Source organism: Pedobacter miscanthi (assembly GCF_003315595.1).
GTDB classification, from domain to species: Bacteria; Bacteroidota; Bacteroidia; order Sphingobacteriales; family Sphingobacteriaceae; genus Pedobacter; species Pedobacter miscanthi.
This window is the reverse complement of record NZ_QNQU01000019.1, coordinates 57,672-115,342: the sequence shown is the minus strand read 5'-3', so window position 1 is coordinate 115,342 and position 57,671 is coordinate 57,672. Positions and strand designations below refer to the sequence as shown.

Sequence of the window (57,671 nt, the reverse complement as noted above, 5' to 3'; positions counted from 1 at the left end):
CGTGAAAACTTATCTGAAATTTTACGCGTAAGATTTTATTTCCGAAGTATTTTAGCCGCGGAAACATGAAATGCACAAAGATATTTTATTGATTTTTTTTCTTTTATGGAAAAGCAGGTATACTGCTACTGTTATTGTTAGTCCTGCCAATGCTGCAAGTCCTCGGCAAACGAAGGATTTGCCTCCGGGCTTTCCGCGAATGTCAGGTTTAGATGGGCAAGAGCATCAAAAAAAATGAACGGAAACTAACTCACTACACATAAAAATCTGCGTTTCAATCTGCTCATCTGCGGGAACTAAAAAAAATTGACATTAAACATTATGCTAGTGTTTCGTGAGGACACGAACCATGGAATAGGACTATATATAAAATCTGCGTTTCAATCTGCTAATCTGCGGGAACAAAATTAGAATTGTTACTTCGGACTCATGTTGGTGTTTCGTGAGGACACGAACCACGGGGGGCATTAACAAAAGATCCATGGTCACTATAAAGACCCTTCTTTGTGTATTCGTGCCTTCGTGGTCAAAAACCAGCGCAAAAAAATAGCCCATATAAAAATATGAGCTATCTTGTATTTAAAATATTTTAGCGATTAATAAGCCCTTTGGTTATTTCCTTCTTTCCAGTTAACAAAAGCTTTGTTTACCACTTTATTACCGCCCGGGGTTGGGTAATTTCCTGAGAAATACCAGTCACCTTTGTTTTTCGGACAAGCTTCATGCAAATTCTCCAAGCTTTGATAAATTACTTCAACCTCTGCAACAGTACCTTTTGGGGTAATAATCTGTGCAATTTTGGCCGAAATTTCTTCTGGTGTAAAAGGTTTATAAATTTCCTTAACGTGGTTTACAATTTCCTCTTTCGGTAAAAGTAACGAAGCTTTACACTTGCTGTAAACATCTTCAATTACCTGCCACATGCCACGTTCTGTAAGCAATTGTATCGCCGCATCGAAAGCCACAAACTGTCCCATTCTGCTCATATCAATACCATAACAATCAGGGTAACGGATCTGAGGTGCAGAAGAAACGATAATGATTTTTTTAGGATGCAATCGATCTACAATTTTAATGATACTCTGCTTTAAAGTTGTACCACGAACAATTGAGTCATCCAATGCAACCAAAGTATCCTGGTGGTTGTTGATAATACCGTAAGTGGTATCATAAACGTGTGCCACCATCTCACTCCTATCGGCATCCTGGGTAATAAATGTTCTTAGCTTTACATCTTTTACCGCAAGCTTTTCTACCCTTGGTGCAAGCGATAACAGTTCATCTAACTGTTGATCAGTTAACTGTTCTTTTCTATGTAAAAGTGTTTCTTTCTGGTGGTTACGTACGTAACGCTGTACGCCATCAACCATCCCGAAAAATGCAACTTCAGCAGTATTTGGGATAAACGAAAATACGGTATTTTTAAGATCGTAATTAACCGCTTTCAAAATTTTATCGCTCAATAAACGGCCAAGCTGTTTACGTTCACGGTAAATCTCTACATCACTTCCTTTTGAGAAATAGATGCGTTCGAATGAGCAAGATAATCTCTCGGTAGGTTCGCGGAACTGCTCCATGCTTACCTCTCCGTTTTTCTTGATAATTAAAGCATGACCCGGATCGATCTCTTTAACATCTTTAAACTGGATATTAAATGCAGTTTGTAAAGCTGGTCTTTCAGAAGCAGCTACCACAATCTCATCATCATAATAATAATAAGCCGGACGAATACCAGCCGGATCGCGCATAATAAACGAATCGCCGTTACCTACCATACCACAGATCGAGTAACCTCCATCCCAGGTTTTGGCCGAGCGGCGCAGAATGTTCGCGATATCCAGGTTATCAGATATTTTGTGCGTAATTGCAACGTTATCGTGTCCTTCTTTTTTATACTGATCGAAAAGCTCCTGGTTCTCATCATCCAAAAAGTGGCCAATTTTTTCCAGTACCGTTACAGTATCAGCTTTTTCTTTAGGATGCTGGCCCAGCTCATATAATTGCTCCAATAACTCATCAACATTCGTCATGTTAAAGTTACCGGCAATCACCAGGTTACGGGTCATCCAGTTGTTTTGCCTTAAAAAAGGATGGCAATTTTCGATGCTGTTTTTACCATGTGTACCATAACGCAAATGGCCCATTAACACCTCGCCGATAAAGCTTACGTTGTTTTTGAGCCATTCTGTATCCTGCATTAATTCAGGTGTGTTTTCCTGGATATCAACAAATTTGTTTTGTACATATTCGAAGATATCCGCTACCGCATTTGATGCCATGCTCCGGTATCGGCTGATGTACCTACTGCCCGGTTTCATATCCAGCTTAATGGTGGCAATACCTGCGCCATCCTGGCCCCGGTTATGCTGTTTTTCCATTAAAAGGTATAATTTGTTAAGGCCGTAAAGTGCTGTACCGTACTTTTGCTGGTAGTAAGAAAGTGGTTTTAACAGGCGAATAAAAGCGATTCCGCATTCGTGTTTTATCTGATCACTCATTGTGTGGATTTGAAGCCGCAAAGTTATCCTTTTAAACCATTAGAACCTAAACAAAAGTGTTTTCTTTTGTCACAACGAGGTTAATTTGAAAATCATACAGTTTAAGTGTTTATTTAGAATTATTCAAAATAACTTGCAGATAACTACTATAATAGTTATTATTGTCATTCAGATATTAATTTATAAAAAACTATGAAAAGAAACTCTATTATTTTATTATTGATTTGCGTAATAACGTTTACTATTAGCTGCAAGAAGAATTCTTTCAATGAAGAAACTCAAGTTGAATCCTTATCTCGACGAGGCTTTAAACTTCAAAGTAAAGGAAAATTCTTTAATGAATACAAAAAGGGAGATAGTGTAACTTTATTAAAAAGAGGCACTGAGAATACTATATTATCTCAATCATTTCACAATTATACCGAGTATTTTATAGACGCTAATAGTTGTATAATGTCAGGCCTAATGGCTCAAGCATCAAGCGACTATGTTGATGATTTAGGGCATGCTTCGCAAATGGATGATTTAGCCATAAAATTAAATTTACCAGGTATAGTAAATGTTACTTATAAGGGCGATTCTGCGCATCAAAATGCACAAACGGGCTATTTTAGTTTTGTCAATACCAACATTAAGTTTTATTGGGATGATTCTCCCGAAGCAGTTTTTTCGCAATGGTCTCTTAAAGAAGCTGCCGATGCATCACCTGAGGAAGCTTTTAAGAGAGTTTTTTAATAACTACAAAAATAATAATGGGCTGTTTCTCTTTGAAACTAGCCCTCCATTATTTCATTTTTTACCAGAGTAGAAATATTAATAATAAAAATACACTCTTTTGCTTCTAAGCTTGTTTTAAATTATATCAGCGACTACATTTATATAGCAAATCCTATTGTATAATAGTCTTTAAGAATTCCCGATTTCCTTATTATTTAATTAATTAACCCACAATTGTAAGAATTAGGCTACAAATGTTAAATTATCTAGAATTAGTCTAAATAATTTTGTTAAAAACCGTTAAAATCCCATCTTTGCAGAATCATTAGAATCAGTCTAATTAAGAATACAGAATTTGGGAAAGTTTTTGAAATTTTTAATCGTTTTTATTATCTGCGGATATACTTCGAGTGTATTTGCGCAAAATGTTGTTTTAAGGGGGAAGGTTGTTGACCATGAATTGCACCCTGTTTCTTCCGCTAACATTAAAATCGTTGAAACAAATCAGTTTGGAGTTACAGATAAAGATGGAAAATTTAACATCACTCTGTATAATATTGCCAATGTTAGTTTAACATTCGAATTCACGTTTATTGGTTATCAAAAACTTGTAAAGGTTGTAGAAATCAAAGGAAATATAATTGAACTGGGAAATATCACCCTAAAAGATTTAAACCTGGGCTTGGAAACGATTGATATTAATGCAAAACGTGATTATCAAGGCTCATCAAATTCTTCGTTAATAATCAGTAGGGATATTATTGAGCAGATTCCCGCTTTAAGCTTGAATGATCTACTCAACCAGATTCCGAACAGAAAGGTTAGCGCACCAAGTTTACAAAGTGTTCAAAATTTAACATTAAGATCAGCCTTTTCGCCAGTTTCACCTGGATTTTCTAATATTTATGAGCAAAATAATGCTTTTGGTGTAGCCATTATTGTAGATGGCAATGCCATCTCAAACAATATGAATATGCAAACCTTCAATCCTGGTCTCCGGGGCTCGAATGATATCAGCACAACAATCGGTATTGACTCGTATGGATTGAATGGATCACCTACCAACAAATATTCGGGTGATTTTGCGTTTGGTGGAACTGATTTAAGACAGATTCCCGCCGACAATATTGAAAGTATCGAAGTAATTTCGGGTGTTCCTTCAGCCAAATACGGTGATCTGTCCGAGGGTGCAATTATTGTAGAAAGACAAGCGGGTAAATCGCCGGGTTACTTAAGAATGCAGTTAAGGGATAATGCCACCTCTTATGGCTTTTCTAAAGGATTTGATCTGGGGAAAAAAAATGGCGCACTAAATATTGGGGCCAATTATGTTAACTCATTTGCAGATAACCGTGATAAACTAAAGGCTTATAAACGGATTAATCTTAATATGATGCACACCAATTTTTTTGGAAGCGAAAACAGGTTAAAAAATACTTTCAGTGTTGATTATGGTAGAAATTTAGATGGAATAAAACGTGATGCAGATGATCCGATGGAAAAAATGGTACTGTTTAATAGCTGGAATTTCAGCGTAAACAACAGAACTTCTTACGGGATAAACAGTAAGTTTCTTAAAAACATCAGTCTAAACCTGAGATATGCCACAGGACATCAGGTAAGTTATACGGAAGAATTTTATAATGAACCTTATATCTTGGTTTCTGAAGCTACAACTACAGGCATACACGAAGGAGCTTATGTGAAAGGCATTTATACGGCTCAATCGCTGATTGATGGCAGGCCTTTGAATATTACAGGGAAACTTGATTTTAATGCAGAGTTTAAGTTTGCCAATATCACCCATTTTCTAAGTTACGGAGCCAGCTATAGTTATGGGGCAAATAACGGGCTTGGCCAGGTACTCGATCCCGGTAAACCCAGGGGATTAACCAAAACATCAGGTACCACAAGTTTGTCGCCAAACAGATCAGAGAGATATTACGATTTTAGCACAGCAGTTGCACAGCAGGATGTTGGCCTATATCTGGAAGATGTATTTAAAATGAGTTTATTTAATAAACCTTTAAATGTAAGGGCAGGAATAAGGTACGACTTACAGAATAGCTTTCCCTCTTTCTCACCAAGAATTAATGTTAATTACGAATTAGATAAAGGATTTAGATTTGGTTTCGCCTACGGGATATCCTATAAATCTCCGGGTTTAGGTCAACGCTATCCGGGGCCTACCTACAATGAGGTGCCACTAATTAATGCCTATTCTTCGAATGGCAAGGCTAATGAAAGCATTTATTTAGTTTACGTAAACAGGTATGATCCAACGGCCGAAGGATTAAAATCAGCTAATAGCCAAACCTTTGAGTTTTCGACGCAGATAAAACTGCAAAAATATAACCTTTCATTAAATGCCTTTTATAAAAACTCCAGAAATGGAATTGGTAATAACAGGGTAGATAATGTGCTGGATCTTCCGGTATATACAGCAACCTACAGAACCGATCAGCAACCGTTACTTATTCAAACCGGGACAAAAAGAGCATTAATTACCTTTTACGAATTCGCAAATAATTTAGCCTCAAACAACCAGGGTTTTGATTTAATTTTATCTACGCCCACCTATAAAGCTATTGCTACCTCATTCAACCTCAGTGGAGGATTTTTCAGATCGCAAAGTAAAACAGAAAACTTAACTAGCCAGGGAAATCCTAACCCCTCTGCCACTAATAAAAACGAGGCACTGGTAGCTTTTTACCCGCCATCAAACAGTGTATCTTATACCGGTAACGCTAGGATTTCATCCACAACACATATTCCGAAAATAAGTTTGTTCATACAGGCCATAGCAGAATTTTCATTGGTACAAAAAACAGTTAACTTATCGAGAGCAGGTATTCCAATAGCTTATTACGATCAGAACTATAATTATATCGAGATTAAAAACTTTGATCAAAACAACCCTAACTATGGTTTCTTCTACAAACCTACATCAGAACTACAGGCCAATAACGTACCTGTTATTATCCCAAATTTCCATTTGAGTATTGGTAAGGAAATAAAAAAAAGGCTCAAATTTTCTTTCAATGTTTATAATGTATTTAATTATCAGCCATATTATATAGATTCTGGCCTATCCTATCGATATCCGAACCAATCGCCTACTTTTGGTGCCGAAATTTCTTTAAAACTTTAAAATCAATTATAATGAAACAATTTTTCTACTTTTTATTACTGTTCGGCATTACATTAACTGCCTGTAAAAAAGATAAAACAACTGATATACAACCCGTTGATTTAAATATCAAAGTCTCGTACGATATCCAAACAAGTGGTTACACCTTACCACTTAATAATGTGGTTGTTAAAATCACCAATGTTAATACCGGCTCGGTACAATCAGTAAAAGTCAATGATAAAGGTGAAATAATTTTCACGAACACACCTGCCGGTATTTACGATATTGATGCAAATGTGACTATTGATGCGGCAAATTACTCGCAGATTACAGGTGTACAAACTACATCCCCGGTTACATTCAATGCCAGTGCTAAAAACACACCGATTACAGTTGGCTTTACAGGAAGCATAAATTTAAAATTGGTGGCTGGAAAAACAGCAGACTGGGTAATTAAACAAATTTATTATGCCGGATCAGACACAAAAAATGGAGCACTTTATCGCGATCAGTTTATAGAATTTTACAATAACAGCGATAAAGTATTATACGCAGATAGTTTATGCTTTGCTGATATAACAGGCTTTTTGTCTGGACCAAACAACTACAATTTATTACCTAGTGGCCAGTACGATTGGTCTAAATCTGTAGGCATGCCTTCAAACATAGATGCAAATAATGATTACGTATATTCCAGGGCATTATTTATGATCCCCGGAACAGGGAAACAATATCCTATACAACCAGGTGCCAGCATTGTTATTGCACAAAACGCAATTAATCATAAAGCACCTTTTACAGGGACTGATGGCAAAGCGGTTACGGTAATAGACCCTTCTTTAACCGTTGATTTAAGCGGAGCCAATTTTGAAACTTACTATGGAAATCTTCCAGGAGTAAATCCGTTAAGCTCTGATGTTGACACACAGGTTCCTAATGTTGAGGTAATTCAATATTTTGGAAGGGATATGATATTTGATACAAATGGCAGATACTCATTTGTGTTGTTTAAAGTTGATGGAACTGTAAATCTTAAAACCTTAGCGCAGTATAACTTGCCGACCAAAGCCACCCCTGCTGCTAATGCAACAAAAACCATTCAGATACCGATAAAGTTTGTTTTGGACGCTGTTGAAATCCAACCAAATACGGCAGATGAGCGAATTGCAAAAAAATTCACCCCTGCTTTAGATGCAGGTTTCACCTTTGTTCCTCTTGGTGGCTATAAATCACAATCTGTTATCAGAAAAACAGATAAAACCATTAATGGCCGTATTATATTAAAAGATACTAATAACAGTACAGAAGATTTTGATTATTTGAACATTGCCAATCCAAGAGGATTTAAATAAAATATTGCCTGTAGGAGTAATATCCTACAGGCTCAACTGCTCATGAATAAAAATATTATCCTTTTTCTTTTATTATCACTTTCTTTCAATAGATTATTGGCCCAGCAAGATTCGGTTCAAAAAACAGTTCAGCAAAGACAACTTTTTTTTACAGATTCAGTGTCTTCTGCATTATTTAATTTTTCAAAAAACAGCCCTTTATTTATCAAAGAACTGGTACCACAACGGATAAGCAGAATATCTATTGGTCAACAATTAGAACAGGGAAAATTGGCTAATGCACAAGGAAGTACCAAAACCAACCTCACCTATTTATCTTCGGATGGATCAATAAATTTATCAGGACTGAAATTATATGGTGCTTTTTATTACCATAAAGTTTTCGAAGATAGTACCAGATTTGCACATCAAAGCCGCAACAACACAAGTACGCCATATTATTATGGCTCACCAACCAATAATCATTATGAAAGATCCATTTACAATTTTAATACGCTAGCCACAAAAGACTTTTTGGGCAATAAAATTTCTGCAGGTGTAGGTTTTGATTACCATATAGCAGATCACTTCTCTAATAACGATCCAAGGGGATCTTTAAAAGAATATCAATTAGACTCTAAAATTTCCTTAGGTTATAATTTTACGGAAAAAATCAAAATTGGTGGTGGTTTAAACATTGGTTATGGGAAAGAAGAAGTTAATATCGGTTATAAAAACAGGGCTTATTTTGAGAGCACCGCGTACCCAAGGTATGTTAATTATTTAATTAATGGTTATGGCGAACCCGATTCTAAACTAACCAACAGGAATTACACCAATGGTTTTTTCAGACTGGGATATAATGGTATGGTTAAAATTCTTAATACCAACCTTGGTTCGTTTTACTTCAACATTAATCAGGTTAAAGAAAAACAGGTATATGATTACCGGACATCAAGTGGAATATATGACCTTTCAAAATACGACTTGACTAAGCTTAACCTGGATATATTATGGACTAAAAAGTTGTCTAAAGGCACAATTAGTACTATTGTAAACTTTGTAAACTGGGATGGGGCAGACTTTAACACCAGATTCCTGGCAAAAAATTATGTGTATATAAAAAATGAAATCAACCTAAAAATAGATTACTCCAAACCAGGTAAAAAACATTTATATAATTATACATTCTCACTAAATAATTTTTCGGAAGACCGCTTGGATGGGATTACCGGAAATAAGATAGATTATAATAATATTACTTTTAACGGGAGTTTTGGCTTCCTAAGCCATCTTTCACACTATAAATCGATAGGTATAAATTTCGGTACACATTATATTTTACCATTAAAGGATAATTTCTTTGTTAATAATGTAACAGAGAAGCTATTTACTCAAGAAGTAATTATCTACGATTATCTTTATAATACAAGCCAACGATTTGGCGGTTCGGTTGCTGCAGATTACTCATTTCCCTTTTTCAAATTTATGCAGGCATCTGTTAAACTAAATGTGGTTTATACTGACAAAATGAATATAAAAGCATTAGATAGAAACATAACCTCACTTCCAGGTAACGATCGTTTATTTAGCAATATCAGCCTAAACCTCTATTTTTAACCCATGAATAAAATTTTTGCCTTTCTTGCGCTCGCCCTCACCGGATTAATCCTGTTTTCATTTCAATCTGCAGATATTAACAACGATGATGAACTGAGTATAGATAGCCTGCGCAAAGTTTATTCAAAACCTACCGATCAATGGCCAAAACCAACAGTTGACAAAGATGCGGTTTTTCAGGAACTGGGCGAACTCCCTCCCTCTCCTGTTGATCTTAAAAACGATTCGGTAAAGAATGTGGTGGAACTGGGTAAAATTTTGTTTTTCGATCCACGTTTATCGGGCTCTAACCAGATTTCTTGCTCAAGTTGCCATGCGCCAGATTTACACTGGACAGATGGCCGTCAGGTTTCAGTAGGTCATGATCATTTAACCAATATCCGCAATGCACCATCATTGGAGAATGTTTGGTTTTACAAACGCCTGTTCTGGGATGGCCGTGCAACCAGTTTAGAAGAACAGGCCGGAAGTCCGGTGGCGGCACATAACGAAATGCACCAGGATATGAAAGCCCTGCCTAAAAAACTTGGCAAAATTAAAGGTTATCAGCCTTACTTTACCGCAGCTTTTGGCTCAAAAGAAATTACCAATAAAAGGATTTTCGAAAGTCTGGCCACTTTTCAACGCAGTATAGTAAGCCGCAGAACGCCTTTCGACCGTTTTCTGGCGAAAGATAAAAAAGCGTTGACCGATCAGCAAATTGTAGGACTTCATTTATTCCGCACCAAGGCCCGCTGCATCAATTGCCATAACGGACCGTTATTTACTGATAATGAATTCCATAACGATGGCTTAACTTATTATGCCCGTAAATATGAAGATTTAGGTTTATACAACGTAACCAAGAAACCAGAAGATGTGGGCAAGTTTAAAACGCCTGGACTAAGAAATGTAATGAAAACCGCACCGTGGTTCCACAATGGTTTATTCCCTGATATGGACGGCGTAATGAATATGTACAATGTGGGTATGCCGGTACAACGCGTAAAACCCGAACAGGTAAATGACCCGCTTTTACCTAAAAATGATAAGCTCTTAAAGGGTTTAAAGCTAAGTATTGCGGAGAAAGATGCCGTAGTAGCTTTCTTAGAAGCTTTATCATCTCCAACGGTATTAATCAGGGTGGAGAAATTACCGGAGTAGCTTAGTTCAGAGTGGTGAGTTGGGAGTTTGGAGTTGCTTGACAGGCCATAGTCTCCAGCTCTTACTCTTGAGTTTACAGTCTTTGGTAGGCTAGCTACTTGAATGGAGTAAATGATGTAAAAACTTTCCTTCCATTGGGAGCACAGAATCTATGGTTCATGAAACTTTCCCACTATGCGCAGCGCCAAATCATGAGTTTCGGATGATGTTCGGCGTAGGGCGGGTGGCGGTTAGCGGAGACTTATTGATATCAATAAAACAGTTCAGTTGGCAGTTGGCATTTTGCATTTTGCAGTTTACACTTAACAATTTAGCAATCTAACAACTAACCTCCACAATCAGTTAACCCCCTGAGCGTAGTCGAAGGGTAAACAGTTAACCGATTAACCTTTCTCAATAATAAAACAATCACACAATTTAGCAATCTAACAACTCACCTCCGTGCTCAATTACCCCCCTGAGCCTAGTCGAAGGGTAAACAATTAACCAGTTAACCAACAAACTACATTTTCCCTGATTTCAGTGCTTCGCCAAAAAATATCGATGCATGTTCATCAAAGGCTTTCGGATCGCCACTGGTATAGAATTCTCTTTGTCCATGTTTAGCTAGTTGTTCTTCGATCTCCGGATGCCTTTCCAAATAGTCTACCAAACTATTGGCTACGATCTCACCCTGTGTTAAAACGTTGATATGATCGGGAAATACCTTTTTCAGTTTGGGCATTAACAAAGGGTAGTGCGTACAGGCCAATAACACACAGTCGATTTCATCTGATTGATTCAATAACTGATCGCAATATTCCTTGATGAAGAAATCGGCTCCTGATTGAAGGTGTTCATTGTTCTCAATCAACGGAACCCACATGGGGCAGCTTTGCTGATAAACTTTGATTTCAGGAAAAAATTTATTGATTTCTAACAGGTAAGATTGCGAATTAACCGTACCCCTGGTCCCCATTACACCAACCTGTTTACTTTGAGTATAGCTATCGATTACTTCGGCCGTAGGCCTGATTACACCAAGCACTCTCCTATCAGGATACTTAGCCGGAAGATCTTTCTGCTGGATCGTTCTCAAAGCCTTTGCAGAGGCCGTATTGCAGGCGAGGATAACCAATTGACACCCTTTGGCAAAAAGCCATTCTACACACTCTAAAGTATATTTATAAATGGTATCGAATGAATGATCACCATAGGGCGAACGGGCATTATCTCCTAAATAAATATAATCATAACCGGGCAGTTTATCGACAATAGAACGGAAAACCGTTAAACCGCCATAACCTGAATCGAAAATACCAATGGGAGAAGAGTGTTGCATGCGTGCTGTTGTAAAGTTGGAATGCTGTAAAGTTAGTTGGAATGTTGTGAAGTTGCAATCCCAGTTGGAAGGTTTAGTATTAGTTGAAATGTTAGAATGTTGCAAAGTTGGAATGTCTTAGTGTACCTTAAAACCTTCCAACCTTTAAACCTTACAAAATTAAAACCCTCCGAAAACAAAAAAGCGGAACTAAGTTAAACTTAATTCCGCTATATCGTATTTCATTGACTTGAGACTTAGGACTCAAGACTATAGACTAAAACTTATTTCTTAGGTGCAGCTGGTTTTGCAGCAGTTGCAGTGATGCCTAATTTAGTTTTAACTGAAGCAGTAATGTCATCACCACCATCCCAGAAAACTAAGTTGTTACCACCTTGTCCGTTTGCGATGTCGAAAACATAAGCTAAACCTTTTTCTTTAGCTACAGCTGAAATTGCAGTTGCAACTTTAGCCTGGATAGGTTGAAACAATTCGCCTTGTTTAGTACCTATATCCTGCGAAGCTTTGGTACGTGCATCAGTGATACGTTTTTCTAAATCCTGTAATTCCTGACCAGCAACCTGTAACTCTTTACCTACAGTTTCTTTGTTAGCTTCGCTCAAGGTTTTTTCTTTGGCCTGAGCAGCTGCCAGTTTAGTCTGATATTCTTTGATCATAGCATCAATATCAGCTTGTTTTTGTTTACCTAAGGTCTCTAAAGTTGTTTGAGCTGCTTTAGCCTCTGGTAAATTTGCGAATACCTCTTCAGAATTAATGTGACCCAATTTTTGTTGTGCACTTGCCATATTCGCTGTAAACAATAAACCTGCTGCTACAAAGAATACGTTAATTAACTTTCTCATCGTTCTATTTTACTTTTTTTATTTTTTTCTAATTGTTTTTTCTAAAAATACCGGGCGAATATACTAATTATTTACAGTCCCCGGTTTGTAACCTAATTTTACAATTACATCATTACTAACATCGTAACTGCTGCTTGCATAAATCATCATGGTTGCTTCGCTGCTTTTGTCGAAAATGAAATCCAGGTATTTCGATTTTGCAATCTGTTTAATGGCTTCGGCCACTTTATCCTGAATAGGTTTAATCAATTTGATCCTGCTTTGGAAAAGATCACCATCGGGACCAAATTTAGAACGCTGGAATTCTTTTGCCTGTTTTTCTTTTTCGATAATTTCGTTTTCGCGGCGTTTGCGCATATCGTCGGTTAACAAAACCTGATCGGCCTGATAAGCTTTGTACATCCTGTCTATTTCAGAAAAATTCTGATCAACCTGCTGCTGCCATTGTTTTGAGGCTACATCGAGCTGGCTTAATGCTGACTTATATTCGGGCAAATGTTTCAAAATATATTCTGTGTCTACATAAGCAAACTTCTGCGCAAAAGCGCCTATAGAAGTGCAAAGTAAAAATGCGATAAAAAGATATTTCTTCATTTGTGTGTGTGTGTTAAATGATAATTAATAACCTAAGCTTTGTTTAAACTCATCTTAAGATGATTTATTGCATAATTAGTTAATTTTTTACTCTTTATCAATTAAAATCCACCTAATTGTTGTGCGATACTAAAAGTAAAGTTCTGCTTTCCTCCGTCTGATAAACCAGGGATGGTATCAAAGGCATGTCCGTAATCAATACCCAGTAAACCAAATATCGGTAAGAAAATCCTTGCACCAATACCAGCTGATCTTCTGATGTTAAACGGATTAAAATCGCCAAACCTGTTCCAGGTATTACCACCCTCAGCAAAAGCTAAAACGAATGCGGTAGCCTGCTGACTTGAAATAACCGGATAACGCGCCTCAATTACATATTTTGTATAAATCGGGCTACCTGATTGCTGTGCAACACTTGGATCGGCACCGTTAGGAATAACTGCATTGTTTGCATAACCACGCATGGCGATCAACTCCGATCCCTGTAAGAAATCGAATCCCTGCATACCATCACCACCCAGTTTGAAACGTTCGAAGGCTGACTGACCCACAGCTTTATTATACGAACCTAAGAAACCAAACTGTGCCTGAGCTTTAATTACCAGGTTACCGGCAACGCGCTGGTACCATTGCGAATCGAATTTCCATTTGTGGTATTCGGTAAAGCGGTATTTCTGTTTATCAGATGCTGTTGCATAGTTTACTTTATTAAACAACGAGTATGGAGGCGTTGCCTGAATAGTGAAACGTAAGAACGAACCTGATTTAGGGAAAATTGGCGAATCACGCGAATCGCGGCTGATCTCCTGAGATAAGTTTAAGTTATAAGAAGTACCGGTATTAAATAAATAACCGGTATAGTTATTTAAGATATACTGTTGTAAACTCACGGCGTGCGTTAACTGAAAATAGTTATCCGGCCAGTTTAATCTTCTACCCAAACTTACGGTTACACCATTTAAACGGATTTTCTGGAACTGGGCATCGCCATTGCTCAATCCGTTAGATTGTAAAGAGGTAAATGCACTTACACCAAAACTTACCGGTTTCTCGCCACCGAACCATGGTTGTGAGAATGAGAAACTGTACGACTGGTAATATTTACCATTGGTTTGTCCACGTAAACTTAATTTCTGTCCGTCACCTTTTGGTAAAGGTTTGTAAGCTTTTAAATTAAACAGGTTACGTAACGAGAAGTTATTAAAGGTTAAACCTAATGTACCGATAATACGGCCACCACCAAAACCACCTGAAAGTTCAATCTGATCAGAAGGTTTTTCCTCTACAGCGTATTCAATATCTACAGTACCATCGGCCGGGTTAGGGCGTGGTGTAGGAACTGTTTTAGATTCATCGAAGTTACCCAACTGGCCAATCTCACGGATGGTACGGATCAGGTCGCTTTTGTTAAATTTCTGTCCCGGTTTAGTACGGATCTCACGCAATACTACTTTATCATTGGTAATGGTATTCCCTTTTAAAGTAATGCGGTTGTTGGTATATTGTGGTCCTTCGTACATACGTAATTCCACATCAACCGTATCGCCATAAATTTTGGTCTGTACCGGATCGATGTTAAAAGTTAAGTATCCGTTATCGGTATACATACTATTGATATCTCCACCGTTTTCACCACCACCGTTCAATTTTTTATTTAATCTTTCTTCGCTGAACACATCACCTTTTTCGATGGTTAATACTTTTTGCAAAATACTATCCGGGTAAATGGCATTACCTGCCCAGGTAATATTACCGAAGTAATATTTTTTACCTTCGAAAAGGTCCATGCGGATGTTCACTTTTTTACTGTTGTGCTGATAGATGGTATCCTTCAGCAATTCGGCATCACGGTAACCTTTTTCATGCATTTTTGCAATCATTTTTACCTTGTTCTCTTCGTATTTCTCTTTTGAGAATTTTCCGGAACCCCAGAAACGCCACCATGCAAACTGTTTAGGGTTTTTAAGGTATTTTCTGAGTTTTGCTGCTTTAAAATCTTTATTTCCGGTAAAATCGATGTGCTGCACTTTTACGCGGTGCCCTTTATCAATATAAGCCTCTAATACTACGCTGTTTTCGGCATTCGGATCTTTACGGGTTTTGTAATCAATTTTGGTAAAGAAGAAACCTTTATCCAACAGGTACTTTTTAACAATGGCCGAAGTGGTATTGTAAAGGTTATCGTTTACGATTTTACCTGTTTTATCATTCAGTTTTTCCTGAATGGCAGTTTTTTCTGATTTACGGATGCCTTTTAAATCGATAGAGCTTAAACGCGGACGTTCTACCACTTCTATTTCGAAATAAACAGAATCCTGAACAAATTTTTCGATATTAAGCTTCACATCATCAAACAATCCCTGCGCCCAAAGCGTTTTAATCGCATCAGATGTTGCTTCGCCAGGAAGAACGATTTTATCGCCCTTGGTTAATTTAGATAGTGTAATTAATACTTCTTTATCTAAATATTGGGTTCCTGTTACTGTTGTACCACCAATGATATATTCTTTCGGACTAAAATAATCGAGATCTAAGCCACCAACCTTTAAAGAAGGGGTTGCCGGTGCCTGACCTTGTGGACGTACTTGAGCGAAGGCCGGAGCGGCTAAAACTAGTAGAATTAAAACTTGAAATATTTTTTTCATTAAAATTATTTGTTCAGTAATGGCCAATAGGGTAACAGGGTTTTATAAAGCAAAATTTTCTCTGTTGTGTTTCCCTTACTATGGTTCATTTATCGTATAAAAGTGGTGCTAAGTTAGTTTAAACGCTTGTTAAAAAGTGTTAAAAGAAAAATTAGTTTAATTGTTCGCTAATTTTTCCAAAACGGCGCTCGCGTTTTTGATAGTCTACAATAGCCTCGAAAAGATCTTCACGTCTGAAATCCGGCCATAAAACATCAGTAAAATAAAACTCGGTATAAGCCATTTGCCAGAGCAGGTAATTGCTGATCCGGTGCTCGCCGCTTGTCCTGATCATTAACTCAGGATCGGGTATATTTACTGTTGTAAGCTTGGATGAAAACAGGTTTTCGTCGATATCATCCAACGATAGGGCATTATCTTTTACGGCTGATGCAATTTTTTTGGCAGCCTCTACTATTTCCCATTTTGCACTATAACTTAATGCCAGGGTTAGTGTACATTTTTCGTTGTGGGCCGTTTTTGCCATGGCTTCTTTCAAATCATCTATACACTCCTGTGGTAAAGATGCAATATTGCCGATTGCATTAAGCTTAATGTTATTTTTATTAAGTGTTTCAGTTTCTTTGTTGATGGTAGAAATCAGGATCTGCATTAAAGCATCTACTTCTTCTTTTGGCCGGTTCCAGTTTTCGGTAGAAAATGCGTACAAGGTGAGGTACTCTATACCTACTTCTACACAGCCTTCTACAATGTCTTTCACCGAAAGTACACCTTGCTCATGTCCGAAAACCCGCACTTTGCCCTGGCCTTTTGCCCATCTTCCGTTGCCATCCATGATTACGGCAATGTGCTTTGGCAGGCGGCTATAGTCTATTTGTTCTTTAAATCCCATTAATTATGTCAAAATCAGCTTAAAAGGAATAGCATTTTGAGGATACAAAGGTAAAAGATATGCCAACACTAACAAATAGATAAGTGTCCCTTTTTCGAAAATCGCCTCTTTGGGTATTGGGTTGTCCGATCTGGTTAACCGAAGGATCGGATAAATTAACCCGATTCTGGCCATTTCCGGCATAAACAGGGTTGGCCGGATAGCGTCCGCTTACATCGTCAATATAATCGGTAGAGGGCGTTCTGTAACCCAGTTCGGTAAAAACGCTCCACGTATCTTTGTAGTTATAACGCAGTCCTAAACCATAAGGAATGGTTAAAACCACATGTTTATAGCCATTTTCCTGTCCTTCGGTAGCTAAACGATCTAAACGGTACCTATCACCATCTATTTTTACGGTTGGTTTAAAAATAACCAAACCCGCACCTGCAAACAGGTATGGCGTAAACTGCCGGGTTCCGCCACCAAGGTTAAAATTAAAAAAGTTAAAATCAACTATTCCGCTAAATTCATTAAGCGAAGTTTTAAAACGCAGGTTCCTTTCGCGAAACTGCTCATTATCGGAGTTGGCATCGTCGGCCTTTACCTGACCGTAGGTGTAATTTACCCTTAAGCCGAGGTATTGGTTAAAGTTGCGCTTTACATAAGCGCCGGCTGATAAGCCGCTAATTTTCAAATAATTGTTCTGATTAAGGTCGCCGATATAACCCGCTCCACCTGCCATTAAACCAACTTCCCACGAGGGTTCGCCAATCGGCTCCCGCTGAGCACGCACAAGCCCTCCGCTAAAGATGAGAAAGAGGATAAGCAATAGTGGTTTGTTTGGCGTCATACTTAGTAGTTACGGGTATCAATGCCCCATAATAATTTATTCCTTAACGTGTTTAAGTACGTTTCATTGTTAAGGCGGATAAGATTTATGCAAAAATCTGCTTTTTTGATACTTATTTTTACCGATCGCTCTACGGTTACGGTGCGGCTATCGCAGGAAACAAGAAATTTCGATTCCCTGGCCTCCACCTCAAAAGAAAGTTTATGGCCATCAGGCACTACAACCGGCCTCACATTTAAATTATGCGGTGCAATGGGGGTAATGACGAAGTTTTTGGAGTCGGGATAAATAATAGGGCCACCGCAGCTTAACGAGTAAGCGGTAGAACCTGTTGGTGTGGCAATAATCAATCCATCAGCCCAGTACGAATTGATAAACTCATCGTTCATGGAGGCGTGGATAATCATCATGGCCGAATTATCGCGACGGTGGATGGTAATATCGTTCAGGGCAAAATTTTCTTCCCCAAACAAACCATTATCTGATTCTAAGGTTAAAAGTGAACGCGAATCTAAGGTATATTCTCCCTTGCTAAGGGCTTTTAATGCCGATCCGATTTCGTTTTTATTGATACTGGCCAGAAAACCCAAACGACCAAAATTAATCCCGATTACGGGAATGCCTGAGTTACGGATCAATGACAAAGTATCTAACAAGGTTCCATCCCCGCCTAAACTCAATAGTACATCGGCGTGATCTTTAAGCTCAGCGTGGTTATGAAAAATGATGGTATTTGAAGGCAGTTTTATTTTGCCGTGAAGGGATGTTTTAAATTTAGAATATAAAACGGGCTGGATCTGGTGTTCGGCCAGGTGATCGAAAACCTCCTGTACATAAGGCAAAACCGTATCGTTAAAATCTCTCCCGTAAATTGCAATCCTCATAAAGTAGGTTTATACATTTAAGTAATTCATGAAAGAATCGTAACGCTCCTGCGACCCATCATCAATTTGTGTGTTATTGTATACTTCTTTTACCAGATAATCATATCGTTCGAAAGAAGCTACCAATGAAGTAATTTCTGTTTTATTTACTTTGAGCGTTACCTCTAAACGTGTAGAATCTTCGAAAGCGTTTACATAAGAAGAGAGTACCTGTGCATTATCGGCCTCCACAATCTGGGCAATGTGCGCAAGTGAGTTATCGCGGTTACTGATTTCGAGCACAATAATACCACCGGGTTCGTTTACAGCGTATTGTTCTGCAATGGCATCAACCATGTTATTGATAGAAATTAAACCCAGGTAATTTTTCTGCTGATCGAGAACAGGTATAGCAGTAAGTTTTAACTGGCCCAACAACCTGATTGCATCATAGGTATGTGCGTTATTGAGCACAAACACATTAAGTATGTTTACGGCAGCATCGCTTAAAAGCGTATCGTGGTTAGGGATGTTTAACAAATCATCTTCGGATACCAAACCCAGCAAAGTAGCCTCGTTAACAACCGGCAGATGCTTTAATTTAAAATCGTTCATACGATCTAAAGCTTTCTGCACCGTGTCAGCGGTTCTTAATGATGGAATTGCATCTGATATGATTTCTGCAGCAAACATTACTTCAATAATATTCTATCTAAAAATTTATCTAAAAATGTATTAAATATTTCGGGATGCTCCATCATAGGTGCATGTCCGCATTTATCCACCCAGTTTAGTTCCGAATTCGGTAATAACTGGTGAAATTCTTCTGCCACTTCAGGCGGGGTAACTTTATCATTTTTTCCCCAGATCAGTGAAACGGGGATGGTAATTTTTGATAATTCTTTAGCCATGTTATGTCGGATTGCCGATTTAGCCATGGTTAATATCCTGATTACCCTCGATCTGTCGTTAACGGTTTTAAACACATCATCAACCAGTTCTTTAGTTGCCGTTGCCGGATCGTAAAAAGTAAATTCTACTTTTTCTTTGATATAATCGTAACTCTCCCTGCGTGGGAAAGAACCGCCAAAAGCATTTTCATATAAACCGGAACTTCCGGTAAGTACCAGTGCCTTTACAAATTCCTGGTGGGCAACGGTAAATACCAGACCCACGTGGCCACCAAGCGAATTGCCCACAAGCACTACCTGGTTTAAATTTTTATATTTTAAAAAACGGTGCAGGTACCTCGAAAGGGCCTTTACACCAAGGGTTAAAATAGGCAGATCGTAAATGGGCAAAATCGGGATAATTACACGATAGCGATCTTTAAAATGCTCGATAACAAGTTCCCAGTTGCTTAATTCGCCCATCAGGCCGTGCAGCAATACCAGTGTCTCGCCTTTTCCAGCTTCGATGTATTTAAATCCGTCTTCTTCTATTATCGGGTAAGTCATATATATTTTGGATGGTATTGTGCTACTAAGTTAGTAGAGTAAAATTAAATTTATGCATTTCTATGCCATTTTTCTGAAATAAAATCGAAAACGGTATAAAAACCTCGTTTGTAATGCGCAGAGCGCTTAGCGACTGGCGATAAACTAGCCTTAAGCCTTTTAACCCTCTAGCTTTTACCTGGCTTAGGCCAGTTTTTCTTTAACAATCTCGGCAATTAATTTTCCGTCGGCTTTACCGGCCAGTTCCTTATTTGCCAGCCCCATCACCTTACCCATATCCTTAACCGATGTGGCGCCGGATTGTTTGATTACACCTTCAATAATTGCAGTAACCTCTGCCCTATCCAGCTGTTTTGGTAAAAACTGACCAATTACTTCTAATTCTTCTTCTTCTATCAAAGCGAGGTCTTCGCGGTTCTGTTGTTTATATATATCAGCAGATTCGCGACGCTGTTTAATCAGTTTCTGAAGGATTTTGGTTTCAGCTTCTTCCGTAATTTCTTCAGCATGACCTTTTTCTGTACGCGCCAAAAGCAATGCCGCTTTTATTGCCCTTAAACCTCTTAATGTTGCCTGGTCTTTAGCCAACATGGCTTTTTTTATTTCCTGATCTATGGTGTTTGATATCATTTTTTATTGGTTAATCGGTTAACTGTTTACCCTTCGACTACGCTCAGGGGGTTAATTGTTGAATGGCATAATTGTTTAATTGCTGGATTGTTAAATGGTTAAAGCAAATCGCTTCGTTCGCGCCAAACGCTTGTCGCCAAACGCAAAACAGTTAACCAGTTTATACAATTTAAACAATTAACCCCTTTATTAAACAATTAACCTTTATTTATAATCGTTGCTGTTGCCTGTGCAGTTGGCATAATCAGCATGTCGTTAATATTTACATGTTTCGGTCTGCTTACTACGTACCAGATGGCATCTGCAATATCATCCGCAATTAAAGGTTCAAAGTTTTCGTATACCTTTTTTGCACGTTCTTCGTCGCCTTTAAAACGCACCACCGAAAATTCGGTTTCTACCATACCCGGATTAATCGCAGTAACTTTTATACTATGGTTAACCAAATCAATACGCATGCCTTTGGTTAAAGCATCTACTGCATGTTTACTTGCACAATATACGTTTCCGTTTGGATAAACTTCTTTACCGGCAATAGAACCGATGTTGATGATATGACCAGATTGGTTTGGGATCATCCAGTTAGAAACAATTTTAGTTATATAAAGTAAGCCTTTTACATTGGTATCGATCATGGTATCCCAATCGCTGGTATCGCCTTTATCAATAGGATCTAAACCCTGACTCAAACCTGCATTGTTTACCAGCACATCAACCTTTTTCCATTCGGTGGGCAAAATTTCCAAAGTGGCATTAAGGCTATCTTTATCGCGAACATCAGCCAATACCTGCTTAATGGTGATGGCATATTTATCTTCCAGATGATGGGCAATTTTAGCTAAGCGGTCTCCTCTGCGGGCCAATAATATAAGATTGTAACCTTGCTGGGCAAATGTATGCGCACAAGCTTCGCCAATACCAGAAGTTGCGCCTGTAATTAATGCGATTTTAGACATGTTTATGAATTTTAAGTTGCGGGAAACCAAAGCTAACACCTTTTAGGATTTGCCCACATCAACAAAGGTAAGTTTTTTTGGATTGTTAGCTTATTGAAAAATTAAACTGAATGTTAATTGACGTAATTTCAACTTATCTATCGGATTGGCATAAACGGTATTGTCGCGCTGCAACAAATCATTTTTTGAATACGAGAGCTTAATTTCGGGCGACATTTTAAAATATTCGAAGTAAATATCGAAGCCGATACCTGTTTCGTAAGAAAGATAATTACGCTGATTTTTTAACAATTTGTTTACCGGACTTTCACCGTCATCGAAAGTTTTTTTCTTCGAAGCAATATCGATCGAGTATTTTGCACCGCCAAGCCAGTAAACCCTGAAATTGTTTAACCGGTTCGATTTTACTTTTATCCCCAACGGAAATTCGAACATCGTGGCCTGTACTTTCCGTTCAACCACCGTCTGGAAATTTTTGGTCTGCCCGTTGCCTAGATTAATCGGCGCCATTGGCTCGTACTCGTAAGTTACGGTTCTATCACTAAAAATAAGCGAAGGGGTTGCCCTGATATCAAAGTTATCAGAAATCATCCTGTTCATTACAAAACCCAAGCCGAAACCCTGCGAAGCTGTACTGTAAATGGCATTTAACTTTGAAGTTACCGGAAGGCCTGAATTTGGATCGTAAGAAACCTCTAACGAATTTGGCACCTCGTAAAACTGACTGCGCCAGTTCTGCTTTTTAAGGATTTTGTATTCGGCAGAGATGTATTGAAAATTAAAGCCAAAACTCCAGTCTTCGTCATCTATACCACCACCCCAGTTTTGGGCAAAAGCAGTTGCAGATACAGCGAAGAAAGAAAAAATGAGGCTTAATTTTTTGATCATTTGGTTCCTGTGTATATCGAACTTATTCCAAACGTTAAAATTCGCTGTTTGGTACTTTTGAAACCGATTTTTTCCATCAGTTTGGTAAAATCTTCTCCATCAGGGAAAGCGGCTACTGACTCAGGCAGATAAGTATAGGCCCTGTGGTCTTTAGAAAACAGTTTTCCAAAAAATGGTGTTACCTGTTTAAAATAGAAACTGTATAATTGTTTAACCGGAAATACCCTTGGTTTAGAGAACTCCAAAATCACCATTTTGCCATTTGGTTTTAATACCCGGTACATATCGGTTAGTCCTTTTTCCAGGTTTTCGAAATTACGGACACCATAGGCGCAGGTAATGGCATCGAAAGTATTATCCTCGAAATGCAGCCCTTCTGAATCGCCCACCTGTACGGTAAAAGTTTCGTTCAGGTTACGCTCGTTGATTTTCTTTTTGGCCACCTCGAGCATACCTTCTGAAATATCTACACCGATTACCTTTTCGGGATGAAGTTTTTTAATGGCTTCAAAAGCGAAATCGCCCGTTCCGGTAGCCACATCAAGCATAATCCGTGGTTGGATAGAAACCAGTTCCTTAATGGCTTTCTTACGCCACAACACATCAATGCCTAAAGAAAGGAAATGGTTTAAAAAATCGTAAGTGCCCGAAATATTATTGAACATGGTTGCAACCTGCTCTTTTTTAGTTGCATCTTCTACTTGGTATGGAGTGATATTCTGATTCATGATATGTGGCAAAGATAGAGAAAAAGTCGGGAGTCTTTAGTCCGAAGTCCGAGGTATTGGCTCAAAGTATTCAGCCAATTGTCAAAAATCAGATCCGGAAAAGATTATCAATTTAGACTTCAGACTTCCGACTTCGGACTTCGGACTCAAAACCCTACCTTTGTACCATGATTATCAAAACGGCAACATTTGTTTGCAGCAACACCCAGATCTCGGCACTGCCGGCGCCTTTAATGCCCGAATATGCGTTTATTGGTCGCTCTAATGTGGGTAAATCTTCACTGATCAATATGTTGGTTAACCAGCATGGATTGGCAAAAACCTCTCAGCGCCCGGGGAAAACCCAGCTGATTAACCATTTTTTAATTAACGAAGCCTGGTACATTGTCGATTTACCCGGTTATGGTTATGCCAAAGTTTCGAAAACCAGCAGGGAGAAATGGGAAAAATTTATCCGCGCTTATATTACCAAAAGGGAAAGTTTACAATGCGTTTTTGTGCTTATAGATAGTCGTTTAGAACCACAGGGAATTGACATCGAGTTTTGCTACTGGTTAGGCGAAAAACAGATTCCCTTTTCATTAATTTTTACCAAAGCAGATAAACAGGGCATGACCACCACCCAGAAAAATGTTGCTGCGTTTAAGAAAAAGTTAGGTGAATTTTTTGAGGAAATCCCTACAACCTTTATTACTTCTGCCGAAAAAGCAGTAGGAAAAGATGAGGTTTTGAGCTTTATCTATGAAGTAAATAAGGATTTTGTAGTACCAAAAGAATATAAAAAGTTTTAATTGGTTCATTTGTTTATTGGTCAATGGTTTGATAGTTCATGGTTTGGTTGTATATAACATGGTGCAGAAAGTATTTAACGATTAGCCAATCAATACAATTAACCGATTTAAACAATTAACCAGTTAACCATGAATAAACAATTTACAATCCTACAAGTAAACAATTTAGCTAAACAGTTACCCCCTGAGCGTAGTCGAAGGGTAAACAATTAACTATAATCAGTTTACAGTAGGCAATTTGCAGTTAGCAATATAGCAATCCTGCAATAAAGCAATTTACCAGTTAACCACAGATAAACAATTACCAGTTAACCAATTTATACAGTTAACCTTTTCTAATTAAATGAAAAAATACTTTTCACTCGTATTATTCGCCCACTCTGTTTTTGCGCTTCCATTTGCCATGATTGGCTTTTTTTTGGGTGTAACCACAACAGAAAATCCATTTTCGTGGTATAAACTGATCCTGGTTTTGCTCTGTATGGTTTTTGCCCGTAACTCGGCCATGGCCTTTAATCGCTATCTTGACAGGAATATAGATGCCAAAAATCCACGTACCAAAATGAGGGATATTCCGGCGGGCAAGGTTTCGGCAAACGAAGCATTAATTTTCGTCATAATCAATTGTGTGCTTTTTGCCATTACCACATACTTTATTAACCCACTTTGTTTTTATTTATCGCCAGTAGCACTGTTTGTGGTTTTATTTTATAGCTATACTAAAAGATTTACGGCCTTATGTCACCTGGTATTGGGTTTAGGTCTTTCTCTTGCTCCCATCGGTGCTTATATTGCAGTTACCGGACATTTTGCATTGGTGCCTGTTTTATATTCGTTAACGGTACTTTTTTGGGTGAGCGGATTCGACATTATTTACGCTTTACAGGACGAAGAATTTGACCGTGAAGAGCAATTACATTCCATTCCATCGGCACTTGGCATTAAAAATGCTTTAAATGTTTCGGTGCTGTTGCATATATTATCGGCTACCTGTGTAATTTTACCTGTGTTCTTTACATCTTTTAGCTGGGTATATTACGTAGGTATAGTGTTTTTCTGTTCGATGTTGATTTATCAGCACCTATTGGTTAAACCGAACGACATCAGCAAGGTAAACAGGGCTTTTCAAACCTTAAATGGTTATGCATCGGTGGTATTTGCTGTATGTTTTTTGCTAGACGCTTATTTGAGACATAAATAATAATGATTGAATGAGTGAGTTTTGAATGGGAGAATGACAAACATTCACTCAATCATTAATTCAATAATTAAACATCATTCAATAATTCTATCCTTCAATAATTACAAAAATGATAACTAAGAAACCCAGAACATATATCCCACAGGAATTAACCATTACCTGGGAAAATTTAGAACCACTTTTTACTGAATTACAGAACCGCGAAATAAGCAGCACAACGGAATTAGAACAATGGTTAAAAGACCGCTCTGAACTGGAAGCCGCTTTGGAGGAAGATTTTGCCTGGCGCTACATTAAAATGAGCTGCGATACGGCAAATGAAGAGCTGGTTAAGAATTTTCAGTATTTCGCCACGGAGATAGAACCAAAAATTTCTCCTCTGGCCAACGAGCTGAATAAAAAATTTGTAGAAAGTCCGTTTATGGAGGATCTCGACAAAGAAAAATATTTCGTTTATAGTCGTGCCATTAAAAAAGCTTTAGAACTTTACCGTGATGAAAATATTGAACTTTTCACCGAACTGCAGGTAAAACAACAGAAATACCAAAGCACTACAGGTGCGATGAGTGTAGAAATTAACGGCCAGGAATATACTTTGGAGCAGGCTTCGGTCTTTGTTAAGGATTTAAATCGCGAGGTACGTGAAAACGCCTGGAAAACCATTCAACAACGCCGTTTGGTTGATAAGGACGATTTAAATATCTTATTCGATGAACTGATTAAACTGCGTACCCAGGTGGCGCTAAATGCAGGTTTCGAAAATTACCGAGATTACATGTTCCAGGCTTTGGGACGTTTCGATTATACTGCACAGGATTGTTATGATTTTGCCAATGCGATTGAAAAGGAAATTGTTCCGATTTTAAAAGAACAGGCCGAAAAACGCCGCGAAGCTTTGAGTTTAGAAGTGTTAAAACCCTGGGATCTGGAAGTAAGCATTAGTGGCAAACCAGCTTTAAAACCTTTCAACAATGGTGAAGAACTGATTGATAAAAGTATTGCCTGCTTTAATGCAATAGATGAAAAACTGGGCGAAAAACTTGCCACTATGAAAGCCAACAACCTTTTTGATGTAGAAAGCAGAAAAGGTAAGGCGCCGGGCGGTTACAACTACCCTTTGGCCGAAACAGGAGCACCATTTATTTTTATGAACTCGGCAAATTCGCTGCGCGATTTAACCACCATGGTGCATGAAGGCGGACATGCCATCCATACTTTTTTAACGGCCGGCTTAGAACTCAACGATTTTAAACACTGCCCTTCTGAAGTAGCCGAACTGGCCTCGATGAGTATGGAATTGATCTCTATGGATAAATGGGATGTATATTTCGACAATGAGGAAGATTTAAACCGTGCTAAAAAAGAGCAGTTGGCAGATGTTTTAAAAACTTTGCCATGGGTTGCAGTAATTGATCAGTTTCAACACTGGATTTACACCAACCCTACGCATACTGCAGCCGATCGTGAAGAAACTTTTAAACAGATTTATAACCGTTTTGGTGCAGGTTTTGCCGACTGGACAGATCTGGAACAGCAATTTGGTAACGGATGGCAGAAACAACTGCACCTGTTCGAAGTTCCTTTTTATTATATCGAATATGCCATTGCTCAATTAGGCGCCATTGCCGTTTGGAAAAACTATAAAGAAAATCCTGAAAAAGCATTGGATCAATACCTAGCAGCACTTTCTTTGGGTTACACTAAACCAATGAATGAAATATATGAAACCGCAGGAATCAAATTTGATTTCAGCGCAGAATATGTGAAAGAACTTGCTGGTTTTGTAAAATCGGAGCTTGAGAAATTGGGATAAGGCTGAAGTTGGAAGGTAGAGGGTTGAAGGTTTTCCCCTCACTGTTATATAAATGAAAGTCGTGGTATAATGCCACGACTTTTTTGTTACACTAACAACAGCAGCCGTCACCCTGAATTTATTTCAGGGTCTATTTGCGAGAAAATGCTAAATCTAGTCTCACTCTGGTCCTAGGGTCTCGCTAAGACCTCTCTATTTTTGCCACGGAAACACAGTAGGCACGGACTATTCGACTCTCACTAAAATCAACACATTTAAAAAAGTTCGTCCGACTGGAACGCAGTGAAGCGGAGAAGATTTACTAAGAGACAGATTTAGCTTCTCTAAGCTATTACGTGGTTTTCGACTACATTGTGCACTCCGCAACCATTGACATTATTTAGTAATCTATTAATAATAAGCGCCTTATTGGTTGCCTGCATTTCCGTCCAGCTAGGCCAAAGCACTACCTCACCGTTCTCCTTAATTCCGGCCTAATAAATTTTTCGGGCTCCACCGACAAAGCCAACTTACTTGCTTCCAAAGAAAAATTTTCAGCCGGCGTTTTTTGGTTCTTTTTGACGCCAAAAAGAAGGAGCCCTTCGGCGGCGGCGAGCCGAAACAAGAATGAGCTGCAGGGCAAAAAATCAATTATATACGTCATTAATATTGACTTTTATGAAATAAATTCAAACTCTAAATGGTGGTAGCGCAAAACAATAGCCATTCTGCCCAACACCAATAAACAAATGACCAATGAACGACTAAACCATAGAATGTAAAAATATGTTAATTGGGTTAAACATTGTTAAAAATCAGCACTTAACGCACCTAATGACTTAGTTTCGTTCTAATTCCTAATCAGATAAAGGAAAAACTAATCATCAGCTCCCTAATTAACAATGAAAATATTCTCACTAAATTTTCTGTTCTCTCTATTATTTTTAAATGTAGTTTTTGCACAGACAACAAAAATCCGCATTAGCGGTAGCGTAATCACCAAAAACGGCATCAGGGTTTCTGCCAATCTTAAATTTACAAGCCAGGCAGATACTACATTTTTTAAATTTGTTACTACCAATCAGGATGGCCACTATGTATTAGAAAACTTCCCAACGGGTAAATTCAAAGTTGTGGTTAAGGCAGTGGGTTATAAAACAGTTGAAGAAATTTTTGAGCCAATTGCCGGCAAAACCCAAATGGATTTAAGCTTTAACCTCAATCAGGAGGTAAACGAATTAGAAAGTGTCGTAATAGCCGGTCGTAAGGCACTAATCGAACGCCATAACGATAAAACGGTAATGAATGTTGAAAACAGCATTGTTTCAACCGGAAATACCGCTCTCGAAATATTATCTAAAATGCCGGGGGTATCTGTCAATCAGGACGGGGTAATCAGCATTAAAGGAAAATCGGGCGTAAATGTACTGATTGATGGAAAATCGACATATTTATCAGCCGAACAGCTGGCCACGCGACTGCGATCGTTAAATGATAACGAAATTAAAACGATCGAATTTATTACCAGTCCATCTTCAAAATATGATGCCGAAGGCAATGCAGGTATCATCAACTTTAAGCTGAAAAAGAATGCTAATTATGGCACCAATGGAAATATAGATTTAGGCTTCGGCTATGGGAAAAATTCTAAAAGTGATGCAGGAATATCCATTAACCACCGCAACAAAAACCTGAACATTTTTGGAAGCTTCGCGAACAATAATAACAAAGCAAGCGAAAACCTCGATATTTTAAGGATTGTAAAAGGCAGCGATCAGGATACTTATTTCCACCAGTACAATACGCAGATAAGATCTACGCATAACAACAATTACAAGGCAGGAATCGACTATTTTATTAATGACAACAATACCCTTGGTTTCTTAACTACAGGCTATTTTAACAATGGTCACGATTCATCAAATGGTGGTACAGCCATCGGACAAAATTTTACAGATACAGATTCTTCGATCATTGCCGATAACCCGGCAAAGAACAAATACCGTAATCAGGCCTATAATCTGAATTACAAAAGTGTAATCGATACGCTTGGCCAGGAACTTTCTATCGATCTCGATTATGCAAAGTACCACAGTGAAGAAAATACACTTTACCAGAATTTCTTTTTCGATCAGAACGGGGCAAATTATAAATCGCCGGCCATTTTCAGGAATGCCACACCTTCCTTTATCAAAATCAGGGCTGCAAAAATTGACTATACCATACCGTTGAGCGCCCGTACAAAATTAGATATGGGATTAAAAAGCAGTTGGGTAAGTACCGATAACGATTTTCAGTTCGAAAATCAGATCGGGACAGACTGGAAGAACGATGTAAGCAGAAGCAATCATTTTATTTACGACGAAAACATCAACGCAGCCTACGGAAGCCTGAAACACGAATTTAAATCAACCAGTATTGAAATTGGTTTAAGAATGGAACAAACCAACTCCAAAGGAAATTCCATTAACGACAATAAGATCGTGGAACGCAGTTATTTTGACTTTTTCCCAAATTTTAGTGTTAATCAAACCTTAAATCCGAATAGTGAGATCGGTTTTTCATATAACAGAAGGATCGACCGTCCTGATTATAAATCGCTAAACCCGTTTGTATATTTTGTTGATCTCTATACCTTTAGTCAGGGCAATCCCTTTCTTAACCCACAGTATACCAATACATTGCAACTTTCATACAATTACAAAAAGGCTTTAAACATTTCGCTGGGTTACAGCATTACCAATAACCTGATTCTTGATGTATTACTACCGGAAAACGAGAAAAAAACGCTTTATCAAACGGTAAAAAACCTTGATAAACAATATGCTTATGATTTAACGGTTGGCTACCCTACCACGGTTACGAAATTCTGGAGCATGGACAATACACTTACCAGCACTTACAACCAAATCAAAACCGAAAATTTAGGTAACGGTGTTTACAACAGGAAAAAAGTGAATTTTATGTTCAACAGCAGTCACACTTTTACCCTTAGCCCAACCACCGCGGCAGAACTTTCGGGCGAGTATGCATCATCACAGATTTACGGCACTTATGCCATTAAACCTTATTATGGGATAGATTTAGGACTTAAAAAATCATTTTTTGATAAAAAATTCAATGTTAAACTTGCTGCCAATGATGTACTCAATTCCAGAAAAGCAAGAATCAGCAGTGCACTTTCTGGTTTAGATTACAACCTCACCCAAAAACAGGAAACCAGGGTTTACCGGCTCAGTTTAAACTACATTTTTGGCAGCAGCAGCATTAAAGGTACCCGCGAACGCAAAACCAGCGTAACCGACGAGGAAGGCCGCATAAAATAAACCTTATGCTTCGTTTTTCTGCCTGATCCTTGAAATGATAAACATCACTAAAACTGATAACAGAATCATAATCAGATAACTGTGGCTCAGGTTGCGTTCATCTTTAGCCGGGATCAGGTTTACCACGCCATAACTCAAAAAAGAAACAATTACGTATGTAAAACCTCCTGTTAAACCACCTGCAATCCCTGCATTTTTCGGGAATTTGCTTAAACAGAAAGTAAAGTAGTTGTTAAAAGTATAACCCGCACCAACGTGGATAATAAACGCAAAGAAAATCAGCGACCATAAGTTTGAAACGAAATTTAAACTTATCATCATCAGCACAACAAAAGCAACCTGTAATAGTGAATTGATCATTAACCTTCTAAAGAAGGGTTTATTAATAGTTGCTTTACCAATAAAACCACCAACCATCCAGGCAAAACCCAAAAACAATGAGCTGTATCCTGCCACAACCGGCGAAAAATTTAAGTGATGCTCGATAATAAACGGGCCTGTCATATTGTAAACCATCACCATACAATAAGCCAAACCTAACATTACAATGCCCAGCGTAAAACTGGTGGTTTTAATCATTTCTGCATAGATACCTGTAATCTTTTTAAGTTGAAAATCGGTAAAATGCCTTAAAGTTTCACCACTGAATACAATCTCCAACAAAGCAAAAACGACAGCAAATCCCGCCAAAAAATAGAAGTTAGATTCCCAGCCAAAAGCAGTTTGCAGATAACCGCCTATAAATGGCGCTACAATTGGTCCGGTACTCCAGATAATGGAAAACAGGCTTAAATAATGTTTTAACTGATCGCCCTCAAAAAGATCGACAAAGTATGCCCTTTTTGCCACCACAATGGCCCCAACGGTAACCCCATGGATTACACGCATAAAATAAATGAGGTAAATATTATGACTTGTGGCGATAACAATGCTTGCAACTGCGAAAATCAACAGGGAATAAAGACAGATTTTATACCGCCCAAAACTATCCAGCACGCTACCAATAAACAGTTGCGAAACCCCGTAACTAATCAAAAAGATACTTAAAGTAAGCTGAACCTGAACATTACTGACGTTTATGGCCGCCGCCATATCAGGCAAAGAAGGGATATAAATATCGGTGGCAAAACCCGAAATCGGGAGGAGCGCAAAAGCCAGTAAAGTGGCAATGCCCTGGTTACGTTCTTTGATATATTTTATTGGTGCTGTATTTGCATTCATGATGGTACTCTGATTGTAATTCATATTCTAATCAAACAAGATTTTTAACAAATTCTATTACCTGATTGATTAACCTAGGCAAAAGTAACACTATTCAAAATGTCAAAATTATGCGAATCAAATAAAGGATTATTCAAGCCAAATAATCGTAATTTTTGACTTAAAATCAATAATCGATCAATTTTTAAACACATTTTGCGCCCCAAATAACCTGTAATGAAAATTATATGCGGCTTTAAACGTTTTTAGCCAAACTTTTTATAAGTTTGAAGAAACAAGCAAATAAAAGATGTTCGAAAAGCTATTCAGAAAGAAATCCATTTCCAAGATATTACAAGATGCAGCAAAAGGCTATGGCGACCACGAAAACACACTTCATAAAACATTAGGTGTCCGCGATTTAACCGCCTTTGGCATTGCAGCAATTATTGGTGCTGGTATTTTTAGTACGATTGGCAAGGCAAGCGCCGATGGCGGTCCGGCTGTAATCTTTTTATTTATTTTTACTGCTGTTGCCTGTAGTTTCGCGGCTTTTGCCTATGCAGAATTTGCCTCTATGGTTCCCGTTTCGGGCAGTGCTTATACCTATTCTTATGTGGCTTTCGGCGAACTGGTTGCATGGATTATCGGCTGGTCGCTCATTATGGAATACTCCATCGGGAATATTACCGTAGCCATATCATGGTCTGATTACTTTACAGGACTACTCTCCACCATAAAAATACCTTTCCTCGGCATAGATGGCATCCATGTACCTGATTGGATGACCATGGATTACCTGAGTGCCTACAATGGACATAAACATGCCGAAGCACTTTTAGCCGCAGGCAAAAGCCTTTCAGCATTAGATCCGGCCACAGCTTTGGCCAATAATGCATGGCTTACCGCACCGCAGATTGGCGGCTTTCACCTGGTGGCAGATATCCCAGCCCTAGGTATTATTATCCTGATTACCTGGTTAATATACCGCGGTATGAAAGAAAGCCGTAATGCGAGTAACGCTATGGTGGTGGTAAAACTGGCCGTAATCCTTTTGGTTTTAGCGGTTGGTATATTTTATGTAGATACTAAAAACTGGAATCCGTTTGCACCTAATGGTGTTTCAGGAATATTAAAAGGCGTTTCGGCAGTGTTTTTTGCCTATATCGGTTTCGATGCCATTTCTACCACTGCTGAGGAATGTAAAAATCCACAGCGCGATTTACCGCGCGGTATGATGTGGGCCATCATCATCTGTACCATACTTTACGTTGCTATTGCGTTGGTTTTAACCGGTATTGTAAAATCAGATACTTTAGCGGTTGGCGATCCGTTAGCCTTCGTTTTCGACCAGATTAATTTAAAATTAATGAGCGGTATTATCGCCGTAAGTGCTGTTTTTGCAATGGCAAGCGTACTTTTGGTTTTCCAGATGGGACAACCACGCATCTGGATGAGCATGAGCAGAGATGGATTATTACCTAAATCATTTTCAAAAATCCACCCGAAATATAAAACACCTTCGTTTGCCACGATTGTGGTTGGTTTTGTAGTGGCTGTTCCCTCGTTATTTATGAACCTCACCATTGTTACCGATCTTTGTTCTATCGGTACCTTATTTGCTTTCGTTCTGGTTTGCGCAGGTGTTTTGGTGTTGCAGAACAGGCCTGATGTACAACGCGGAAAGTTTAAAATCCCTTATGTAAACAGTAAATTTATCATTCCAATTGCTTTTATAGCTGCCATCGTTTTTGCTTTTACACAATACGGTAAAGAAACCAAAGCATTCTTTTTCAATTCGCCCAAAACTATCCAGACGGTAACTTTTGTTACTTCTTTAAGTGGCGATGAATTAAAAATTGTAAAAGAAGAAATTGTTAAAAATGCAGCACCACAGATCATTCTTGCAGAAAAAGTTGATGCAGAATCTTACCTGAGTGCTTTACCTGCCGACCGCTACGAACAGTTTATTTCGGCTTCAAAAGTATCTGTAGAAAAGAAATATGAAAGTGGCTGGTGCCTGTTTAAACATAAAATCCCGATGTGGATCTTTTTGATCATCTGCGTGATCATCACTTTTTACTGTATTACCAAAAACTTATCGTTAATCCCGGTTTTAGGGTTAATCAGTTGTTTGTACATGATGTGCGAACTCGGTATTTCTAACTGGATCGGTTTTGGGATCTGGCTGGTAGTTGGCCTCGTAGTTTACTTTGCTTATGGTTACAAGCATAGTAAATTGGCAAATCCCGAAAGTTAAAATCAGATGAAATATAATCCTTTAATACATCATCGGAGATCAATCAGGTTAAAGGGTTACGACTATTCACAGGCAGGCGCTTATTTTATCACCATCTGCTGTGAAGATAGGATACATAGATTTGGAAAAATTTCAGGCAATGAAATGATTTTAAATCAATCAGGAACAATTGCTTACAATGAATGGATTAATTTATCTGATAGATTTCCAAATTTCGAACTCGATGTTTTTCAGATCATGCCTAATCATATGCATGGCATCATAGTTCTAAAAGACGTCGGGGCGACCGTTGCGGTCGCCCCCGAAAATAATGCCAAAGAAGAAAATACCCACGAAGAAAACTCCAGGGCGACCGCAAGGGTCGCCCCGACTATCGCTAACATCATTGGGGCATATAAATCAATAGTCTCAAATGCTTGCCTGCAATTATTTAAATCACACAACAAAACAATGGGCAAACTTTGGCAAAGAAATTATTACGAGCGCATCATCCGAGATGAAAGCGCATATCATAATATTTCTAATTATATCATCAACAACCCCAGCAAATGGAACGAAGATAAATTCCATTTATAATACAAAAAATCCCCTTTAATTTTATTGAAAGAGGATTTCATTTATTTCTTTTTGACAAAACCTATCGCGGTTATCATCACCAGCCCCAATGCGGAGGCAATCAGGTAATTATTGGCATAATCGAGGTGGTAGATCTTAGCAGCAGGCCCCGCAATAAACAGCAGAATACCCAAAATTAAAAGTGCATTTCTCATCTTTAAACAGGTAACCTGTGCAGTTCAATATCATCTGGTGTAACAAAAATTAAAGGCACTTTTTCTACATCCACATAACTGCTATCCAGACCAAAACTGCGCTCTTCCGACAAACTTAATTTTTTAAGGATAAAGTAGTAATCCATAATCGTGCGCTCGTAGAAACTTAATTTCGTAAACTTAGACAGGTGTTTTTCTAAAAGTACAAACCTGAAATCGCCGGCAATTTTATGTTTATTTAGCGATGTATACTGACTCGTAATATCAATTTCGCCGTTTTTAACCAACTCCTCAACCACTTTACGGTAAAGCAGGTTTACACGCTGTTCGATCCTGAAACCTAATCTAAAATCAATCCTGATTAGTTTCCCCGGAATTAAAAATTCTACCTTATAATCTAGCGTATAAGGTTCATCCATCACATCAACGTGCACCAGCCAGTAAACATCGGCACGTTTTGGCTCTTTCTGAATAATTGAATAGATAATCTTCGATTCAATCTCCGTTTTAAAGTTTGCACTGGTTAAATACACCAGTTGAGAAGAATATTTCGGAACCGATTCATCATTGCTCAGCTCACTTAAAATCTCGTAATAATCTTCAATTTCAACATATTTTACGAAACGGTTTTTAATCTTACGAGCTATAAACCAGCTCCACATTACGGTAAATAATGCCGATCCGATCAATACCGTTAACCAACCACCATCAGAGAATTTGTGCAGGTTACTGAAAAGGAAAGTACCCTCAATCAATACATATACCGAAATAAAAATAGCAATAAGGTATTTCGGGAAGCGTTTGCTTCTTAAATAAACACTCACCAAAATGGTGGTCATCAACATCGCTATGGTAATAGAAAGTCCGTACGCAGCATCCATCTTAGAAGATTCTTTCCAGAAGAATACAATGCTACAGCATCCTAACCAAAGCATCCAGTTGATGGATGGCACATAAAGTTGTCCTTTTTGAACCGATGGATAAACAATTTTGATTTTTGGCCAAAGGTTTAAACGCACAGCTTCTGAGATTAGCGTAAACGAACCACTGATTAAAGCCTGACTGGCAATAACCGCAGCCATAGTGGCTAAAATCACCATTGGTACCTGGAAATGACTCGATATAATTTGGAAAAAAGGATTCATTTTCGAGCTTGGCACAAAAGTACCTTCGTTCTGTAAGATCCATACACCCTGACCGAGGTAATTTAAAATCAAGGTTATTTTAACAAAAATCCAGCTAATCCTGATATTGTTACGGCCGCAATGCCCTAAATCAGAATACAGTGCCTCGGCTCCTGTGGTACATAGAAAAACACCGCCCAAAATAATAAATGCCTTACTATTGGTGGCGAGTAAATGTACGGCATAATATGGATTAAGTGCCTTTAATATGCTAAGGTCTTTAACGATAAACAAAAGTCCGGCGATACCCAAAACAGTAAACCATACAAACATTACCGGCCCAAAAAGCTTGCCTACAAGGTTGGTTCCAAATTGCTGGATTACGAAAAGTACTGTTAAAATGGCGATTACCACCGGAACAACCGGTATATCGAACTTGTTGGTTAATCCTTCAATGGCCGATGTTACCGTAATACTGGGTGTAATTACCCCATCGGCTAAAAGTGCACATCCGCCCACTACTGCTGGTACAATTAGCCATTTTGCTTTTTTCCTTACTAAAGAGAATAAAGAAAAAATACCACCCTCACCTTTGTTATCGGCCCTTAATGTAATGATAACGTATTTAATTGTGGTTTGCAGCGTTAATGTCCAAATGATGCAGGAAAGAACTCCAAGAACAACATCAGTAGTAATTGATCCGGGATGATGTACAACACCTTCTCTTACGCCTAAAATGCTGGTAAAAATTGCGTTGAGTGTATATAAGGGTGATGTACCAATGTCACCAAACACAATTCCTAAACTAATTAGAACACCGCCGGCGGTTAACGCGTTGACATTTTTATGATTTGACACTTCGTTGATATTTTTAGTGCGGCAAAAGTAAACTAACTATAACAATTTAACAACCAAAATATTGTGTATTTTTAACACTATGAAAATAAATTTTTATTGTTAAATTGTGTTAAATTATGGGTTTTAAACAAAATGTTTAATTTCTTTGTTTTAAATTAATACATTTGCTATAACAATTTGATGAAACTCTACGCTAAGATAACGTTACTCACAAAAATAGCATGCACATTGTGCATCGCATTGCTGTGCGGCGTAAATTCTTATGCGCAACAAGCTGATAGCATTCACATTAGCTTAAAAAACAGAACCAAAAAAGTAGGCAAAATTCCTGAAATTAAAGCCAACATTACGCCTTATAAACCGCTTTACATGTCTATTGGTGGTTCAGGAATGTTCAATACTTACAGTACAACCCCAAAAAATACAACGGTTGCACCGAAAGATAAATTGTTGAACATTGTAAAAATTTATCCAAATCCAGTAGAAGACCAGTTAAATATTATTCTATCCATCGGAAAAGATGGTACGCAAACCTCTATTAAAATCATCGATTTATTAGGGAACGAAGTAGCCACATTGGCCAACGAACGTTTAAATGCAGGCGAGCAGACCAAAAGCTTCAATATCCCAAGCAGGATTAATCCGGGCATCTACTTTTTAAGGGTAATTGCAGGGTCAGAAAGCCAGGTAAAACGCATCTCAGTTTTATAACATCATTTTCTTTTCTATTTTTGATTAATTCGGGTTTGCTCCCGTTAATTTTTTCATATATCATATTCTCAAGAATGAAAATCATCGCCATTGGCAGGAATTATGCCGAACATGCAAAAGAACTGAACAACCCGGTTCCAACAACACCAGTAATTTTCCTGAAACCTGATACCGCTGTACTCAAAGACAACAAACCTTTTTATATTCCTGATTTTTCTGATGATGTGCATTACGAACTGGAAGTGGTTTTAAAAATCTGTAAAGAAGGCAAACACATTGCCGAAAAATTTGCAGCCAGCTATTATGATGAAGTGGGTTTAGGCATCGATTTTACCGCACGCGATATACAAAGTAAACATAAAGAAAAAGGATTACCCTGGGAGCTTGCCAAAGCTTTTGATAACTCAGCCCCTATCAGTATTTTTCTTCCTAAAAGTGATTTTGAAGACCTTTACAACTTGAATTTCGAATTAAAAGTTAATGGCGAAAGCCGTCAGGTTGGGCATACTAAAGATTTGCTATTCCCGTTCGAGAAGATAATCAGCTTTGTTTCACAGTATATCACCTTAAAAAAAGGCGATTTAATTTTCACAGGAACACCACAGGGTGTAGGTAAAACAAACCGTGGCGACAAATTAGAAGCCTGGTTGGAAGGAAAGCAACTTTTAAATTTTGATGTAAAGTAACGAATGATTATAAACCCGATCCATTACAAGTTAAAATTATCCCTTTCAGTTTGTTTTTTAATCGCTTCAACCTTTGTTCAGGCGCAACAGATTTTCAGCACCAATAAATACCCGATTACCGATTTCAGGCAGCCCTTAGATATTACCCCTCCTGCCCTTGCAGGCTCTTTTGGAGAAATCCGTGGTAACCATTTTCACTCCGGTATCGATTTCAGGACCAACCAGCGTGAAGGTTACCCGGTTTACGCCGTTGCTGATGGCTATATTTCGAGGTTAAGGGTACAGAACAGTGGCTTCGGACAGGCACTCTACATCAACCATCCCAACGGTTTTACTACTGTTTATGGTCATTTGCAGCGTTTCGCGCCTAAAATTGCAGGCATTGTTAAAAGCCTCGAGTACGAAAAGAAATCTTTTGAGATCGATGAATTTCCTGATGCGACCTTAATTCCGGTACATAAAGGCGAAATTATTGCCTGGTCGGGCAACCGCGGCAGCTCGGGAGGTCCGCACTTACATTTCGAAATCAGAGACACCAAAACTGAAGAAACCATTAATCCGCAATTTTTCGGGATTGTTATTCCTGATAATATTCCGCCTGTAATCCATGGTTTATATGTTTACCGCCTAAATGGTAAAACTTTTAACGAGTTTACACCCAAACAGGCCATTGCCATTGCCGGGGCAAACGGCGCTTATAAAACCACAGCCCCAATCAGTCTAACCGGCGAAGTAGGTTTCGGTATCGTAGTAACCGACAGGCATAACGGTTTATCGGGAACCAATGGTGTTTATTCCATCCAATTAGAAGTTGACGGTAAAATGGTATATACCTCCGCATTGGAGCGTTTTGCTTTCGAAGATAGCAAAGCCATTAATTCGCATATTGATTATCCAACCTATTTAAATACCAAAAGAAGTATCCAGAAAAGTTTTGTAGATCCTGGCAATCCGTTAAAAATTTACAGCAGTTTGGTTAACAGCGGCCGCATTAACTTTAACGATGGTGCACAACACCAGCTACGCTACATCATTACCGATTCGAAAGGGAATTCTTCTGTTTTGCCTTTTACCGTTAATGCAGGTTCTGCACCAATTGCAGCTCCAATTGTACCTGCCGGAATCATTTATCCGTATAACAAGGTAAACGAATTTAATGCCGACGATGTAAAAGTGGTTTTCCCGATGGGCACTTTATACAGTGATTTAAATTTCACCTATAAAAAATTACCACGTCCAGCCGGAAATGCATGGTCGGCCGTGCATCAGATCCACAACCGGTACACGCCGTTACACATTGGTTTCGATCTTTGGATTAAGGCAGATAACCTGCCGGAAAACCTGCGCAGCAAAGCATTAATCGTAAATTCAAACGGCTCATCGCAAGGCGGAAGTTTCGACAACGGTTACATTAAGGCTACGCCAAAAAACTTTGGCAGCTTTTATATCGCTACTGATACCGTCGCCCCAAGGATTTTCCCGGTAAATATCTCAGAAGGAAAAAGTATGGCCGGTTTGTCTAAAATCTTTTTCAAGATCAGCGATAACTTATCCGGAATCAAAAGTTTTAATGGTTATATAGATGGTAAATGGACATTAATGGAGTTCGATACCAAAACGGCAACACTTTGGCATAGTTTCGACGATAGAACAACTTCAGGCAAGCATACTCTGGATCTGGTTGTTGTGGACATGAAAGAAAATACAAGAAGGTATACAGTGAATTTCTTCCGGTAGGAACAGGATTTTTTGGATTATGGGATTTCATGATCAGGATGTCGTAAAAACTTATACTTTGAACGCAGAAATGTCATCTTTTAACATATCCTGAACAGTATAATCCTTTAAACTGTTTAAATTGCACGTGATAATAACATTCTATCGTTAAACATTCAAAATTCAATCATTATATATGGCAGAGTTAAAAGAAGGTGATCAGGCACCGGCAATTACATCAAAAGATCAAAATGGCAACGAAGTTTCCTTAAGCGATTTTAAAGGCAAAACCGTTGTACTTTATTTTTATCCGAAAGATGATACCCCAGGCTGTACTGCAGAAGCCTGCGATTTCAGGGATAACTACCAGGGTTTACAGGCCAAAGGCATTGTAGTTTTAGGTGTAAGTGTGGATGACGAAAAGTCGCACCATAAATTTGTAACCAAACACAACTTACCATTTACATTGTTAGCTGATACCGATCAGCAAATTGTAAACGACTATGGCGTTTGGGCAGAAAAAAACATGTATGGTAAAAAATATATGGGTACCGTACGTACCACTTTTATTATCGATGGTGATGGAAAAATTGCACACATCATCAAAAAAGTTGACACAAAAAACGCTACACAACAAGTACTCGATTTAATCAATAACTAATTATGATATAGCGGGTAAAATATTACCTTTGCTATGTAACAACAACCTCTTATTTTAATGAAACATACAATTAAAGAGCTAGAAGATATTGCCTCTCAGATCAGAAGAGATATCGTAAGAATGGTTCACGGATGTCAATCGGGCCACCCAGGTGGTTCATTGGGTTGCGCCGATTTTTTTACCGCCCTGTATTTCGAAGTCCTAAACCACAATAAAGATTTCACTATGGATGGTATTGGCGAAGATTTATTCTTCCTGTCGAACGGTCACATTTCTCCGGTTTGGTACAGTACCCTGGCACATGCAGGTTATTTTGATAAAAGTGAATTGGCAACTTTCCGTAAACTGGATTCCAGATTACAAGGTCACCCAACCACTCACGAGCATTTACCGGGAATCCGTGTTGCATCTGGTTCATTAGGTCAGGGTATGTCGGTAGCCATCGGTGCTGCGTTAACCAAAAGGTTAAACAACGATAATTCTTATGTTTTCACCTTACATGGTGATGGCGAATTGCAGGAAGGACAAAACTGGGAAGCTGCAATGTTTGCTCCTTTTCATGAATTAGACCGCCTCATCTGCAGTGTTGATTACAACGGTCAGCAGATTGACGGACCAACTAAAAAAGTACTTTCATTAGATAGTTTACAAGCTAAATTCGAAGCTTTCGGATGGCATGTAATCAATACTGATGGTAACGATATGCAATCTATTGTTGAAGGCTTACATTATGCAAAAACCCTTACAGGAAAAGGTAAACCAATCTTAAATCTGATGAGCACACAAATGGGTGCTGGTGTAGATTATATGATGGGTACGCATAAATGGCATGGTACAGCGCCTAACGACGAGCAATTGGCAGCAGCTTTAGCGCAATTACCAGAAACTTTAGGCGACTACTAAAATAGATTCGAGACAATATATGAGATTTGAGATAAATTATCGCCTGATCTCACAGCTAAAATCTCTGATCTCATATCTAAAAAACAATGAAAACCTGCGAAGCAAGTTTGAACGCAGCTAATTAAAAATATAAAAACGTGAAAAAATATACGTACACAGAAAAAAAAGATACACGTTCGGGTTTTGGTGCCGGCTTACATGAAGCTGGAAAGAAAAACGAAAATGTAGTTGCATTATGTGCCGATTTAGTCGGATCGCTTAAGATGGATGCCTTTATTAAAGATTTCCCTGAGCGTTTTACACAGGTTGGTATTGCCGAAGCAAATATGATCGGTATTGCAGCAGGTATGACTATTGGTGGTAAAATTCCATTCACAGGTACTTTTGCCAACTTCTCAACCGGCCGTGTTTATGATCAGATCCGTCAATCGGTAGCTTATTCTAATAAAAACGTTAAAATCTGTGCTTCTCATGCGGGTTTAACCCTGGGCGAAGATGGTGCAACCCACCAGATTTTAGAAGATATCGGTTTGATGAAAATGTTGCCGGGCATGGTGGTTATCAATCCTTGCGATTATAACCAAACCAAAGCAGCAACTTTAGCCATTGCAGAATACGAAGGACCAGTTTATTTGCGTTTTGGCCGTCCGGTTATTCCTGTATTTACAGATCCTGATCAGAAATTTGAAATCGGTAAAGCCTGGATGGTAAACGAAGGAACCGACGTTACCATTATTGCCACCGGCCACATGGTTTGGAAAGCAATTGAAGCTGGCGAAAAACTGGCTGAACTGGGTATTGATGCAGAAATTATCAACATCCACACCATTAAACCTTTGGATGACGAAGCCATCTTAAAATCGGTTAAAAAAACTGGTTGTGTGGTTACCTGCGAAGAGCATAACAAATTTGGTGGTTTGGGCGAAAGTGTTGCCCGTTTATTAACTACCGAACTGCCAACCCCACAGGAATTTGTAGCTACAAACGATACTTTTGGCGAAAGCGGAACACCAGATCAGCTAATGGCTAAATATGGCCTGGATGCTGTAAACATTGTTGAAGCGGTGCAGAAAGTAATCGGCAGAAAAAAATAAATTTGGGACATTAGATATGAGAAATTAGATGTGAGATTTGAGACGTTGTGTCTAAGCGAATCTCACGTCTCATATCTCGTATCTCACATCTAAAAAAATAATGAAACAAGTTGAAGATTCAGAAATCCTTGCATTGTTTGCTGTAGAGCGCACGCGTAATGAAGCCTTTAACCTGTTATTGAAAAAATATCAGCAAAAAATATACTGGCACATCCGCAGGCTGGTATTAAACCACGACGACTGCGATGACCTATTGCAGGAGGTATTTGTTAAAGTTTGGAAAAACCTCGATAAGTTTAGAAGCGATTCGCAGCTTTATACCTGGATTTACCGCATTGCCACCAACGAATCGATCACTTTTTTAAACAAGCAAAAACAGCGCAGCAATACCCCTCTGGATGAAGTTTCGTCCGAACTTGCGGATAACCTGGTTGCATCATCTTACTTTAACGGCGACAAACTCGAGCTTAAACTGCAAAAAGCCATCCTTACACTACCCGAAAAACAACGCATTATCTTCAACATGAAATATTTTGACGATATGAAATATGAAGAAATTTCGGAAGTTTTAGGCACCTCGGTAGGTGCTTTAAAAGCGTCATTTCATATTGCGGCAAAAAAAATTGAAGCTTTTATAACAAATGATGAGATAGACTATTAAACCTTTTCACTTTAATTGTATCATATATCTGTGATGAACGAAAATATAGAAAATAACGACTGGATGAACGAAGCTCCTACCCTTGCGGCCATGGGCAAACGCAATCCTTTCTCCGTTCCTGATGGATATTTCGAAAATTGTGAAGAGGCTATTTTTTCTGCTGTCTTTTTAGATAGATTAAAACAGAAAACCACAAACAATAATTTTGAAGTTCCGCAGAATTATTTTGAAGAATTAACGGAGCGCATTGAAACCCGCATAGCTTTAGAAACAATGCCTAAGGCAGAAAATGCTTTTGCCGTTCCTGAACATTACTTTGATACTTTACAAAGCAGGATAACGGATAAAATTGCAGCGCTGGAGCCCGAAAAACAACCTGATGCTAAAAAAGAGGAAAAGGTTATTCCTTTATGGCGACGTAATCTGGTTAAATATGCAAGTGCCGCATGTTTCTTATTGATGGCTTCTTTTGGTGTTTATTTTTATCAGAACGGATCAACAAATAACGTTCAACAGGTACAATCGGCAGAAGCCATGAACGAGCAAATGTTATACGATATTGACGAAAGTACGATCATCGATCATTTAGAAGCTCAAAATAAAACACAAAATATCAAAACTACTTCTGCCTCAGATACAGAAATGGAAAACTACATCCTGAGCAATTTCTCTTCTAGTGATTTATCTCAGGAATTAAATAATTAAGAAATGAAGAATTTAATTTTTGTTGCTTTAATGTTCATATTGCCTGCTACCGTTTTGGCGCAAAGACCAAGCGGAGAGGAAATAGAATCACTTAAAATAGCTTTTTTTACTCAAAAACTGGATTTATCGCCTGAAGAAGCCAAAATTTTCTGGCCCATCTACAATGATATGCAATCTGAGCAAAATGCCTTGCGCAAAGAACGCATGCAAAAAATGATCTCTTTCCGTAAAACTACCGAAATTGATAATTTAACCGATGCACAGGTACAGAGTTTGATCACCAGTGAATTCGATTTTAAGCAAAAAGACCTCAACCTGGATAAGAAATATTACGCCAGGTTTAAATCTGCATTGCCCATTAAAGTGGTAGGTAAGTTTTACAGGGCACAAGAAGGTTTTAAACGCGAACTGCTCAACAGGTTTAAAGGCGGGCAAAGACCATAATAAAAAAGACTTACAGCGATGTAGGTCTTTTTTGTTTTAAAGCAAGTGAACTATTTTATCGACATCGATACATTAAGCATAATATATCTGCCCAAAATCGAAGACGAATAATTTGACGAAGATACCTCACTAATATTAAAATTGGTAAAGGCCTTAAGATTCGCCAGGTTTTTCCCTTGAATGCTATATTTAAAACTTCCTTTCGCAGGATTATATTGAAGTTCTGTATCAATCAGGTTAAAATTCTGACCATTCATTTTATACATATTGTATGATGAAAAGTTAAAAATCTGATCACTGATTTTATATCTATATTCGATTGTATATCTATATGATTTGTTTTCTGCAACCTGCCGCTCTTTGCTCCTCGTCGAATTAAACTGTAACTCTGCCCCCAACCCAAAATTGATAGGCAGATTAAAGCCTGTATTTATTTTTAATAAGGCATTTTGATTAAAAGCATGGTATTCGTTTACAACATCTACTACTTTACCGTAATAAGCAGAATATGATGGCGTATAATTAGCTGTGATTGATAAAGAAAATAATGGAAAAAACTTCTTGGCAGAAAAATTCGAGCTCATCGTTTTTATGCCACGAAATGGCTCTTTCCTTGAATAATTTAAAGTATTATCGAAGAAATTGGTATAGAGAAATCCATATTTACTGTAGCTTCCATTTATAGCAATATTAAGGTTAAAATAGCTGTTGGCAAAGTCATTTAAATTATAGTTTATATTTAGTACATGTGTATTATAATTATAAAAATTGGTTAAACCACTGTTAAAATTCCGAAGATCTGTTAGAATATAGTGTCCATAATATTCAATCGGTTGTGGATTTATATTTTTATAGTTATACCCCACTGAAAGCTGTTGTATATCTGATAATTTATAAGAAAAACTCAAACTAGGCTCCAAAATCATATAAGTACTATCTTTCCCCATATTTTTCAAAAACAGTAAGCTCGATTTTAACTGTGCCTGAATTTTTATCGGTTGGTTATCATAAACATATTTTCCGATTACGTAAGTTTGGTTTTGTTTAAACACATTATCATTGATGTAAGCATTCCCAATCGGAATCTGATTGTCTTGATATCTCCCTAATAGATCCGACTTTATTGTAAAATCATTAGCCTCGTTGCCAATATTTAGGTATAAAAAGCTCGTATTAGATCTTTTTAAACCTTCAAAATCTAATTTCAACTTAAAATTATTATTGTTTACCGTTTGAAGTAAGTTTTGTGTTCCGTTAAACATAGGGATACTTTGATAAAGCGCCGAACCGGTTTCGTATTTTTGCCCAACATCATCTGTTAATACCCTGGCCGAAATTAGATAAGCTGTTGTTCGGTTTACTTTTACCGTATATTTTAACTGCGCATTAAAATTTCGGTTTAGATCAGCCTGATTCTGCAGAACGCTATCTCCAATTAGATTATTGTACACTGAATATGCAATGCTATTGAATCTTTCGGGCACTTGTTTGTAAGAGAATTTAGCCCAAAAACGGGCATTGTTTTTAACAAGATAATCAACGCTAAAATCGGCTTTAAAAGTCTTATTCAGGCTTTTCCTATTATCATTATCTTCGGTATATATAGCATTTGGACCAAAGTAAGTGCTACGCATCGTTGTTTGTCCATATAATTTATTCCACAGGTAAATTACACCGTAACCTATCTTAAACCTATCTGTAAGTCTTGTTATTGCATTTGCACTTCCATGTATAGCATTATTAAGGGTGTACGATGTTGCGTCGAATGGATTGTAGGTGCCAACCTGATGCCTGATAAGTTGATTACTGCCAGTAAATGCCCTATTTTCATCAACCAGTTCTAAAGGATTCTGGTTCGATTCTGTACTTAGGTTATTATGATTGGCAAAAGCGAAGACCTTTGTTTTATCAATAAAAGAAATCAAGTTGGTAGATATTATTCTTCTGTTATTGGTACCTAAACCACCGTCGATACTACCTATTACTTTTTTAGCCTGTTTATTCTTGATTTTTAGGTTTAAAACAATGTCGTCGCTATTAATAATACCTTTAAGCAGGTTGTCTTCTACATAATGTTCTAGCGCCTGCACTGCTTCTACAAATTCGGGCTTAAGATTTTTAGTTATGGCCTTATAGCCCTCACCTGTTAAATCATCTCCTTCCAACAATACTTTACTTATTTTTTTGCCCTTAAAAAAGATTGTACCATCTTTATTTACTTCCATTCCGGGCATTTTTTTGATCACACTTTCCAGATTTCGGTCTTCGGGGCTCGTAAACCGTTGAACGTTATAGGAAGTAGTATCATTAGTGACCTGAACTGGATTAGGTGCTTTGATGTAAATCTCATCCAACTGCGTTTTATCCTCTATCAAGGAGAAATTATGTTTGAATATTGCCTGTTTTACCAAATCGGCACGGTTGATAATTAATGTATCCTTTTTGTAACCAATATATGCGGCAATCAAGAGGAATTTAGCAGATCCATCTATCTTGCCCCCGATATTATAATTCCCTTCATCATCAGAAAAGCCATAAAATAATAGTTCTTCATCACCAAAAGTTTTAAGCTGGATGGAAGCAGAGGGTAATTTTTCACTGTTTGCTGATATTGTACCAGTTAACTGAACAGTTTGACCCAAAACTTTATGGGTCAGAAAGAAGGTTGCCAAAATAATAAACCACCTTAGCATTAAAATTTTTCTTGTTTTTCGGGAAGATTAATAGTTACATTGCTTATGCGCCCACCTTGAAAAGTTGTAGTTGTTCTACTCATTTTTTCAATATCAGAAAGTTTCTTCTTAAACAGGTTTATAAACTGTACTGGAGTAATAGGCTTATCCTTAGCATACTCTACTGGAACAGCTATAATTTTATCATCAAACTTTGCTTTTAAATTAATTCCGGTTAGTTCATAATCGAATTTAACTTCGCTATCTGTTACTTTAACAATCAAACCGGGTAAGCCTCCAAATTTCCAGGGCCCCAAAGGCAATGGAACTTGCTCTGTAAACCACACTACGTAATTCCTACCCCTAAAATTTAAGTTTGCCTTTGTACAGGTATAACCTAAAATCTTTTTATGCTCTGATGTTATTTTCCACTTAAAATTATTTAAGGTATCTGCGATTATATATTGTTTAGATATGATAAAATCGCTAACTATAAGTTTGTTTAAACGTAAATCTTTATAAACGAAAGATGGTTTTTTAGATTTAACAACTACAATTTCGCTGATCTCTGTTTCAGATTTTTTTTCTGTAATGGGGATTAATTTTTTAGGAATGCCTAATTCTAGCGATTTTACTCCTTTAAAATAAACAATATGGTTTACCTCGGTATTGGTAATGCCTGCTCTCGTAATTAGTTTATAATTTAATGTTCCCTTTGATTGTGCTTGTAGAGAACCAATTAAAATAAAGGATAGTATTGAAATGCTTACTAATCTTATCATTAGAATTTCTCTTGTTTCTCGGGCATATGGATATTTATCGTTCCGGTAATACCTTCGGGCGTGGTTTGTTCAACCTTAGATAGTTTAAAATAATCCTCAAGTTTTTTCTTATACAAAATTCTAAACTCCTTATAGGTAACAGCCTTATCTTTTTCATAGGCTACAGGAATACCAATTACTTTGTTTTCAAATTTTGCATTCAGATCAATACCTGTTAATTCGTATACAAAATCAGATTTTGTGTCTTTAACCATTAGAATTAAGCCAGGTAGTCCACAAAATTTCCATGGACCATTTTGAATAGAAATATCTTCTGTGTACCAGGCCTCATACAATCTTCCTCGGAATTCAGTTTCCGCCTTTTTACAATTTAGAGTCCCAATTTTCCTCTTTTCCTTTAATATCTTCCACTTAAAATTATTCAGAGTATCTGTTAACAATATTTTGTTTGTACCAATGTAATCAGATAACAATATTTTTTTCTTTGAAAAATCTTTATATAAAAAAGTTGGTTTTCCTGATTTAAGTACCCGAACTTGATTTAAATCATCAACGGGAATATTGCCAGCTGGATTTTTTGGTTTAACCCTCAATTCTACAGAACTTAACTTATCGAAATAGATAATTAAATTCTGCTCCATCTTTCTACCGAGGCCTTTCTCATTAATTGTCAGTTTGTAATTAACTGTCCCTCTTTGCGCTTTTGCGCAGAACGAATGAAAAAGAAAAATTATAGTTAAAAAGTTTAATAAATATTTTCTAAGCACGATATATTGTTTAAGATTTGACACTCAATTTAGTTCGCTTACATCACAATCGATTAATTTTAGTTTGTGATAAACCGCCACAATGAATTGAAACGTAAACGAACTGACTACTTAAGACTTAATTTCAATACTAAAAAACTGAACTATCTCCAGTGGCTAAAAAATAAAAGTACCTGGCAGTTTTTACTGCATGTTCACAAGTATCCGATGTCACATCAGCAGGTCCCCAAACCGCGCCACCGTCTTCATCTACAACTGAGTAATGTACAGTACATTGTTTTAAGGCTAAATATCCTTTTTTTGCAAATGCACCAACACCCATCAGACACATCATCATTACAACTAAAATTTTCTTCATTTTTTTTTAAGATTTAAGGTTAATTATTTGATTAATTGTTCCTCAAACCTCATTTATAAAAACCTAAAATAAAATTTTCTGCATCAACAACCGTCGAAGCGACATGAACGACCATCGAGGCGACATGAACGACAATTTTTATATTTCATGATTATTTTTCATTTGGAAATCCGTAACATAACTATTACTTTAGGCTTAAATTATCCCGAAATAACATAATGAAACGCTTTAAATATTTAGGGAAATGTATACCTGCCTCGCCATTGATGATGAACTTTCTGCGATAGAAATCATTACCGATTATGTTGCTGCTCAGCCACAATTAAAATTGCTAAAATCATATAGTACTGCTGAAACTGCGCTCAAAGAAATCGAAAACCTTAAAAAACCGGTTGATGTGATCTTTCTGGATATCGAAATGCCAAGCATGAACGGTATTGAACTGGCCAAACGCATTAAACATAAAACCCATAAACTGGTGTTTGTAACTGCTCATGCTGCATACGCCATTGATTCTTATGAGCTCGAAGCAGATGGTTTTCTGTTAAAACCCTTTTCGCAAGGCAAATTCGATCAAACGGTAAAGAAATTATTTTCAACGACTCCATCTACCCAAGTCGATAAGGTTGATGATTTTATTCTCTTAAAAAGTATTGAACAAAGGAACAGATTTATCAAAATTAAACTCGATAAAATTTATGCCGTGGAAGCACAGGAACGTGATATCAAAGTACATTTAGAGCATGAAGTTATTTTCTCCAATTCGAGTTTTGCTGAAGCTTTAGCTTTATTACCTCACGAAAAAGGTTTTTCGCGGGTACACCGATCATTTATTGTTGCAGAAAACCAGGTTAAAACATTAGAAAGATCTTATATCATACTAAACAATGGTGTTAGAATCTCCATCGGCAGAAAGTATCTCGATTTTTATCATAAGATGTCGAAGAAGAAAGAGAATCTTGCTTAAATCCGTACTTTTGTGCCATGCTTACCCAACGTCAGTTGTTTTTACAACACAATGCACAAACCTCTCCCGAACCGCTAATGCTCGAATTTGTCAGGGCAAAAGGCGTTTATATATACGATGCTGCCGATAAAAAACATTTAGATCTTATTGCCGGTATCGGCGTAAGCAATGTTGGCCATTGTCATCCGGCTGTAGTTGAAGCCATCCAAAAGCAGGCCGAAACCTATATGCACCTGATGGTTTATGGCGAATATGTGCAAACTCCACAGGTAAATTTTGCGAAGGCCCTTGCCGATATTTTGCCCTCAAATTTAAGCTGTACCTATTTTTTAAATTCGGGAACAGAAGCAGTAGAAGGTGCTATGAAACTTGCAAAACGTTACACTAGGCGCAAAGGTTTTATTGCCTTTAAAAATGCTTATCATGGCAGTACACAAGGTGCTGAAAGTTTAATGGAAAGTGATTTTTATTCGTCAGGCTATGGTCCGTTTTTGCCTCATGTAAGTTTTATTGAACACAATAACATCAATGATCTCGAAAAAATCACCACAGAAATTGCAGCAGTTTTTATCGAACCCATTCAGGGTGAGGCCGGAATACGTGTAGCCGATTTAAGTTACATGCAGGCATTAAGGGCAAAATGCACTGAAACCGGAACATTGTTAATCTTCGACGAAATACAGTCGGGTTTTGGCCGCAGTGGTAAAATGTTTGCTTTTGAACATTACCAGGTTGTACCCGATGTTCTACTACTCGCCAAAGGTATTGGTGGCGGAATGCCGATTGGTGCTTTTATCAGTTCCCTGCAAATCATGTCGGTTTTGTCGCATACACCTATTTTGGGCCACATGACCACTTTTGGCGGCCATCCGGTTTGTTGCGCAGCAGGTTTAGCCACTTTACGTACACTTGTTGATCAGCATATTGTGGATGAAGTGGAAGAAAAAGGCCAATTGTTTAAACAGCTTTTAAAGCACCCCGCCATAAAAGAAATCAGGGGAAAAGGTTTGATGCTGGCGGTTGAATTCGAAAATTTTGAGATCAACAAAAAAATCATTGATGCCTGTATCCTCGATGGCGTACTTTCCGATTGGTTTTTACATTGCAGCAATTCTATGCGCATTGCCCCTCCTCTAATTATCACCAAAGAAGAAATTGAAGAAGCCTGTGCGATCATATTAAAAAATATTAACTTAGTTGTAGGGTAAACGCATAACGCTGAGCGCAAAGCGCATGGCGGTTAAACATTAAAACACAGTTAGCAGAATGAACGTACTCATAGTTGAAGATGAAAAGAGCCTGGCGCTCGAAATGGATGAATTCTTAAGTAAAGAAGGCTTTATTGTAGAGCATGCATGGAAAAAATCTTCTGCGGAAGAAAAGATATTTGTAAACAGCTACGATTTCATCTTACTCGATTTAGGTTTGCCTGACGGCGACGGTTTCGACATTTTAAAACAGCTTAAGGCTACCAAAGACCGTGATGATGCCGTAATTATTCTAACGGCCCGGAGCGCGGTTGATGATCGGATTAAAGGACTTGATGAAGGTGCAGACGATTACCTGCCAAAACCTTTTTCATTAAATGAACTTTTGGCCCGGATGCATGCCATTACCCGCAGGAAACATAAACTAGAGAAAAACGAAATCAACGTTCATGATTTTCTGCTGAACATACAGAACAGAACAGTATCTTTTGGAGAAGAAAGATTAAACCTCACCAAAAAGGAATTCGAAATTTTCAACTACCTGGTATTGAACAAAAACCGTGTAGTATCGCGCATGAGTTTAACAGAACATGTTTGGGGCGATATCCTAGAGGTAAACTCTGATTCGAACTTTGTTGATGTCCATGTTAAAAACTTACGTAAAAAACTCGCCTCGGTTAGTCCTACTGATTGGTTTGAAACGGTGAGAAGTATTGGGTACAGGATTAATTGCTAGAAAGTCGGGAAGTCGGAGATCCGGGTATGAAGCTTAGTGGGTTAGTAGCTCGAGTCAGTAATCCCCAGAGCGTAGCCGAAAGGTAAACAATCAACCAGTTAACCCTAGAAGGGTACATTGGGCAATTTGCTTCAACAATTTAGCAATCCCACAATTAAACAATTAACTCCACAAAACAGTTAACCCAGTGGCTAATGACCAATCAACAAATGACCAATGAACCAATAAAACATCATCTATCCAAATGAAGTTACAGGTTAAGTTTTCTTTATATAATGCTATCACCAAAATCGCCATCATACTGGTATTGGGTTCGATCATTTTATTTTCGTTAGACCGACTTGCCTATAACCAGCTCGATAACCGATTAATTAAAAAGAAAAATAAGATTCTCGAACATTTAAGTAATAATGAGATAGACAGTTTGTTAAATAAGGAGCAATCTTTTACCGATTACAATATTTTAAAGGAAGAGTTTATCGTTTTAACCGATATTGCAGATAACCAGTCTGATTCTACCGCTAAGGTTTTTACCGAAAAAAGGGAAATAGAGGGTGATGTTGAAGTTTACCGCATCCTGAATTATAAATTTTCCTATCAGAAAAACTGGTACAACCTCGAGATCGGCGAAACAATGACCGCGCTTCAATCGATCAAAAATTCGATCCGTTTTTACATGCTCGTTGTACTGGTTGCCGCTTTATTGATTACCCTGGTTGCAGATTTTACTTTTTCCAACTTCCTGCTCAAGCCCTTTTACCTCATTATCGATAAAAAAATCAACCTGGTTAACGATCCTTCGCATTACGACTACCAGAATATCCCCACCAGCACAAATGATTTTAAAATCCTCGATAATAGTATAAACTCGTTAATGCGCAAAATAAATACGCTTTTTGCCTTAGAAAAACAGTTTATTGCAAATGTATCGCACGAATTGCTTACCCCTATTTCTATTTTAAGCACACGCTTCGAAAACATGCTCAATACGCCCGATATTCCGGTAGAGCACGAAAATAAAATCTATTCTTCTTTAAAAACGCTGAACCGTTTGAAACTGATTATCAATAGTTTATTGCTAATTTCCAAAGTAGAAAACAACCAATACCTAAAAACAGAAGAAATTAGCCTGAAGCAGGAAATAACCGACATTCATGAAGATCTGGAAGACCGGATTGCAGATAAAAACATTACTTACAAGGCCGATCTAAGCAAAGATTTCCAGTTTACGGGTAATAAAGCGCTTATCCATACCCTTTTGATCAACATCATCAATAATGCGATTAAATACAATGTTGAAGGCGGCTCCATTACCATCAGTGATAAAGCAGAGGCTGAAAAATATATACTCACCATTAGCGACACCGGCACAGGCATGAGCGCCGAACTGGCAGAAAATGCGTTCGATCGTTTTAAAAGAGGAAACAGCGAAGAGAACGGTTTTGGATTAGGACTCGCCATTGTACACAGTATTGCTAAATTCCACAAAATCAGGGTCGATATTAAATCTGAGGAGCATAAAGGCACCAGTATTTCGCTGTTTTTTTAAACAATAGATTAAGGTTCACCTTTCAACAGGCCGTCGATTAGGCCAATAGCGATATATGCACATAACATTACACATAAGTAAAAAATACATTACAAACTAAAAGCGTAGTTTTTTTGAATTATTTTTCAGCTTATTTTATAAACATCCCATGAAAAAATTAATTAGAATCTCGATGATTGCTGCTGTTATTGCAATAATTTCATCTTGCCACAAGCAGGAAATCCCCTCTGATAATACTGGAGGAGCTATTCCCAAATCGATATTGGAAAAAATTAAGGCCAAAGGATTCAGTACCTTCGGTGTACAAAGGCTTGACAAAGGTTATATAGTTGAAGGGGATATCTTCCTGAGTGAAAAATCTTTGGATGAAACCCCGAACGTTACCACACTTGCAGTTGCAAAAACCGAGCAATACCGTACAAATAATTGTGTTTTAGGTCTTCCAAGGGTAATTACAATTTCTGTAAGTAACTTAAGTCAATCATTTATCGATGCTACCGACATTGCCATCAACAGATATAATAGTTTAGGTTTAAGAATTTCTTTTCAACGGGTTAGCAGCGGCGGCAACATTAATGTAATCGGCTTTTATAAACTTCCAAATCCGGATAATACCATAACACTTGGAAGTGCAGGTTTTCCAGATAATTCCGGGAATCCTTACAACGAGATCAAACTTAATACCTATTACTATAATAACAGTTTTAGTGTTAATTTACTCGCGTCAACCATACAGCATGAGATTGGGCATACTATAGGACTCAGACATACTGATTATACTACTCGCGGAAGTTGTCCATATTCTAACCAGTACGACGAAGGACAAGAGGAAGAAGGAGCCATACACATCCCAGGAACGCCTTATACAACAGATGCAGAATCATTTATGTTGGCCTGTAGCAACAATACCGACCGCACCTTCAATCCAAATGATGTTTATGCCCTCGAATACCTATATGGCATTCCAAGAAATGTTACTGGTGAAGTTTCAAGCGATCAGTCTGGTACAACTTCCATTTATTTTTACAATGCAAGCAATAACGACCTGGTATATTCTTTTGGCTTTGGTGGAAGCGGTTCGTTTGCACAAAATACAATATTGCCCAATGGGATATACAACATAAAAATAGAGCATAGAAGTTCGAAACCTACATTCAGTTTACAGGTTACTTCAAGGGTACCAATCTATAACATATCAAACGCAGTAACAATTAATAATGTAGAACTACAGGGCGCCATCAATTTCAAAATATTCTAGCAAAAATTATATCAAATATTTTTTTGACGAAAAATCAAATTTAATCCGAAACCCTGCATTGCAGGGTTTCTCTGGATATAAATAGTTTTTAAAATCAATTTTAACCATTCTGGCAGGCCCTTTGCTTAATAAAAGCAATCAACCTATAAGAAAATGAAAAACATCATCCCAGTATTAAGCGTAGCTGCTTTATTCATGGCTGCCTGCCAGGGCGGTACCGCAAAAAAGACCCAGGCCAAAATAGATTCTACCATTGTAACCAATGCAGAAACTGCACCAGATTCGGTTCAATGTTATCAATACATTAAAAACCGGGATACCGCGACGCTATCGCTCAAAAATGAAGATAATAAAGTAACAGGCACACTCGGCTATAATTTATACGAGAAAGATAAAAATGCAGGTACAATTGCCGGTATTGTTAAAGGTGATACCATTATTTCAAACTATACTTTCCAATCAGAAGGGCAAACCTCAGTGAGGGAAGTTGCTTTCTTAAAAAAAGGCGATCAGTTGATCGAAGGTTTCGGTGATGTGCAGGAAGTTAAAGGCGAAACCAAATATAAAGATCTCAGCAAGTTAAAGTTTGATGGATCGCTGGTTTTTGGTAAAATTGAGTGTAAATAATTTTATAAGTTGGTCGGGATTTACAATCCCGACCTTCGGATTGTGGATTTGTAATCCACGGTCTAATTTTGTTAGCAAATCGATAGCACTTTAGTTTCTGCCACGGATTTAGGGAAAACACAGATAAATTTCTCGACTTCGTTATGCTTCAGTCGAGATGACGATTTATTTTATTTCCCTACCGCATCCTTCGCTGCCTGTGTCCACTCTTCGCTTAGTTTAAGCACATAATCAGAATACTTTTGTATTTCATCAGGCTTTAACTTAGCAGCCCAGCCTGTTGCCTGATTTGCCCAGGCGGTATATTTATCGCTGATGGCTTTAATTTCTGTTGCATTTTTGCTTTTTACAGCAGCAACATATTCATCTTTTAGCTTGCTGTACTCAGCCAAACCTTTATTCACTTCTTCGCTCGAAAAAGTTGGCACTTCGGTTTTAACGGTCTCGGTAGTGGTGGTTGTTACCTTGGTAATGGTGTCGCCTTTTGCAGAAATTTCTGTAGAATCTTTGGTCGTTTCTGTTTTTGTAGTGCTATCGCAGGAAACTAACGAGGTAGTAAGCAAACCTATTGCAGCTACAGATAAGATGGTGTTTTTCATGATTAATTTGGTTTTTAATCCTGAACAGACTAAATATGATGCCAAATCATAAAAAATCCGGTCAAATATTTAAATATTATGACCGGATATCTCAATTATATTAAATTGTGATGTTATAAATCCTCAAATCGTTCCCAAAAACCATCAACAGGTAATTTGGCAAAAATATTTACAGGTTCCTTTTTAACAGGATGTATAAACTGCAACCTGCGGGCATGCAAACAGATGCTACCTTTTCTGCTTCCCCGTGGATAACCGTATTTGTTATCTCCCATAATCGGGCAGCCCATTGATGAGAGCTGCACCCTGATCTGATGCGAACGGCCTGTTAAAGGGTCTACTTCCAAAAGGTAATAATCGCCCACTTTAGCCTTTACTTTATAAGATAACTCTGCCCGCTGACTTCCGGTAACTTCGGTATTATAATAAGAAACCACGTTTTTCTGTGGGTTTTTAACCAGCCAATGGATTAAAGTAGCCGATTCTTTTTCAGGTTTGTTCTTTACCACAGCCCAATAAGTTTTCTTTACCTCGCGGTTTTTAAAAACAGCATTCATCCGCTCCAAAGCCTTACTGGTTTTAGCAAACAGAATTACACCACTTACCGGCCTGTCTAAACGGTGTACCACTCCTAAAAAGGCACCATTAGGCTTGTTATATTTTTTAGCAATATATTTTTTTACCTGTTCATCCAAAGGCTCATCGCCGGTTTCATCAACCTGCACAATATCACCCGCCCTTTTATTAATGGCGATTAAATGATTATCTTCAAAAAGGATGTCGTTATCGGTAATGGGCATTGTAAAGGTTAACGGGTTAATTGTTTAAATTGGTTAAACTGTCTTGAGGTGTTCTGGTCATTAGTCATTTGTTGATTGGTCATTCGACTTAGGACTTTAGACTCAAGACTCCGGACTCTTAATACTGTTCTTTTTCATTCGGGAAATCATTTCCCTTCACATCGCGGATGTAAGATTGTGCCGCACCTAAAATTTCGTCGTAAAGGTTAATGTACTGTCGTAAAAAACGGGGTTTAAATCCTTTGGTTAAACCGATCATATCATTTACCACCAAAACCTGTCCGTCGCAGTGCTGCCCTGCACCAATACCAATGGTTGGAATATTTAAACTTTCAGTAACTTCTTTACCTAAAGCAGCCGGGATTTTCTCTAAAACAATGGCAAAACAACCTGCAGCCTGTAAAGCCAAAACATCGGTTTTTAACTTATTGGCTTCTTCTTCTTCTTTCGCACGAACGGTATAGGTTCCGAATTTATATATCGATTGAGGGGTTAATCCCAAATGTCCCATAACAGGGATACCAGCAGTTATAATGCGCTGAACGGATTCGATAATCTCTTCACCACCTTCTAGTTTAACACCATGTGCACCCGATTCTTTCATGATCCTGATGGCAGAGTTTAAAGCTTCTTTCGAGTTTCCCTGGTAAGAACCAAAAGGCAGATCGACCACCACAAAAGCACGTTTAACTGCCCTGATTACTGAAGCAGCATGGTAAATCATCTGATCAAGGGTGATAGGCAAAGTCGTTTCGTGACCAGCCATTACATTTGAAGCAGAATCGCCTACCAATAAAACGTCTAAACCAGCATCATCCAAAATGGTTGCCATAGAATAGTCGTAAGCTGTTAGCATCGATATTTTTTCCCCACGCTCTTTCATTTCCTGTAAAATATGCGTGGTAACACGTTTGATTTCTTTATGTACCGACATGGGATTTGTTTTGTGTTGCCAAAAGTATTGTTTTTTCTTTAATTAAGCCGAAAGACCAAAGGTAAAAGACCAAAGCAATCTCAGACTAAAATCATTTTTTATATAAACGGGGTTTCGTTGCTTTCGGCTTTGGTCTTTCTGCTTTTAGCTTTAGTCTTTCTGCTCAACCTTATTTCATTTTTCTCTTTATATTTCGAATCTAAATCCCTATCTTTGTACCCCGAAATGGAAGGGATATATTCATCTTTTTTTGCACCCTGCAAATACGGCTTTAATGCCGAAAGCCATTCTTTTTTCAACTCTTTTTTAAATCAAAATCCATATTGTAATTACCATGACTAACTACACCAAGTTACCTGCGATTTTATTACTGGCCGATGGCACAGTTTTTTACGGCAAAGCGGCCGGAAAGATTGGCACC

General features: G+C 37.9%; 53 protein-coding genes (2 of these 53 cut by a window edge). 28 read left to right on the top strand and 25 right to left on the bottom strand.

Annotated elements, in window-relative coordinates; translation table 11 throughout:
- Positions 1–31: the end of a LysE family translocator gene (locus DRW42_RS20280; protein ID WP_113950657.1), read on the top strand. Its footprint begins 596 nt before the window's first position; 31 of the gene's 627 nt are visible here — the last part of the coding sequence; the start codon falls outside the window, past its left edge; it ends in the stop codon at positions 29–31.
- A gap of 565 nt (positions 32–596) precedes the next feature.
- Here the strand turns inward: DRW42_RS20280 and DRW42_RS20275 are convergent.
- Positions 597–2,498 (bottom strand): amidophosphoribosyltransferase, encoded by a 1,902-nt coding sequence (locus DRW42_RS20275; protein WP_113950656.1) that lies wholly within the window; start codon positions 2,496–2,498, stop codon positions 597–599.
- Between the two features lie 192 nt (positions 2,499–2,690).
- On the opposite strand from DRW42_RS20275, the gene DRW42_RS20270 reads away from it, so the two are divergent.
- The 5 genes from DRW42_RS20270 (at position 2,691) to DRW42_RS20250 (ending at position 10,442) form a co-directional block, all read left to right on the top strand.
- Positions 2,691–3,233, top strand: a complete 543-nt coding sequence (locus DRW42_RS20270; RefSeq protein ID WP_113950655.1) for a hypothetical protein — start codon at positions 2,691–2,693, stop codon at positions 3,231–3,233.
- 349 nt (positions 3,234–3,582) lie between these two features.
- The gene (locus tag DRW42_RS20265) at positions 3,583–6,366 is read left to right on the top strand and encodes a TonB-dependent receptor domain-containing protein (protein ID WP_158544373.1); all 2,784 of its coding nucleotides are present in this window, start codon (positions 3,583–3,585) and stop codon (positions 6,364–6,366) included.
- Positions 6,367–6,377: 11 nt separating this feature from the next.
- Positions 6,378–7,700 (top strand): DUF4876 domain-containing protein, encoded by a 1,323-nt coding sequence (locus DRW42_RS20260; RefSeq protein ID WP_113950653.1) that lies wholly within the window; start codon positions 6,378–6,380, stop codon positions 7,698–7,700.
- A 42-nt stretch (positions 7,701–7,742) separates the two neighbouring features.
- Positions 7,743–9,299, top strand: coding sequence for a DUF6850 family outer membrane beta-barrel protein (locus DRW42_RS20255; RefSeq protein WP_113950652.1), 1,557 nt, complete (start codon positions 7,743–7,745; stop codon positions 9,297–9,299).
- A gap of 3 nt (positions 9,300–9,302) precedes the next feature.
- Positions 9,303–10,442, top strand: a complete 1,140-nt coding sequence (locus tag DRW42_RS20250; protein ID WP_113950651.1) for a cytochrome-c peroxidase — start codon at positions 9,303–9,305, stop codon at positions 10,440–10,442.
- A gap of 502 nt (positions 10,443–10,944) precedes the next feature.
- Here the strand turns inward: DRW42_RS20250 and murI are convergent.
- The 13 genes from murI to ubiE all read right to left on the bottom strand — a co-directional run bounded on the left by murI (position 10,945) and on the right by ubiE (position 23,090).
- Positions 10,945–11,763, bottom strand: a complete 819-nt coding sequence (gene murI / locus DRW42_RS20245; protein WP_113950650.1) for a glutamate racemase — start codon at positions 11,761–11,763, stop codon at positions 10,945–10,947.
- Between the two features lie 263 nt (positions 11,764–12,026).
- Positions 12,027–12,605, bottom strand: a complete 579-nt coding sequence (locus DRW42_RS20240; protein WP_113950649.1) for an OmpH/Skp family outer membrane protein — start codon at positions 12,603–12,605, stop codon at positions 12,027–12,029.
- A 63-nt stretch (positions 12,606–12,668) separates the two neighbouring features.
- On the bottom strand, positions 12,669–13,199 hold the full coding sequence (locus DRW42_RS20235; RefSeq protein ID WP_113950648.1) for an OmpH/Skp family outer membrane protein: 531 nt from the start codon (positions 13,197–13,199) through the stop codon (positions 12,669–12,671).
- Positions 13,200–13,300: 101 nt separating this feature from the next.
- The gene (gene bamA / locus DRW42_RS20230) at positions 13,301–15,844 is read right to left on the bottom strand and encodes an outer membrane protein assembly factor BamA (protein WP_113950681.1); all 2,544 of its coding nucleotides are present in this window, start codon (positions 15,842–15,844) and stop codon (positions 13,301–13,303) included.
- Positions 15,845–15,995: 151 nt separating this feature from the next.
- Complete coding sequence (locus DRW42_RS20225) at positions 15,996–16,736, bottom strand: isoprenyl transferase (RefSeq protein WP_113950647.1); 741 nt, start codon at positions 16,734–16,736, stop codon at positions 15,996–15,998.
- 19 nt (positions 16,737–16,755) lie between these two features.
- The gene (porG, locus tag DRW42_RS20220) at positions 16,756–17,568 is read right to left on the bottom strand and encodes a type IX secretion system protein PorG (RefSeq protein WP_113950646.1); all 813 of its coding nucleotides are present in this window, start codon (positions 17,566–17,568) and stop codon (positions 16,756–16,758) included.
- Between the two features lie 2 nt (positions 17,569–17,570).
- Positions 17,571–18,452, bottom strand: a complete 882-nt coding sequence (locus DRW42_RS20215) for an NAD kinase (protein WP_113950645.1) — start codon at positions 18,450–18,452, stop codon at positions 17,571–17,573.
- Positions 18,453–18,461: 9 nt separating this feature from the next.
- Positions 18,462–19,124, bottom strand: a complete 663-nt coding sequence (locus DRW42_RS20210; protein ID WP_113950644.1) for a CBS domain-containing protein — start codon at positions 19,122–19,124, stop codon at positions 18,462–18,464.
- Complete coding sequence (locus DRW42_RS20205; protein WP_113950643.1) at positions 19,124–19,888, bottom strand: alpha/beta fold hydrolase; 765 nt, start codon at positions 19,886–19,888, stop codon at positions 19,124–19,126. Before DRW42_RS20205 ends, DRW42_RS20210 begins: the two co-directional genes overlap by 1 nt.
- 183 nt (positions 19,889–20,071) lie before the next feature.
- On the bottom strand, positions 20,072–20,518 hold the full coding sequence (locus DRW42_RS20200; protein WP_113950642.1) for a GatB/YqeY domain-containing protein: 447 nt from the start codon (positions 20,516–20,518) through the stop codon (positions 20,072–20,074).
- Between the two features lie 197 nt (positions 20,519–20,715).
- A complete protein-coding gene (locus tag DRW42_RS20195; protein WP_113950641.1) occupies positions 20,716–21,474 on the bottom strand; it encodes an SDR family NAD(P)-dependent oxidoreductase in 759 nt (252 codons plus the stop codon).
- 90 nt (positions 21,475–21,564) lie between these two features.
- Complete coding sequence (gene porT / locus DRW42_RS20190; protein WP_113950640.1) at positions 21,565–22,362, bottom strand: type IX secretion/gliding motility protein PorT/SprT; 798 nt, start codon at positions 22,360–22,362, stop codon at positions 21,565–21,567.
- Positions 22,359–23,090 carry a bifunctional demethylmenaquinone methyltransferase/2-methoxy-6-polyprenyl-1,4-benzoquinol methylase UbiE gene (gene ubiE / locus DRW42_RS20185; protein ID WP_208643601.1) on the bottom strand — a complete coding sequence of 244 codons (732 nt, stop codon included), beginning with the start codon at positions 23,088–23,090 and terminating at the stop codon, positions 22,359–22,361. The genes porT and ubiE overlap by 4 nt, the downstream gene beginning before the upstream one ends.
- A gap of 167 nt (positions 23,091–23,257) precedes the next feature.
- Here ubiE and yihA point away from each other — a divergent pair, with 167 nt between their 5' ends.
- The 4 genes from yihA (at position 23,258) to DRW42_RS20160 (ending at position 30,200) form a co-directional block, all read left to right on the top strand.
- Positions 23,258–23,881, top strand: coding sequence for a ribosome biogenesis GTP-binding protein YihA/YsxC (gene yihA / locus DRW42_RS20180; RefSeq protein WP_113950639.1), 624 nt, complete (start codon positions 23,258–23,260; stop codon positions 23,879–23,881).
- A 343-nt stretch (positions 23,882–24,224) separates the two neighbouring features.
- Entirely contained in the window at positions 24,225–25,082 is an 858-nt protein-coding gene (locus DRW42_RS20175) for a UbiA-like polyprenyltransferase (protein WP_113950638.1), read from the top strand.
- 109 nt (positions 25,083–25,191) lie between these two features.
- On the top strand, positions 25,192–26,895 hold the full coding sequence (locus DRW42_RS20170; protein ID WP_113950637.1) for a M3 family oligoendopeptidase: 1,704 nt from the start codon (positions 25,192–25,194) through the stop codon (positions 26,893–26,895).
- A gap of 881 nt (positions 26,896–27,776) precedes the next feature.
- Positions 27,777–30,200: a TonB-dependent receptor gene (locus DRW42_RS20160; protein WP_113950635.1), complete on the top strand. Its 2,424-nt coding sequence runs from the start codon at positions 27,777–27,779 to the stop codon at positions 30,198–30,200.
- Between the two features lie 3 nt (positions 30,201–30,203).
- Here the strand turns inward: DRW42_RS20160 and DRW42_RS20155 are convergent, their stop codons facing one another.
- Entirely contained in the window at positions 30,204–31,445 is a 1,242-nt protein-coding gene (locus DRW42_RS20155) for an MFS transporter (protein WP_244215333.1), read from the bottom strand.
- Between the two features lie 265 nt (positions 31,446–31,710).
- On the opposite strand from DRW42_RS20155, the gene DRW42_RS20150 reads away from it, so the two are divergent.
- Both DRW42_RS20150 and DRW42_RS20145 read left to right on the top strand, forming a co-directional pair.
- Positions 31,711–33,660, top strand: coding sequence for an amino acid permease (locus tag DRW42_RS20150; RefSeq protein ID WP_113950634.1), 1,950 nt, complete (start codon positions 31,711–31,713; stop codon positions 33,658–33,660).
- 6 nt (positions 33,661–33,666) lie between these two features.
- Positions 33,667–34,236 (top strand): transposase, encoded by a 570-nt coding sequence (locus DRW42_RS20145; protein WP_113950633.1) that lies wholly within the window; start codon positions 33,667–33,669, stop codon positions 34,234–34,236.
- A gap of 41 nt (positions 34,237–34,277) precedes the next feature.
- Here the strand turns inward: DRW42_RS20145 and DRW42_RS28845 are convergent, their stop codons facing one another.
- Positions 34,278–34,430, bottom strand: coding sequence for a hypothetical protein (locus tag DRW42_RS28845; protein WP_158544372.1), 153 nt, complete (start codon positions 34,428–34,430; stop codon positions 34,278–34,280).
- 2 nt (positions 34,431–34,432) lie between these two features.
- A complete protein-coding gene (locus DRW42_RS20140) occupies positions 34,433–36,412 on the bottom strand; it encodes a KUP/HAK/KT family potassium transporter (RefSeq protein ID WP_113950632.1) in 1,980 nt (659 codons plus the stop codon).
- 180 nt (positions 36,413–36,592) lie between these two features.
- Between DRW42_RS20140 and DRW42_RS20135 the strand changes: the two genes are divergently transcribed.
- From DRW42_RS20135 to DRW42_RS20095, 9 genes are all read left to right on the top strand, one after another.
- On the top strand, positions 36,593–37,123 hold the full coding sequence (locus DRW42_RS20135) for a T9SS type A sorting domain-containing protein (RefSeq protein ID WP_244215332.1): 531 nt from the start codon (positions 36,593–36,595) through the stop codon (positions 37,121–37,123).
- Between the two features lie 74 nt (positions 37,124–37,197).
- Positions 37,198–37,809: a fumarylacetoacetate hydrolase family protein gene (locus tag DRW42_RS20130; RefSeq protein WP_113950631.1), complete on the top strand. Its 612-nt coding sequence runs from the start codon at positions 37,198–37,200 to the stop codon at positions 37,807–37,809.
- 3 nt (positions 37,810–37,812) lie between these two features.
- Positions 37,813–39,546, top strand: coding sequence for a M23 family metallopeptidase (locus tag DRW42_RS20125; RefSeq protein WP_113950630.1), 1,734 nt, complete (start codon positions 37,813–37,815; stop codon positions 39,544–39,546).
- 175 nt (positions 39,547–39,721) lie between these two features.
- A complete protein-coding gene (gene bcp, locus DRW42_RS20120) occupies positions 39,722–40,186 on the top strand; it encodes a thioredoxin-dependent thiol peroxidase (RefSeq protein ID WP_113950629.1) in 465 nt (154 codons plus the stop codon).
- A 57-nt stretch (positions 40,187–40,243) separates the two neighbouring features.
- The gene (locus DRW42_RS20115; RefSeq protein ID WP_113950628.1) at positions 40,244–41,089 is read left to right on the top strand and encodes a transketolase; all 846 of its coding nucleotides are present in this window, start codon (positions 40,244–40,246) and stop codon (positions 41,087–41,089) included.
- A 137-nt stretch (positions 41,090–41,226) separates the two neighbouring features.
- On the top strand, positions 41,227–42,183 hold the full coding sequence (locus DRW42_RS20110; protein ID WP_025145704.1) for a transketolase family protein: 957 nt from the start codon (positions 41,227–41,229) through the stop codon (positions 42,181–42,183).
- 100 nt (positions 42,184–42,283) lie between these two features.
- Positions 42,284–42,844 carry an RNA polymerase sigma factor gene (locus DRW42_RS20105; RefSeq protein WP_113950627.1) on the top strand — a complete coding sequence of 187 codons (561 nt, stop codon included), beginning with the start codon at positions 42,284–42,286 and terminating at the stop codon, positions 42,842–42,844.
- A gap of 33 nt (positions 42,845–42,877) precedes the next feature.
- Entirely contained in the window at positions 42,878–43,549 is a 672-nt protein-coding gene (locus tag DRW42_RS20100) for a hypothetical protein (RefSeq protein WP_113950626.1), read from the top strand.
- A 3-nt stretch (positions 43,550–43,552) separates the two neighbouring features.
- Positions 43,553–43,993, top strand: a complete 441-nt coding sequence (locus DRW42_RS20095) for a hypothetical protein (RefSeq protein WP_113950625.1) — start codon at positions 43,553–43,555, stop codon at positions 43,991–43,993.
- A 50-nt stretch (positions 43,994–44,043) separates the two neighbouring features.
- On the opposite strand, the gene DRW42_RS20090 is transcribed toward DRW42_RS20095, so the two are convergent.
- From DRW42_RS20090 to DRW42_RS20075, 4 genes are all read right to left on the bottom strand, one after another.
- Positions 44,044–46,686: a hypothetical protein gene (locus DRW42_RS20090; RefSeq protein WP_113950624.1), complete on the bottom strand. Its 2,643-nt coding sequence runs from the start codon at positions 46,684–46,686 to the stop codon at positions 44,044–44,046.
- Entirely contained in the window at positions 46,686–47,447 is a 762-nt protein-coding gene (locus DRW42_RS20085) for a GLPGLI family protein (protein ID WP_113950623.1), read from the bottom strand. The genes DRW42_RS20090 and DRW42_RS20085 overlap by 1 nt, the downstream gene beginning before the upstream one ends.
- Positions 47,447–48,214 carry a GLPGLI family protein gene (locus tag DRW42_RS20080; protein ID WP_158544371.1) on the bottom strand — a complete coding sequence of 256 codons (768 nt, stop codon included), beginning with the start codon at positions 48,212–48,214 and terminating at the stop codon, positions 47,447–47,449. Before DRW42_RS20080 ends, DRW42_RS20085 begins: the two co-directional genes overlap by 1 nt.
- A 130-nt stretch (positions 48,215–48,344) precedes the next feature.
- Positions 48,345–48,572 (bottom strand): hypothetical protein, encoded by a 228-nt coding sequence (locus DRW42_RS20075; protein WP_113950621.1) that lies wholly within the window; start codon positions 48,570–48,572, stop codon positions 48,345–48,347.
- A gap of 244 nt (positions 48,573–48,816) precedes the next feature.
- Between DRW42_RS20075 and DRW42_RS20070 the strand changes: the two genes are divergently transcribed.
- From DRW42_RS20070 to DRW42_RS20045, 6 genes are all read left to right on the top strand, one after another.
- Positions 48,817–49,539, top strand: a complete 723-nt coding sequence (locus tag DRW42_RS20070; protein WP_113950620.1) for a LytR/AlgR family response regulator transcription factor — start codon at positions 48,817–48,819, stop codon at positions 49,537–49,539.
- A 17-nt stretch (positions 49,540–49,556) separates the two neighbouring features.
- Positions 49,557–50,747, top strand: coding sequence for an aspartate aminotransferase family protein (locus DRW42_RS20065; RefSeq protein ID WP_167437820.1), 1,191 nt, complete (start codon positions 49,557–49,559; stop codon positions 50,745–50,747).
- Positions 50,748–50,805: 58 nt separating this feature from the next.
- Positions 50,806–51,483, top strand: a complete 678-nt coding sequence (locus DRW42_RS20060; protein ID WP_113950619.1) for a response regulator transcription factor — start codon at positions 50,806–50,808, stop codon at positions 51,481–51,483.
- Positions 51,484–51,727: 244 nt separating this feature from the next.
- The gene (locus DRW42_RS20055) at positions 51,728–53,032 is read left to right on the top strand and encodes a sensor histidine kinase (RefSeq protein WP_113950618.1); all 1,305 of its coding nucleotides are present in this window, start codon (positions 51,728–51,730) and stop codon (positions 53,030–53,032) included.
- A gap of 148 nt (positions 53,033–53,180) precedes the next feature.
- Positions 53,181–54,290, top strand: coding sequence for a M57 family metalloprotease (locus DRW42_RS20050; protein WP_113950617.1), 1,110 nt, complete (start codon positions 53,181–53,183; stop codon positions 54,288–54,290).
- A gap of 153 nt (positions 54,291–54,443) precedes the next feature.
- On the top strand, positions 54,444–54,917 hold the full coding sequence (locus DRW42_RS20045; RefSeq protein ID WP_113950616.1) for a hypothetical protein: 474 nt from the start codon (positions 54,444–54,446) through the stop codon (positions 54,915–54,917).
- Between the two features lie 170 nt (positions 54,918–55,087).
- Here the strand turns inward: DRW42_RS20045 and DRW42_RS20040 are convergent, their stop codons facing one another.
- The 4 genes from DRW42_RS20040 to DRW42_RS20025 form a co-directional block, all read right to left on the bottom strand.
- Entirely contained in the window at positions 55,088–55,516 is a 429-nt protein-coding gene (locus DRW42_RS20040) for a hypothetical protein (RefSeq protein ID WP_113950615.1), read from the bottom strand.
- Between the two features lie 113 nt (positions 55,517–55,629).
- Entirely contained in the window at positions 55,630–56,316 is a 687-nt protein-coding gene (locus DRW42_RS20035; protein WP_108198402.1) for an RluA family pseudouridine synthase, read from the bottom strand.
- A 118-nt stretch (positions 56,317–56,434) separates the two neighbouring features.
- Positions 56,435–57,250: a 3-methyl-2-oxobutanoate hydroxymethyltransferase gene (gene panB / locus DRW42_RS20030; protein WP_113950614.1), complete on the bottom strand. Its 816-nt coding sequence runs from the start codon at positions 57,248–57,250 to the stop codon at positions 56,435–56,437.
- Between the two features lie 98 nt (positions 57,251–57,348).
- Positions 57,349–57,549: a hypothetical protein gene (locus DRW42_RS20025; RefSeq protein ID WP_113950613.1), complete on the bottom strand. Its 201-nt coding sequence runs from the start codon at positions 57,547–57,549 to the stop codon at positions 57,349–57,351.
- A gap of 35 nt (positions 57,550–57,584) precedes the next feature.
- Here DRW42_RS20025 and carA point away from each other — a divergent pair, with 35 nt between their 5' ends.
- Positions 57,585–57,671 carry the 5' end (the start) of a glutamine-hydrolyzing carbamoyl-phosphate synthase small subunit gene (gene carA / locus DRW42_RS20020; RefSeq protein WP_113950612.1) on the top strand. It continues 1,026 nt past the right edge of the window, so only the first 87 of its 1,113 coding nucleotides appear in the window; the start codon lies at positions 57,585–57,587; the stop codon falls past the right edge of the window.

What these genes read in the sequence shown, in the direction of transcription:
- DRW42_RS20205 (WP_113950643.1), bottom strand. Translation starts at nt 19,888, where the DNA reads ATGACTTACCCGATAATAGAAGAAGACGGATTTAAATACATCGAAGCT.
- DRW42_RS20225 (WP_113950647.1), bottom strand. Translation starts at nt 16,736, where the DNA reads ATGGGATTTAAAGAACAAATAGACTATAGCCGCCTGCCAAAGCACATT.
- DRW42_RS20060 (WP_113950619.1), top strand. Translation starts at nt 50,806, where the DNA reads ATGAACGTACTCATAGTTGAAGATGAAAAGAGCCTGGCGCTCGAAATG.
- DRW42_RS28845 (WP_158544372.1), bottom strand. Translation starts at nt 34,430, where the DNA reads ATGAGAAATGCACTTTTAATTTTGGGTATTCTGCTGTTTATTGCGGGG.
- DRW42_RS20105 (WP_113950627.1), top strand. Translation starts at nt 42,284, where the DNA reads ATGAAACAAGTTGAAGATTCAGAAATCCTTGCATTGTTTGCTGTAGAG.
- DRW42_RS20150 (WP_113950634.1), top strand. Translation starts at nt 31,711, where the DNA reads ATGTTCGAAAAGCTATTCAGAAAGAAATCCATTTCCAAGATATTACAA.
- DRW42_RS20200 (WP_113950642.1), bottom strand. Translation starts at nt 20,518, where the DNA reads ATGATATCAAACACCATAGATCAGGAAATAAAAAAAGCCATGTTGGCT.
- DRW42_RS20135 (WP_244215332.1), top strand. Translation starts at nt 36,593, where the DNA reads ATGAAACTCTACGCTAAGATAACGTTACTCACAAAAATAGCATGCACA.
- DRW42_RS20270 (WP_113950655.1), top strand. Translation starts at nt 2,691, where the DNA reads ATGAAAAGAAACTCTATTATTTTATTATTGATTTGCGTAATAACGTTT.
- panB (WP_113950614.1), bottom strand. Translation starts at nt 57,250, where the DNA reads ATGTCGGTACATAAAGAAATCAAACGTGTTACCACGCATATTTTACAG.
- DRW42_RS20195 (WP_113950641.1), bottom strand. Translation starts at nt 21,474, where the DNA reads ATGTCTAAAATCGCATTAATTACAGGCGCAACTTCTGGTATTGGCGAA.
- DRW42_RS20175 (WP_113950638.1), top strand. Translation starts at nt 24,225, where the DNA reads ATGAAAAAATACTTTTCACTCGTATTATTCGCCCACTCTGTTTTTGCG.
- DRW42_RS20040 (WP_113950615.1), bottom strand. Translation starts at nt 55,516, where the DNA reads ATGAAAAACACCATCTTATCTGTAGCTGCAATAGGTTTGCTTACTACC.
- DRW42_RS20085 (WP_113950623.1), bottom strand. Translation starts at nt 47,447, where the DNA reads ATGATAAGATTAGTAAGCATTTCAATACTATCCTTTATTTTAATTGGT.
- DRW42_RS20115 (WP_113950628.1), top strand. Translation starts at nt 40,244, where the DNA reads ATGAAACATACAATTAAAGAGCTAGAAGATATTGCCTCTCAGATCAGA.
- DRW42_RS20130 (WP_113950631.1), top strand. Translation starts at nt 37,198, where the DNA reads ATGAAAATCATCGCCATTGGCAGGAATTATGCCGAACATGCAAAAGAA.
- ubiE (WP_208643601.1), bottom strand. Translation starts at nt 23,090, where the DNA reads ATGAATCAGAATATCACTCCATACCAAGTAGAAGATGCAACTAAAAAA.
- DRW42_RS20050 (WP_113950617.1), top strand. Translation starts at nt 53,181, where the DNA reads ATGAAAAAATTAATTAGAATCTCGATGATTGCTGCTGTTATTGCAATA.
- DRW42_RS20240 (WP_113950649.1), bottom strand. Translation starts at nt 12,605, where the DNA reads ATGAGAAAGTTAATTAACGTATTCTTTGTAGCAGCAGGTTTATTGTTT.
- yihA (WP_113950639.1), top strand. Translation starts at nt 23,258, where the DNA reads ATGATTATCAAAACGGCAACATTTGTTTGCAGCAACACCCAGATCTCG.
- DRW42_RS20065 (WP_167437820.1), top strand. Translation starts at nt 49,557, where the DNA reads ATGCTTACCCAACGTCAGTTGTTTTTACAACACAATGCACAAACCTCT.
- DRW42_RS20275 (WP_113950656.1), bottom strand. Translation starts at nt 2,498, where the DNA reads ATGAGTGATCAGATAAAACACGAATGCGGAATCGCTTTTATTCGCCTG.
- DRW42_RS20260 (WP_113950653.1), top strand. Translation starts at nt 6,378, where the DNA reads ATGAAACAATTTTTCTACTTTTTATTACTGTTCGGCATTACATTAACT.
- bcp (WP_113950629.1), top strand. Translation starts at nt 39,722, where the DNA reads ATGGCAGAGTTAAAAGAAGGTGATCAGGCACCGGCAATTACATCAAAA.
- DRW42_RS20090 (WP_113950624.1), bottom strand. Translation starts at nt 46,686, where the DNA reads ATGCTAAGGTGGTTTATTATTTTGGCAACCTTCTTTCTGACCCATAAA.
- DRW42_RS20070 (WP_113950620.1), top strand. Translation starts at nt 48,817, where the DNA reads ATGTATACCTGCCTCGCCATTGATGATGAACTTTCTGCGATAGAAATC.
- DRW42_RS20235 (WP_113950648.1), bottom strand. Translation starts at nt 13,199, where the DNA reads ATGAAGAAATATCTTTTTATCGCATTTTTACTTTGCACTTCTATAGGC.
- DRW42_RS20055 (WP_113950618.1), top strand. Translation starts at nt 51,728, where the DNA reads ATGAAGTTACAGGTTAAGTTTTCTTTATATAATGCTATCACCAAAATC.
- DRW42_RS20250 (WP_113950651.1), top strand. Translation starts at nt 9,303, where the DNA reads ATGAATAAAATTTTTGCCTTTCTTGCGCTCGCCCTCACCGGATTAATC.
- DRW42_RS20045 (WP_113950616.1), top strand. Translation starts at nt 54,444, where the DNA reads ATGAAAAACATCATCCCAGTATTAAGCGTAGCTGCTTTATTCATGGCT.
- DRW42_RS20170 (WP_113950637.1), top strand. Translation starts at nt 25,192, where the DNA reads ATGATAACTAAGAAACCCAGAACATATATCCCACAGGAATTAACCATT.
- DRW42_RS20255 (WP_113950652.1), top strand. Translation starts at nt 7,743, where the DNA reads ATGAATAAAAATATTATCCTTTTTCTTTTATTATCACTTTCTTTCAAT.
- DRW42_RS20155 (WP_244215333.1), bottom strand. Translation starts at nt 31,445, where the DNA reads ATGAATTACAATCAGAGTACCATCATGAATGCAAATACAGCACCAATA.
- DRW42_RS20100 (WP_113950626.1), top strand. Translation starts at nt 42,878, where the DNA reads ATGAACGAAAATATAGAAAATAACGACTGGATGAACGAAGCTCCTACC.
- DRW42_RS20145 (WP_113950633.1), top strand. Translation starts at nt 33,667, where the DNA reads ATGAAATATAATCCTTTAATACATCATCGGAGATCAATCAGGTTAAAG.
- bamA (WP_113950681.1), bottom strand. Translation starts at nt 15,844, where the DNA reads ATGAAAAAAATATTTCAAGTTTTAATTCTACTAGTTTTAGCCGCTCCG.
- DRW42_RS20210 (WP_113950644.1), bottom strand. Translation starts at nt 19,124, where the DNA reads ATGTTTGCTGCAGAAATCATATCAGATGCAATTCCATCATTAAGAACC.
- DRW42_RS20215 (WP_113950645.1), bottom strand. Translation starts at nt 18,452, where the DNA reads ATGAGGATTGCAATTTACGGGAGAGATTTTAACGATACGGTTTTGCCT.
- DRW42_RS20160 (WP_113950635.1), top strand. Translation starts at nt 27,777, where the DNA reads ATGAAAATATTCTCACTAAATTTTCTGTTCTCTCTATTATTTTTAAAT.
- DRW42_RS20125 (WP_113950630.1), top strand. Translation starts at nt 37,813, where the DNA reads ATGATTATAAACCCGATCCATTACAAGTTAAAATTATCCCTTTCAGTT.
- porG (WP_113950646.1), bottom strand. Translation starts at nt 17,568, where the DNA reads ATGACGCCAAACAAACCACTATTGCTTATCCTCTTTCTCATCTTTAGC.
- DRW42_RS20035 (WP_108198402.1), bottom strand. Translation starts at nt 56,316, where the DNA reads ATGCCCATTACCGATAACGACATCCTTTTTGAAGATAATCATTTAATC.
- murI (WP_113950650.1), bottom strand. Translation starts at nt 11,763, where the DNA reads ATGCAACACTCTTCTCCCATTGGTATTTTCGATTCAGGTTATGGCGGT.
- DRW42_RS20095 (WP_113950625.1), top strand. Translation starts at nt 43,553, where the DNA reads ATGAAGAATTTAATTTTTGTTGCTTTAATGTTCATATTGCCTGCTACC.
- DRW42_RS20075 (WP_113950621.1), bottom strand. Translation starts at nt 48,572, where the DNA reads ATGAAGAAAATTTTAGTTGTAATGATGATGTGTCTGATGGGTGTTGGT.
- porT (WP_113950640.1), bottom strand. Translation starts at nt 22,362, where the DNA reads ATGATCAAAAAATTAAGCCTCATTTTTTCTTTCTTCGCTGTATCTGCA.